The following is a 57,671-nucleotide window of genomic DNA, read 5'->3' on the forward strand; positions in this document are numbered from 1 at the left end:
AGGAGTCAACCCACCCCTCGCCCCTCCCCCTCCCAGGAGGGGAAGGACCGAGTCATAAGTCAGGAGGGAAGAAAGAAGAAGAAACCCCGAGTAGAAGGAGAAAGTTTTTTGGTCGCGTAAAGGTCACGGAGTTCTATCGCGCTCTGATCCGGACATGATATCATACCTCTTTTCACCAACGCCTAATATTTTAATCAGAGTTGACTGTAGATCGAGATAGACAAGTTAATAAATTTCATAATTCTATGCCACCTCACATAAAATTGGTATAATACCCAATACCTAAAACCTAATACCTAACACCTATTATTAGTGAGATAGATTAATGAAAAAAAGAAAAAAATTGATCTTTAGCCATAAATGGCAAGCATTTTGTCTAATGATAGTTGCTTGTACTCTAACGCTATGGGTGTCTCCAGTTAGTTCCCAAGAATCACAAATAGAAACTTCAGCCACAATTGCAGCAATTACTACTGAAGAACCAGAAATTCCTGTCGATGAGCTGAAGCTTTTGCTCAAACCTTTGACTCAGGAGGAATTAGAAGTCGAAGCTAAAGCTTGGCAGAATTTGCTAAAAGCTAAAGTTCAGGAAATTAGCGATGCTGAGATTGCTATCAAACGCAAAAATCGGGAAACCAGAAAATCTGAAGAAGCGGTTGATGCTATAGAAAAAGCTCAGAAATCTCTTGAGGAAGCAGAAGCAAGAAAAAAGAGTGCATCTCCTGGTTCTCCAGAAGCAGAGGAAGCTGAAAAAAATCTAGAAGCGGCACAAAAAGAACTCGCCAAAGCTCAAGAAGCAGTTGAGGAAGCTGTTGAGGTTAAAAAGCAAAGTGAAGGAACTGAGGAAGCTACCGAAAATCTAGAAGTGGTAGCAGAAGCGATCGAAGATGAAGTTAGTAATACAGATGATATTGATAGTCAACAGGAATTAGTAGAGAAAGAAAAACAGTTAGAAGCATTATCACAAAAACTCGAAGATTCTAGTGAAGTCGCATCGGAAGTCAAGACTAAATTGGTCGTTGATGTCACTGAACTTCACTCTTGCCGATCGCTTTGATACTGTTTTGGATGAATTTGAGAGTAAAGGAGGCAAAGCTGAATCTTTCCGTCAATATGTTGAATCTGTTAGTGGTGTCGAGATTGATGTGAGTGATACTGAAGGTTTGTGGTTAAGGATAGCTGGTTGGCTCAAATCAGAAGAAGGTGGTTTACGTTGGGGCAAAAATATTGGTATCTTTTCCGCAATTGTGGCTACTTCTGTAATTGTTGCTGCAATTTTAGGCTTTGTGACTAATAGAAGTCTGCGAATTGTAGGGGGAGTTTCTGACCCTTTGCGTCAATTATTGGTCAGAACTGTGTGGCAAGCAACTGTTGGTGTTGGGGTCTTATTAGCATTGACTGCTTTGGAAATAAATCTTGCTCCAATTCTCGCCTTAGTTGGTGGTACTAGCTTCATCTTGGCATTTGCTTTGCAAACCAATATTGGAAATTTGGCTAGTGGTTTAATGATTATGATCTATAGTCCGTTTAATGTAGGGGATGAAGTAGAACTATGTGGAACATCAGGCTACATTGATTCCATCAGTCTCCCTCATACAAAAATAAAAGGTTGGACTGGTCAGATTATTACAATTCCCAATAACTCTATTTTGAGTAGTGTGGTCGTTAATCATAGTGCTAGAGATACTCGTCGCGTTAGTTTGCAAATTCGGGTTGGTTATAATGAGAATTTGTCTAAAGTTGAGCAATTACTTTTGGATATTTTTAAATCTCATTCTCTAGTATTAGAGGAACCAAGACCAAGTACATTTGCATGGAAATTTGAAGAATACTTCGTCGATCTGTATGTAGGAGGATGGACTAAAACTTCAGATTACTGGCAGGTATATAATGAAACTCTTCATCAAATTAAGGAAAGATTTGCTCAAGAAGGAATCTCTATTCCTATTCCCCAGAAAGATATTCGTGTTCAAGAGTCTACCTAATTATCTTTGAAACCTCAAAAAAATAGTATAGCAGGGAACAGGGAACAGGGAACAGGGAACAGGGAACAGGGAACAGGGGGAAAAACATTTCCCTGTCTGAGGTTCATCATCAGTCTATGTCCTAATCAACTCTTTCTCTGCTATAGTTCTGTAGGGCAATTAAGTATCAATGGGGATAAAAGTGACACTAAAAGAGGATAACGACTGTATTAGGGGCAGGTTGAAAATTACAGCAGTTTTCCTGCACGGTAGACCACAGTAGGGGCGAATGGCCATTCGCCCCTACAAAGTTTTGGTTGTGACGATCTGCTTCAGAGATCGGCAAAAGCGCTGTAACTCAAAACCTACCCCTAAATTAACCAACCTACACTACACCAACTGGAACTTCATCTAACTGTTTCAAGAACTTTTTAATTAACCCAATAGTCACTGCCGGAACTTCCAATTGAGGAGTTAAACCCACATCATCTAATGTTTGAAAAATTCGCACAGCTTGAGGATTCAAATCTGCTAAACGTTGACCTATTTCTGGACCTGTAAACTCCGACTTTTTACCCCAAATAATTGCCGTCGGAATTGTTAATTGACTCATATATAAAGATAAATCAAAACACAAATCTCCTCGCACAAAAGATAAAGCAGCATATTCAGCATTAGGTTGAGTTGCTGACTCTAAATATGCCTCTACAATTTCTTCATAAACTAACTTGGAATTAGCAAATTGTCGGTTTTCTAAAAAAGTTCTAATCCCCCCAGGAGTAGCAACACCACCATTATAAATCAAACGATCTACTACAGGGGTACTCACAAGTTGAGCGAAAAAACTGCGGGTATAATTTTCCCCGAAGTCAGATAAACCTGCGGGAGTTGTCAATATTAGAGACTTGAATAATTCCGGACGGGCGATCGCTACTCTCACCATCATTGCTCCAGTCAGGGAAGAGGCGATAACTCTGGTGGGAGGTTGACAAGTTTGTTCTAAAAATTCGATAATTGTGGTGATATAGTCATCTACTTTGTAATCTAGCGCCTGATGTTCCGAACGCCCCCATCCGATTAAGTCTGGGGCAAGAATGCGGTATTCTGAGGCAAAGGCGGGATAAACTTTTGACCATTCGTAGGCAGATGACCCACCGCCGAAACCGTGAAAAAATACTAGGGTTGGCAAGTCGTCGATGTTGTCGGTGTCAGTTTTCCAAGGTGTTTTTTCGTTGGCGTAGTAGACCATTCTACCGTGAGAGGTGACGATTGATTTTTGTTCAAAACCTAGAGGAATAAACATAGTAATTTTAGATTTTAGAGTTGGCATTAATGTGGAAATATCTTCAGTATAGGATGATTTTTGGGTGATGGTGCATTGTAATATTATGTCCGGTTGAATACTGATAAATAAACGACTTAGGAGTCAGTCCTCAGGAGTCAGGAGGAAAGAAAGAAGCAAGAAGAAGAGGAGGAAAAGGAGAAAGTTTTTTTGATCACGCTCTTATCCGGATTTGATATTGCGGCGTTGGTGAATCAACATAATAATTAATATCATGTCCGGTTGAACAGTTATAAATAAACGACGAAGGAGTCAGGAGACAGGAGACAGGAGACAGGAGGGTAGAAAGAATGAAGAAGGAGAAAGTTTTTTTATCACTAATTATCCGGACATGATATAAGATATTTGGACTAAATGTAATCAACATAAGAATTATGAATACCCTTTTCATTACTTGCTCCCGAACAACCCGTAAACGAAATGATCTGTAGGGATGTTGCATGCAACCTCCCTACCTGTTCCCTCCCTACCTGTTCCCTCCATACCTATTCCCTATTCCCTAAGCACGAAAATCATAGCTAAATTCACTAATGCCGATATTGCTAATGGTTGTTCATCTGATACTAATATCATGTCCGGATGATTAAGTATAATAAAAATGTTTTCCTCTCAATGTTGAAGAAATATCCCAAATTTCCACTCCTATCAAGTCTTCCCTGTTAAATTTACACCTATCACCTAACACCTACCACTTAAAAACTGTATTATCACTAATTAAGCGGACATGATATAAATCCTGTTTAGAAAGAACCTTTATTATAAAGGTAAGGTAAAGGAAAGAAGGGTTAGAAAAGAATTTGAAAATGGTACTTTTGATAACCGGATTTGGTGTGAACTATATCTGTTGGGTTCTTGCGAAACCCAACCTACAGAAGTAAAAATGTTGTTAAGATTAGCAGATTTGAGATTTTTTCTTTTAAGGTAATTATTATTAATGTTATTAGGTCAAACAAATGCAAGTTCAAGAAAATAAGTTTTCCTGGTATGATGTGCCTGAAGATGTCAAAAGTTTATTGATGTTGGCGGTGGAAAATTGGGAAGATACTGAGACATCGGAAAATTATATTAATCAAGCTTTGGCTAAGACTGAAGGAAATCTGGATATTTTGATAGGTGCTTATCGTTATTTTTTCTATAAAAATAATATGAAAATGTCTCTACAATTGGCTGATATGGTAATTAATGAAGTGAAAAAAAGGGAAAATTTACCGGATGATTGGCAGGAGGTAAAAACTATATTAGCTAGTCGAAAAAATGAGCAACAAATTAATCTTTTGATTACAGCTTATGCTGCTTCGGGATTGATTATTGCGAAGATGGGTGATTTGGCAAAAGCTAAGGCAATAAGTGAGGAAGTTCAAGAAATTGATGATAAAAATGATTTAGCAAAAATCTTGTTTGATGTGATTACTAGACCGCCAGATGAAGATGAAGATTAAGGTAATTTACTGGTTAATATTTTGAAGAAAGAAGAAGGTTTTTAGTTATCTAGGAGAAAAGGAATAAGTGGATAGGGATTGTATTATACCAAATATCAAAAGTATTGCTACATCTCCTTGACAGTAGGAAGTAGGCAGTAGGGAGTAGGGTTCAAAGATATAATATATCTTGGCTTAATGCCAAAAAATGTGAAAAACATTACTGAAATATTATTATTATTTAATAACTGAAGTCGCATTGGAAGTATAGCATTATTTTTGGGAATTGGTATTATATCGGCGACTTCGTATCTACAAAGCCCAAGTAATTGTAGATACCCTGTAGGCAGGGTCATTTCATTCTAGATTTTGACAATGAATTTATTGATTTTCAGAAAGCGAAAGATAAATTTCTTAAAGCGAAAGATAAATTTCCTAAAGCTGTAAATAACGTGGTTTCGTCAATACATAAAATGGCACAGTTTAGAATGAAACAGCCCTGCCCTGTAGGCGATGAGGTATTAAAATCAAGAAATAATAGCATAAATTTTTTCTCAACCTAAAGTCAGTAATTAAGTCTGATTTTTTTCTGGTGTATATCCTTTCTAATCATCAGCTATGACCAAAAAAATTAGGTCTCAAACCTCCCCTTTTAAGGGGATAAAAAAGAAAATTCAGCATCTTCAAAGCTTCCTATTACAAAAGGTAATGATAACTGATAACTTAATTAACATCATCAAGACCAATTATATCTCCTTTAATTCTAATATCATCAGAGTTTAAAAATTAAAAATAATCCTCCAATTTCATTGCTCTATACCCTAAGTATTAGAAATATCCAAATCAAAAATTTTATGTTTTAATTATAGAATTATAGTTATTTCAGTTTAGCTTGATACAAGCGCTTCTTACCTTGAAAGAGTTTCATTCTTATTTGAAATGACTATATATCATCCTTGGCTAAACTAAACTGTAGTAGGGGTTAGGCAACTAAGCTCCTAGAAGCTTTAATTATGATCTATGTTTTTTTCTCCTTCCTTCTTCCCTCTTCCTTCCGATATTGCTATCCTATAAAGAAGTAACCTAATATTAACTTCCCCTACTTAACTATGACCGAAAAATCTCAGCGCATTTGTATCCTTGGTGGTGGCTTTGGTGGACTTTATACCGCCCTTCGCCTAATCCAGTTTCCCTGGCAACCGTCAGAAAAACCAGAAATAATTCTGATAGACCAGCGCGATCGCTTCCTCTTTGCCCCACTATTATATGAACTTGTGACCGGGGAATTACAAACCTGGGAAATAGCTCCACCATTTGAAGAGTTATTCACCAACACCAACATTCGTTTTTGTCAAGGCGTTATCTCTGAAATTGATATCAACCAACAACAAGTAAAACTAGAAAACGGTCAAGCATTCAGTTACGACCGCCTCGTTTTAGCTATGGGAGGTGAAACGCCAATGGAAATGGCAAAAGGTGCGGCCGAATATGCAATCCCATTCCGCACCATTGATGATGCTTACCGTCTCCAAGAAAAGTTACGAGTTTTAGAAGCATCAGACCGCGAAAAAATTCGAGTCGCCATTGCCGGGGGTGGTTATAGCGGGGTAGAATTAGCTTGTAAATTAGCAGATCGTTTGCAATACAAGGGGCGAATTAGATTAGTCGAACGCAGCGATATGATTCTGCGAACATCCCCAGAATTTAACCGGGAAGCAGCTTCTCAAGCATTGTCTGAAAGAAATATTTGGATTGACTTAGAAACAGAAATTGAGTCTATTGAAGCTAATCAAATTTCCTTAAAGTACAAAGGGCAAGTTGACACCATTCCTGTAGATATTGTTTTGTGGACAGTGGGTACAAAAGTCGCCCCAGTAGTAAAGTCATTACCATTGAAAAAAAATCAGCGTGACCAAATCATCACCAGTGCAACTCTACAAGTGCAAGACAATACACAAATCTTTGCTCTCGGAGATTTAGCAGACTGCCAAGATGCAGACGGACAAAAAGTACCCACCACTGCTCAAGTAGCGATACAACAATCTGATTATGTTGCCTGGAATATCTGGGCATCTGTAACTGGGCGACCTTTGTTACCATTCCGCTATCAGCCATTGGGTGAAATGATGGCATTGGGACTTGACAACGCGACTCTTACCAGTTTAGGAATTAAACTGGATGGTCAGGTAGCACATTTGGCAAGACGTTTAGTTTATTTGTATCGCTTGCCCACATTGGATCATCAAATGAAAGTTGCTTTCAACTGGATAGTTAATCCTATTCAAGAGGCACTATCAAGTTTTTCAACAACTAATAATTAATCATTAATCATTACCTTTGCTTAAAATCGATAGGATTGGCGAAAAAGATTTTTTGTCTTTATTTCTTCTTCAAAGAAGAGACTTTAAAGCTTAATTATTCCGTAAAGTTTCCTGATGATTAGTTCTTTTTTTCCTTCTAATCATCTTTACATTCATGTTGAACATCACTATCGTGTTTTGTTTATTTGACCCTAAATTTATGATTAAAGACTGGTAGGCAAGGAATATGGAAAAAAAGGTTAAAAAATACTCCCCACCTCCCCATCTCTTTTTAAATAGATCAGGACTTACGCAAAATATAAATATACACAATATGTATGGGTTAACGGCAGTGATGACTACTAAATATGGTTAAATGCGTAAGTCCTGTAGATATTAAATGGGTTCTATATAGCAACTGCCATGACTACTGTTGACTTATGGAATATCTAAAACAAGAGAATATCAACCTTCCTCTTTCTTCTTTCTTCTTTCTTCTTTCTTCTTTCTTCTTTCTTCTTAAATATGACTAAAGTTATTTTACTTGATGCTGTAGGCACTTTATTTGGTGTGCGCGATAGTGTAGGTGAGATTTATCAACAGTTTGCCAGTCAGTGGGGAGTTGATGTTTCGCCTTCTGCTGTAAATGCAGCTTTTTTTGAAAGTTTTAAAATAGCTCCACCGATGGCATTTCCTGGAGTTGAGTCTACTAAAATACCCGAACAGGAATTTGAGTGGTGGTGCGAAGTCGCTACTGCAACTTACAAAAAACTGGGAGTATTTGAGCAGTTTTCTGATTTCAGGAGTTTTTTTAGAGAACTTTACAATCATTTTGCTACTGCTGCACCTTGGTTTGTTTATCCTGATGTGAAACCTGCATTAACTAAGTGGCGCGATCGTGGAATCCAGTTAGCAGTTTTATCTAATTTTGATTCTCGACTTTATCCAGTTTTAGCAGTGTTGAAATTAGCAGATTTTTTTGATCATGTGACTATTTCTACAGAAGTAGGAGCAGCTAAACCTGATCGAAAAATATTTGTCGCTGCTTTACAAAAATGTGGTTGTGCTATTGAAGAAGTTGTGCATATTGGAGATAGTTTAACTGCTGATTATAAGGGTGCAATTAATATAGGAATAAAAGCATTTTTATTAAATAGAAACACGGTTTTACAACCAGAGGAAGATCACTTTGCTACTCTTCTTGATTGTTTTGATTATAGCTTTAGTTAGGTAAATTGAGGGGTCATACCCTCTAATTTAGAACTTTTTCAAGCAATTATTATTATAGTTTATTATAAATTAGATAACAATTATTAAACTGTTATGATCGAGATACAAAATATTGGTATGATTAAATGCAGGATGGTAGAAACCTCCAAAAAGTAGATGTTGACAATATAAATCTGCTCAGTTGGGCAGATTTTTTTTGAGTATTAATACAAGCAAGATAATCTGATATTAAACTTATTTTAAGTAAAAACTTCAAATTAAGCCCAACAAATAATGGCCTTGCTAAAATCTAATGGTAACTAGCTGAAAGTAAAATTGAAAAACTTATGTTTTTCGTTGATACTTAATCTAAAAATCATTACCACTTAGCAATGCCCAAATAATTAGTGAAAATTAGAAGTTTTGCAGCAACTTATTCGATATACTTACAGAGTTACTATAGCTGCCCTCGGCAAGGTTGTATAAAAATATCTGGCAAAAGGGAAACCGGATCTGGGAACAGTAACTGTTGCAACCCTGCGTTGGCAAAAGATACTCCTGGTACCTCACTCCTGTCAGGGGATAGGGATAAAAGTTTTAAGCTTTTATCTATTTTTTGACTTTTTACAAATGATTTACGATTGCTATATATATAGTGGGACTTACACAAAATAGAATAGGCATTTTTAGGGCATTGACGTAATTTCTTTATCTAGACTGACAAGAGCGCCATTTTTTGACCATAAAATGTTTAAGTCCCAATAGTCAAACCCCTCAAAGGCTGAAAAATATTAAGTCTGGTAAATTACCTATAAGCTAAGACTAAGAGACATTTTTGTTTTATATTCTCTGTTTCTTCTATTAGTTAATTGGATATAGCGAATTAATCAAAAGTATAGCATTATTTTTGGTAATTTGTATCAGGTATAGGAGCCATTTATAATTTGCTCAAAGCTGAAAAACAGAAAAAATAAACATGAAAATAACACAAAAAAAACAATCAACAAAATCTCAAAACTGGTGTATTGAAAAATTACCAGGCTTAAGTAAACAACACCAAGAATTACTAATAGAATATGGCATTACTACTACGAGAAAACTACTAGAAATAACCCACACCCCCCAGGAAAAATTCACCCTAGCAAATCAACTACAAATTCATCTTCAATATATCAAGAAATGGGTGGCATTAGCAGACTTAGCTAGAGTTCCTAGTATCGGCTGTCAATACTGTGGACTTCTGCTCCATGCTGGTATTGTTTCAGTTACTCAACTAGCTCAAATACCTATCCACAGGTTGCACCAACAAATCCTAAAATTACAGGTATCAACTATGCAAAGACGTGACCTTTGTCCCACTGTCGATCTGGTTCAAAAATGGATTCAACAAGCTCAATTTTTGGGTGCATATCAATTTTGAATAAAGCCAAAAATTTATCGCTTTTAGGGAATAGGGAACAGGGAATAGACATCTCCAGAAAAGAGGCAACAGGCAACAGGCAACAGGGAGAAATAATTGATAATTTATGGATAATAATTGATTTTATTTTTGATTTTTACCAGATGTCTAATAGGAAAAAAGTATTTTTGCAAATATGAGATGCACCCCAATTTTTATCGTCTGTTTGAAGGAGCGGTACCTGCTTTTGGCAAAGGAGTAATATCAAATCCTGTTGAATACTTATCATATATTTGGGGGTGGGGAGTACAGGAGTAGGGGAGTAGGGGAGATTGAAGGCTTGAAGTAACTGAAGTAATTATAGAATTATAAACATATATTATATAACCTGATTCTATATCAGAAATACCTGATCACGAGCTAGAGAAATAGAAGTAGGGGATTTGATAATTGTTTTTTCAAAGCATCTATTCTAGCTTTATGTTCTTCTATCGTAGTGGGGATAACAAACAAATTTTCTGTATTAGAGGTATCTATTTGAGAATCATTATTTGCTGTTGAATTTTGCAGTGTTTGAGCTTGGTTAAGATATTTGCTAGCTTTCTGATTATCTCCTAATTGAACATAAATCATAGCTAAAGTTTGAAGAGTTTCTGCTTCAGCTTTTGTATCATTTTCTGCTATTTGAATTTTCAGGGTTTCATCGAAGGAGTTTTTAGCCTTTTCTATTTCCCCTAAACTAAAGTAAACCATACCAATTTGACGAAGCATAAAAGCTTGTTGAGTGATATTTTTTAGTTCTCGAAATAGTTGTAATGATTGGTTGAAAGTATCTAGACTTTGTTGTTTTTCTCCAAGGTCAGAGTAAACTATGCCAATAGAAGCTAATACATAAGCTTTTCCTTCTTGATGGTTAAGTTTTTCCCTCAAAGAGAGAACTTGCTGATAATATTCTAGAGATTTTTGATAGTTACTTAAGGAATAGTAAACTAAGCCAATCATATTAAGAGAATTAGCAGCTTTTACCTCATCACCTGCTATTTGATATAGTTTTGCTGCCTCTTGAAATTTTTCTATTGCTTTTTGTTGAGATTCTGCTGTTTGTTGTTTAAAAAGTTGGAGACCTTCTCGATCAGCTTTTTGAGCAGCATCCAAATTTGAGTCTTTTGTTTCTGTCTTTTGAGTAATTAGGGGGCAGGAAGAAGGAAGAAGGAAGGATAAATTGACTTCCTGTCAAGATAGTTGTCGTAGATAAGGCTAAAGTATTGTGGTAAATTTGAGCAATTAATTTATGTATTGTTTTTCAATTATACATATTTACCTATTTTACCTATGAGCATAATTTTTCTACTATTGTATCTCAAGAAAATTTTTGCTTTCCTAGTTTCGTTTAAAGTAGAGAGCGTAAATATACAGAAAATTCCAACTTTCAAATCTTCTTCCTTCTTCCTTCTTCCCTCTTCCTTCTTCAATGTCTATGAAGTACAGATATTAACAATTAAATGTTTCCAGTGCGGGCATCTTGCCCGCTATGGGTGTAGCTCCAAGGTGGAATTTGCCCTCTTCCTTATCAGAAAATATCTACTTTTTCCCTATTCCTTCTTCCCTCTTCCTTCTTCCCTATTCCTTCTTCAATACCTCATAAATTCAGGACTACCAAAAATTAATGCTGCCCTCAATTCGGGAGAACTATTTTCAATTACTGTGCGAGTTTGAGCAGAAAAGTTATTACCCAAAGTCGCCATTAATTTTTCCGCACTAATAGGTTTACCTCTACCCAATAAACCACCAGATAAAGGTACGGCTAAACTACTACGTCGAATCATTGTATCTGAACTTAACCATGCTTCTTTCGTATTTTTATAACCGTCAGGAGTAACACAACCATAAAGAGGCATTCCTAACTGGTCTAAAATCCCATTAATAGGTCGAAAATTATCAACTTCGTTACCAATAGCTCTCATGGCAGAAGCTACAAAATGATAAGGATTTTTAAACTTACTATTGTGTGTTTCTACTTGCCAAAATTCTGAACTATTGAAGAGAGTTTTTAATACCTCAGAAATATCTCCTTCACTCTCTAAAAAAATCTGAGCTAAAGTTTTAACTAAAGATTCTGGCGGTTGGTCTAACACAAAAGTTTGAGCTAATTTATAACTAATATGTTTAGCTGTGGCAGGATGGTTAGCCAAAATATCTAAAGCAATTTCACCTTCAGCAATACCATTTTCTTTAATTGTTTGTCCGAGAAAAAATTTATCCCCCGGTTCGTGACGTTTTTCATCAAAGAAAAATCCATCTACATCTTCAGCTCTTTTAGCATTAGGAGGTAAACCCCAACCAGTAAAAATCTTTGCTAAAGCAATAATATCATCTTGAGTATAGCCTCCATCCACACCTAAAGTATGTAATTCTAATAATTCTCTAGCATAATTTTCATTGATTTTTCCCTGATGACTCCGCCAATTATCCAAATAAATTAACATCGCTGGATGATGAGCAGTAGCACCTAATAATTCTCTAAATTTTCCCAAAACATGAGGTCTAATTGCCTGCTGTTCGTAAGAGCTAAAATATAAACGATTTAATCCTTGACGACCAAAAACATTAAAGTGATTGTACCAAAAATCTACCATTACTTCTTCTAAGTGACGCGGACTTTCTAGAGTGCGCAGAAAACGTCCTTTAGTAGCTTGTAAAAATATTTTTTGTTCAAAACGTCCTTTGATTCTATTTAATCCTCTCTGGTCTAATTTTAATTCTTTTCCCTGTTGCTGAAGTTGTTGTAATTCTGTGATTATTTCACCAGGTTTTAGAGGCAATGTATCGAGATATTCTAGCTTTTTAGTTAATAGTTTTGGGTAGGGAATAGAATCAGGTTGTAATTGAGATTGAATATAAGCTTCTACACCAATATTTTTAATCTTTTCAATTTGCCCAGGAGTTGGTCCGAAACTAAGTCGATTAATTAGGTGTAAAATTTTAATATCAGTCATTTCAGTTATCAGTTATCAGTGGGGTAATATAATTTCCTTGATTGTCATAAAATGCGTAGGGGTGAATAGTCATTCACCCCCACAATATAGACTCTTATCTTTAATACTAAATAATACTGATGCTACCGGATTAGATATAACACACTTATCGGAAAATAATATTATTTAGAAATCGAACAATTTAACCCTGCATCTTCAGGTTTTGAATACTTCTCAGGAATAAATACGAAGTTAAACACTTGATTATCACAACGAACAACCTTAACTAACTCCAGGGGGTGTTTTTTGCGATCGCCAGTCCTCGGTTGAAATGTAATTTCTCCTGTTACCCCATCAACGCGGAAATTTTCACCTGCCAATATCTTCTTAATTTCCCGACGATGTTTTTCCCCATTTTCCTCAATTCCTTTGATTAGCACCTGAGCAGCATCATAACTCAAAGCTGTACGATCGCTAACAGGACCTCCCCACAATTCTTTAGCAGTCTTAGCAAAATTATCTTTGGGATTGTTCAAATGATGCCAATTAACGGTGACCATAAGTTTTTCCAAGAGTTGGGGTTGACCAATCTCTAGGGTTTTGGGACTGTAAATTGAGGAATCACTAACTATCCAGTTTTGACCATCATTTTCTTCGATGATTTTCAGAGCATGAGCAAAGGAATCAGTCACTTGCCCATCTGGGACAAGAACAATAGCTGATTTACCATATTTTCTGACTTTTTGGATAGCATTTTTAGCATTAAAATTAGGCCGAGAAATATCAAATGAATCAATGAGATATCCTCCTTTTTCTGAGAGTTTTTGTTTAAAATGTTTTTTGTAATCACTAGAATAGGGACTAGCAGGGTTATAAAAAATTGTAGCTTTGTTTTGATTAATTTTATTCATCAAGACATCAACCATTGCTTCTGCTCGAAGATGATTAGTTGCGATAATTCGGAAGAAAAATTTTCGAGGTTGGTCTGTGAGTTCAGATGTGGCCGCACCAGGAGAAACTGATACTAATTGATTTTGGTTATATATATCTACAGTTGCCATCGTCATCTCACTAGTCCAAGAAGCAATAACACCTAAAATATCTGACCGTTTGACCAGGGTTTGGGCAACCTTCTTCGCCTGAGTCTCTAAGTTAGCATCATTAGCAATGATAATTTTCAAACCTTTTCCATTCAAGCTTTTCGAGTCTAGAAAATTTGCACCCGGTAAAGTCAAATTAGAGGATTTTTTCTGATTGAATAAACTCAAGTTAACTTCTGTTTGTGCTTGAGCTACTCCCCGCAAGAGTTCTTCAGCGATTTCTGCATTACTCACCTGACCCGTTTCATCTTGTAAAACTGGAACTACAACTGCAATAGTATGGTAATCAACACCTGTCGCTTCTAAAAGAGCATTATTGAGATATATTAAAGTTTCTGGCTCTCTTCTTTCTGTCTTCCAGCTTTCCTGGAAATTTTGAGCTGCCTCCCAATAACTTTTTTTGGTGACAAAACAATCACTCCATTGTTGTCGAATATGACTATACCAAATAGGTAGAAAATGATTCAATGGTTTTTGGCATTCGGCAACTGCATCCACACCCCTTTGTTTGTCTCGTGGTTGAAATAGTTTTACCAGAATTTCCTCACCTTTACTGATGTTATCTCCAAGGGTTTCAGGTTGAGGATAAAACCAACGACAAATTCCCAAAACACCAACGGTCGTCAAGAAAAACAGAATTATGTGCTTGGGTTTTATTGGAGGTTCAGGTTCAGGTTGAGGCCAATATAGTTCAGGTGTCGCAGGATTTTGGATGAGTACAGGGAGTCTAGATGCTCTTGGATAAAACAATTCATTAGGAATAGCAATTTCCAGTTGTTGCAAACGTGTCCGTGCTTTTCTAACAGAGGTGTGTAGAGGTTGCCCTTGCGTAAATTCTTCCAGGAAATATTGTAAAAAACGCCGTGCTACTAGATCGGGAACGGGTTCTCGCATCACAATCAAATGGGGAATATTAAAATCAGCTAAATATTCAGCAATACCCAGTCCATCACAGGAATTAAAAATTGCCAGCTTTACTTTTGAGGCAGCTTTCCTCAGAGCTTCTCTCAAAAGATCGATTGATAAATTTAAGGCATGATCGACATGAATAGTCTGACCAGAACTGTGCCCAGCATAAAAAATAATATCCCAATTTCCGAGCCAAAGAGTATCAAATAGTTCTTGAGGAGTCAGAGAATTTCCTCTCGCTGGAATAGAGGTAATTCTTGCCCCATATCTATTTAAGTTTTCAATCAGTTCCCGATCCTGTTGCAGTTGTAATCCCCCCTCATCGCTACCAAAAATTGCCAGAATGTGAATCGGTTTTTGCAACGTTTCTGTTGGTCGATTATATCTAGACAAGAGGGCAAATTCTGCCTGGGGTAAAAAATACGGTTTCTCAAATAAATCCCAATAATCCCAGGATAATTTACGCAGATAATCATTTGATGTATCGATGATAACTCGTACTGATTCATTTGTAGTTCTATATTGAAGTTCTCCTATAATTCGCGCTGTTATAGCTCCAAAGATAGGTTGCCCCAACCAATTTCTGACATTAGATTCTAGGGTCAGAGTAGCATTTTGACACTCTTCTAAAATGCAGACGTTGGTAGTTTGCCCATCTGGTATCTTTATCCCTCGACCTCCCAACTTAGTATAAATGTTTCTCCATTCGTCATAAACTCTAGGAAAATCAGGGTTAGGGGGCAATTGAGGACACTTGCCTTCTCTGGCAATGATTCTACCATCTTGCCAAAACTCCAGGGAAACAGGAAAACCTAATTCAAAACTGCCTTCTTCTATTTTGATAACAACTTTTCTAGTCATTATTCTTAATTCATTGTTATAGTTTTAATATTATATTCGTTTCAATAGACTTCTCCAAAAATTGCTCTTTGTAGGTTGGGTTGAGGAGACGTTAGCGCCAGCTTATCCGTTAGGATAAACCCAACACCAAATCTCAATGTCACAAGGATTTTATATTGTCAAACTTCTAAGATTTAGTACTATATTCTTGAAAATTGCTCTTTGTAGGTTGGGTTGAGGAGACGTTAGCGCCAGCTTATCCGTTAGGATAAACCCAACACCAAATCTCAATGTCACAAGGATTTTATATTGTCAAACTTCTAAGATTTGTAGGAGTTCTAGTGAGGTATAGTCCTGGAAATCCCCCCTAACTCCCCTTGAGAAGGGGGGAACTGGAAGTCCCCCTTTTTAAGGGGGATTTAGGGGGATCATCTATGTACCTCATCAGGCTGAAAACCTCTATAAGTCCTGATTTGCTACTACTATTCTTCTTGCAGACCAATATTTTTAGACATTGTTGTTGGGTTGCGCTACCGCTTAACCCAACCTACCATATCCTTTATGTAATCAAATTATGAAATCCTTTGTCACCGTGGCAGAATTAAGGCTAACTTGAAGACTAAAGCGATCGCCTGGATCGGCGGTAAATTTGAACTGAATATAATCATCTCTTTCTCTAGCACGAATTTCAAATAAAGATTCTCCCATTTCATCTAAACCAATGAGTTTTAAATTTGCTGGTAAAAAACGTTGGTCTTGGAGAGGATAAACTCTAGAAAGAACAGCAAATCTTTGGTTTGGTTTTGGTAAAATTGCTATCATCAATGCCACTGGAACTCCTGCTAGTTGCATTCCTAGATCGATAGCGCGACGTACACCTGCTGCTGGGTGACTAGGGTCAATTTCCCACAACAATTCGGCAATTTGCCAGCGAGTTTCTTCATCTTCTGTTGTTTGTAAAATATTTACTAGAGCTTGATTTACTTCTGTCTCTGAGAGTTCAGGTTGAGATAAATCTGCCTGTGTTTTGTCTCTTTGTTTTTGAGTCATTTGGAATTGTTTAAGAAATTTTTTAACTACTTTGGGAGATAATTTTTCTGTTGTTTTATCTAAACTGAAAGCCATTTGTATAATCGGTTTACGATTTCCTATAAGTTCTTCCACTGGTTGCCAACCTTCTCTCAAAATACCTTCTAACCAACTTGTTAATTTTTCCCAATATTTTGATTCAGTCAAGGTATTTTCTGGGATTTTAATAGCTACTGGACTCAAATATTTAAGATTTAAAATTAAGTGACTGGAGTCAGAATTTAGTTCAGGCAAAGAAAGTTGATAATTTCCTATTTTGTTTTTTTGTAAAGACTGATTTATTAATTTATCATATCGTATAAATCCAATTATAACAGCTTCTTCTTCCTCTACTAAAACCTGTATTACTATATAGAAATGAGCAGCAAAATCTGGGGAATTAATCATTTTTTCGGGAATTTCAATTCCTTCATTTACTATACTCTCATTTGTCAGTAAGCAAACTTTAAATCCGCCGACTTGCAGATTACTCATTGGTTCTGAACTGATAATTTGATTAGCTGGCAGAGATTCAATTTGATTATCTAATGTTAAATGCCGATCGCTCAACCTTCTTTTTAGTGCGAATAAACCCAAAATTTTCAAATAAGCTTGCCATTTTTGGGCTTCATTATTAAATTTACCACTCAAGAGAGTTGCTTGCTGAAAATCTTCAGGTTCTAAATCAATAGTTTCTGAGTGCAATTGTCGGTAATACTGTCTGTTTGTTTGCCCATAATTAGAACAAATATTCATATTTTTCTCCGGTTTGTTGTTGTAATTTAAAATTTGCTTTTTGTGGAAAATGCAATAATTAATGTAGTTATTTTAATATTTATTATTCTGTCAAATAGGCTGACGATATTCAAGATAATAGCGCATTTTTTGAGCGAATAAACTTGTCATTTTTTGGTATTTCTTTGCTGTAGAAATTTCCTTAGCTGCCTCTAGAAAAACGGTTTCATCTAAATAACGACTTAATAGTTCAATTAAAGAATCAAAAGCATTTGGATCTAAAACCCCTTGATTTGAATTTAACTCTGCTTGATTCAACAAAATCTGGAGCAATTGCTCCATTACTTGTTCTCGAATTTGCTTCAGCAATTGCTTGAGTTTTAAAATTCGACTAACTTGAGATTGATTATTCATATTTAATTGTTTAGCTACTTCACTTTGAGATTTCTTTTCACAATAAATTAGTCGTAAACTAGGTAAAAAATGAGGAGCAAATTCACTATACCAAGCACTTTTTTGTAGTTTCTGCAAACGTTGATAAAGCACTCCCTCAATAGCATCCATAATAGCTCGATCGCGATGTTCGTCTAGAAATTCAAGTTCCATTGCTGAAGCATTAGAGGGTGGTGAAATCTCAGTTGGATTTAATATTTGTTCCTGTATAAACTGAGCAATAGTTTTCAATTGTTCGAGTAGTTCATCTGAAGAATTATATATAATTCTCCTTTGACAAAGGCGATCGCGCATTTCCTGAAGTTGAGACTCAGAAGGTTCAGGACATTTGCCCCTTGCACCCTGTTCTCGTCTGTCACGGCGATATACCCCATGAAATGCTTCTACCACATCCCGTTCTTGAGGTGAAAGAGTTTCCATTTGGTAACGCTTAATCTCATTTAGTTTTCCCCAAGGAGTAGTTAAAGATAAACCAAATTCCACCCATAACGTTCGAGTTAGTTCTGGGTGGCGACGGGTAAGTAAATAAGTCCAATTCCAGAGTCCAGCTTTATCAGGATTGAATGTTCTCAAAATGTGCGCCCAAAAATAGGGGTAAGAAGACTGAGAGTTTTCGCTAACTTCCTGAAAGTTCTTGATTTTACCATCATCAGTGAGTACCAGGTACAACAAGTCTAAGTGGGAAAAACCATAGCGATCGCCAAATTGTTGAGCTAATTTTTGACAAGCATGAACAATAGCATGGGAAATGTAACAACGCAAACAAAGTCCTGCTCTTATACTCCAGGAGTTAGAAGAAGCAGAATTTTGAGATAGAAAGTGAGATAGCAAAGTAGCTTGAATTTTTCGGTCATCTTGGGAGGAGACTTCTTTGAGTTCAGCAATAGATGGAAACCAGGTTTGAAATTGTTGTTGAACAGGCAATAGTAAGTCCTCTCGATATCCCTTCTGATAACCAGACACATCATAGCTAGTTAAATCAATTTTGCATAATGTCCAGTAGTTCTTGCTGAGAACCATTTGTCTCCCCCCTATATTCCTCCACAGTATTATTCAAGATTATTGAATCAGTATTTACGCTGATTAGCATTCAAAATTCATTCTCCTAAAGGTTCTATTTTACTCTAGTCCCTGATGATTTGAACTTATGCACTTTTGAGAAATATTTTACAGAACTTGCATAAGTTCTCTCTGACAAGATCTAGTAGGTAATGAACAGACCACATAAATTAAGGTAGAACATAAATGATTATGAAAATAAACTTGCCAAAAACCAAACCTAGACTTTCAATTAGTAGATTTTTGCCAATACCTATTTTCCGCTTGGGAATAATTTCACTGATTTTTTTCCCTTTTTTATTACTGAGTAGTTGTGGAATGATAAGTACCCTGGAAGATGTAATAGACATCTCCAGAAAAGAGGGAACAGGGAACAGGGAACAGGGAACAGGGGGGAGTAATTGATAATTTATGGATAAGAATTGATTTGATTTTTCATTTTTGGAGAAGTCTAATGGAATTATCAGAAGTTCTCAGCAAAAATTATCCAGGAGGAGCTGGTGTATCTTTTAATATTAGAAGCAGTAATCACTTAGGTGTTGATTTGACAAATGACGTTAACTATATCAGAAGTTTAGAAATCACTTTTACTGATAAAAGTTGGGATAATTTGACAGAACAAAAACTTCAAAATATTGCTGAAAATACAGTTAAGTTAGTTAATCAAGAATATCCCAAACTAGCTGATGCAGATTATATATATGTAATCTTTATGTATCAAGACCAAAACTCTAATGTAAATCCTATTATTTATAGTAGTTTTACATTTCAAAAAGCAGAAAATTGTTTTCAAATAAAGAAGACCAAATAAAGCTAGATATAATAATTGAAATAAAAATATTCAAGTTTCCAAATGGGAGAGTGATGTTTAATTGTCACAGCTATAAACAAAATAGTTAGTTTTATTGTGAATCTACTTGCCAATGGTTAATTTTTTGGCAAACTTTTCGTTTAATAAATTATTGATTTGATAGTCTAACGATTGATAAATAGTTGTGTTCGATTGATTCATAAGATTTAAAATTTAAAGCTTCATCAACTAACTTCATTTTTATTATAGTCTCTGATGATTTGAACTTATGCACTTTTGAGAAATATTTTACAGAACTTGCATAAGTTCTCTCTGACAAGATCTAGTAGGTAATGAACAGACCACATCAATTAAGGTGAAACACGATAACTAACTTCATTTTTATTATAGTCTCTGATGATTTGAACTTATGTACTTTTGAGAAATATTTTACAGAACTTGCATAAGTTCTCTCTGACAAGAGCTAGTAGTTAATGAACAGACCACATCAATTAAGGTGAAACACGATTATGAAAATAGGTGAAATTTTAATCCGAAGACAATTAATTTCGCAAGTTCAACTAAACCAAGCAATAGACATTCAGACTTCATTGCATATGAAACTAGGAGAACTTTTAATGTTCCAAGGTTGGATCCAACCACAAAATTTAGAAGAAGCTTTAAATGAACAATATTGGAGGGAAAATGGTTATTGGATAATTGACTAAGCATCAATTTAAGATTAACAATTTCTCTACTTATCAAGGAATAATTATGATTTTTCAGACTTATTGATCTCTGAAATATTGTATTTATGCAAATATTGTGGAGATCAATACACTGAATTTTATTTTGTCTTGATTTGCAACCAAAGTTTTCACTTCGACTCAGGAAAAGAAAAAATGAATGAATTACCAGTTTTGATTGAACCATACTCTCAAAAAAAATCCCGATTTAAACTACGAAAAATATTAACTTTTTTGGTAGCAATATTGATTGGTTTATCTCCAGCATTACAAACCATTGCTCAGGGAACTTCTCCTTTTTACTGGGATTTTATCAATGTTGAAATAGATGTGCAAAAAAATGGAGATATGCTGGTCAGCGAAACCCAGAAATATGTATTCACCCAACCCCATACAAACCAACGATATCGATATATTCCACTCGATAAAGTAGATAAAATTACTGATGTTACAGTTTGGGAAAATCAGGAACAGATTCCTAGCAAAACTGGAATCAAAAATAACCAGATATGGATTAAATGGCAACATCAACTCAATGCTCCTGAAGCACATACTTTTGTATTGAAATATCGAGTAATTGGTGGTTTACATATTAATGAGAGTGGAGATAAGGTTTACTGGAAAGCAATATTTGCTAACCGGAGTGCTGTGATTAAGAATGCCAAAATAATAGTCCGACTGCCGGAGGTTTTATCAGAAAAAATTGAAACATATAAAAGTTTTGGAGTGCCAACTAACGCTAAAAAAATCAATTCAACAACTGTAGAATTTGTAGCTCAAAAACCGATTCCACCACAAGAAGAAATAGAAGTTATGGTCCTATTTCCTCATAATATTCTTGATGTTTCAAAAGCAAATTGGCAGGGCACTCAACTACATTTGCAGGGCACTCAACTAATTAGTTTTCCTTTTTCAGTATTATTAGGAGGCGTAATATCTGTATTATTAGGCATAATATTTGAGCTGCCTCCACTATTGATAGTGATAATGTTTTTATTGCTCGTCGTGGGTCTTGTTAATAGTAGTAGTAGTAGTGGAAGAGGTAGCATCACTCGCGGTGGCGGTGGCGGCGCTAGTGGCCCTGGTGGCCCTGGTGGCCCTGGTGGCGGTGGCTGTGGTGGTGGCGGCGGTGGCGGCGGCGGTGGTGGCGGTGGCGGTGGCTGCGGTGGCGGTGGTGGTGGTTGTGGTGGCGGTGGTGGTGGATAGTATCAGTTGAACAATTAGGACTACTACCCATTAACCTCACTATATAACGAAATGTTGATGTACCTCATACCCTTGAGATTGCTTACTTCCACTCCGTTCCAGTCGCAATGACGTAGTTGTAAATTTTCCCACTACTGAACCATTCTCAATATGGCCATAACCACCACCCCCCACTAATACTAAATCCGCTTACCATAATTAAACTTTTGTAAATCTTCTCCTAAAAAGACTGTAGGGACGTTCCATGGAACGTCCCTACAATGGTTTGACAAAAAGCTGATAATTGCTGGAATTATCCGCTTTTTGTAAATCTTCTCCTAAAAAGACTGTAGGGACGTTCCATGGAACGTCCCTACAATGGTTTGACAAAAAGCTGATAATTGCTGGAATTATCCAATACTTAAAATTTATAGTAGTCACCAGAGCGGTTAGGACTTTCTCGCACTTCTCAAATTTAGTTCGTGCTGCAAGTTTAACTTCTAACTTCTAACTTCTGCTAAAACACCATTCAGGAAAATATCAGCTAACCCCTCTGCCATTTCCTGCATTGCTTGAGGGGTAGCATCAGGATCTAATAACGTTTTTTGACTAAAACCAGCGATCGCAAACATTCCTAAAAATACCCGCGCTACAATTTTCGGATTCATTTGTCGATATACACCCCGCTCCATTGCTGTTGTAAAAAAAGCCTCCGTTACGTCAGTCATTTTCTCAATAACTTCCGATTGAATTTTATCTCTCAATTCTGGATGAAACTGCGCTTCTAAGAAACAGACTTTCATCATATCTGCATTGTGATTAATATTTAACATCCGGCGACGCATCACTTGTGCCACAGCTTTATAACTAGACATCTCACTTAATTCTGTCAATAAATCTGTGAGAATTTCAACCCAACCTTCCGTAGCTAACTCAATCAAAATCGCTTTTTTATTAGTAAAATGACGAAACAAAGTACCCTCTGCAACTCCTGCCTTCTTTGCCAAATCGCGAATTGTAGTACCATCATATCCAGATTTAGCAAACAACTTTTGAGCTGCTTGTAATATCTTAGTTCGTGTCTGTATTTCCGAAGTTGGTAACTTAGTTAAAACTTTCATAATAGTTAAAATTTTTATTTTACTTTAATCAGTTGTAGCGTTATGATTTAGCAATTTAAGCATTAATTAACAAAGATTTTAGGTAGTGGTGCATTAGACCTCTGGTGAAAAAGATATAGATTTTTTGCAGGAGTAGGCAACAGACAACAGGCAACAGGCAACAGGTAAGATATTTTTACGAAAAAGGATTTTTTATGGTAAATTTTTCTTTCCTTAGCTGATCTAATTAAAAGGTTTCTTTATTTTCCACCAGATGTCTATTGTAATGGTATAGCTAGTGGGAGCATCTTGCTCCCGTTCTAGGTGTTGCTTGTCTCCACTTACCATTACGACTGCTGGACTACCAGATTTTATACATATTTAGGAAAAAAAAGATTTACAGCAGATTTCATCAGGCGTGAGGTATAGCAATGAGCGCTGGTATATTTACAAATTGCAGGAGAGGCCAAATAGCTAAAAGTCTTATATTATCGGCAATTTCTTCCCCCTGTTGCCTGTTGCCTGTTGCCTGTTGCCTGCGCACAGCGCTATATACCCTTCGCGGGCAAGATCCCGCACTGGGAACATTCCGTCGTTAATATTTTTACCTCATATACGACCGAATCTGCTGTAATTTTAATTTCACGAGTATAATCGAAAAACTTGCATCCCACACCAATATTCCTAAAATCTCATACTTGAGAATATAATTCTAATTGTCACCTAATCATAAATTCAATTAGTTAATGGATTTTACCTATGCAGATATGTCCAAATAACATTGCTATGCGGAGGTCAAAATTTCAAATACTTAGAGGTAAGCTCATACCAACAATAGAACTATTTACAGAATTAAATTTTTATTTCCAAATATTTATGCAAACTTTCTTACCAGCTTGGTGTAAAAAAATAATTAGTGCTAGCTTTGAATTGGCCAAACTAAAAAAACGATCGCTCAACTTATGTGTTTGCTTAATTACCATAAGTTTGTTTTGGTTTGGTTTTCCCGCAAATACGGCCTTAGCACGGGAATCTACTCCCGACCAAAAAATATCAATTAAGCCTTACCTAGACCGAGTAATTAAAAAAGTAACAGAATTTCGCCTCGACAATGGCATGAAATTCATCGTATTGGAAAGACATAATGCCCCCGTTATATCTTTTTCTATTTATGCTGATGTTGGTGGGGCGAACGAACCAGACGGTCAAACAGGTGTGGCCCATTACCTAGAACATCTAGCTTTTAAAGGCACAAAAAAAATCGGTACAAAAGATTATCAAGCTGAAAAACAAACTTTAGAGAAACTAGATAAGATATTTGCAGAAATTCAAACAGCTAGTGCTAATCAAAAAACCGAACAAGTCACTCAACTTTTAGCAAAATTTGAGGCAACTCAAAAGCAGGCATCTGAATATGTAAATCAAAATGAATTCTCCAAAATAGTCAAACAAGCAGGAGGAGTAGGAATGAATGCTGCCACCTCAGCAGACTACACCCTATACTTCTACAGTTTACCTGCCAATAAACTAGAATTATGGATGTCTCTGGAGTCAGAAAGATTTCTGGAACCAGTATTTAGAGAATTTTATAAAGAAAAACAAGTAATTCTGGAAGAGAGGCGATCGCGCACAGAAAATTCACCCGTTGCCCAACTGTTGGAAAAATTTTTAAGTAAAGCTTTCCAAGTTCATCCTTACCGTCGCCCTGTCATTGGTTATCAAGAAGATATCGAAAATTTAAGCAGAGAAAACGTGCGCGACTTTTTTGATACACATTATGTTCCCAGTAACTTAACAGTAGGGATAGTTGGAGATGTCGATCCCAAAGAAGTCAAAAAATTAGCAAAAATTTATTTCGGTCGCTACGAAACTAAAGAAAAACCACCACAACTTAATATTGTCGAACCTCCCCAAACTGAACCAGGGGAAGTAACAATGAAATTGCAATCCCAACCTTGGTATATAGAAGGTTATCACCGACCTGCAACGAATCATCCCGACAATGTAATTTATCAAATGATAACTAGCATCTTGAGTGATGGTCGTACTTCTCGCCTCTATCAGTCATTAGTTGAGAAACAGCGAATAGCTCTCGTAGCAAGAGGAGCTGGTAGTTATCCAGGAGATAAATATCCACATCTGATGCTATTTTATGCTATGACTGCTCCCAATAGTAATGTAGATGAAGTCGGAGCAGCTTTGCAGACAGAAATTGAAAAATTGAAAACAGAACCAGTTTCTCAGCAAGAATTAGAAAGGGTGAAAACTCAAGCGCGGGCAGGTTTATTGCGCTCTCTTGACTCTAATACAGGAATGGTTTCTGCTCTCTTGAGCTACGAAGTTAAAACTGGTTCGTGGCAAAATCTATTTAAAGAATTAGATGCCATTAATGCAGTAACTACAGAAGATATTCTGCGTGTAGCTCAAAAAACTTTCGTTGCCGAAAACCGTACTATTGGTAGACTGCTTCCCAAGTGAAGTCAAAATTCAAAATTCAAAAGTCAAAAGTGAAGTCAAAAATTAAAAGTCAAAAGTCAAAAGTTAAAAGTTCAGGACTTACGCAAAGGCACTATATATAGAGTCTTGGTGTGTTACGCTAGCGCTAACACACCCTACTAGACTGACACGCCTAAAAATGTAGGTTGGGTTGAACGGCAGTGAAACCCAACGTAAGCAAGCTTTTGTTGGGTTTCGGTTCCTCAACCCTACCTACGTCTGTTCCCTGTTCCCTGTTCCCTATTCCCTATTCCCTTTCATACCAAAACAAACAATGTTTTCTAACTACAAAAGGAAAATTACTAGATCCAAAATTTTCATCACAGCATTTTTAGCCGTAGTAATGCTGTTAGCTATTTTAGGGCAAATACCAGCCATAGCTCTAACTCCAGCCAAACATTATACCGAACTGGAATTTCCCCCACTACCAGAATTAGAAATACCAGAGTACACTCGCTTTCAACTTGATAATGGCATCGTTGTCTATCTCATGGAAGACCATGAATTACCCCTCATAGGTGGTAGAGCAATATTCCGGACAGGTTCAAGATTTGAACCAGAAAATAAAGCAGGGTTAGCAGACTTAACTGGTACTGTTATGCGTACAGGTGGTACAAGTAAACATTCCCCTGACAAAATAAATCAAATACTCGAACAAAAAGCAGCAGTAGTAGAAACAAGTATCGGCGGTACTGCTGGTAGTGCCAGATTTAGTTGTCTCACTGAAGACTTGACAGAAGTATTTGGATTATTTACCGAAGTAATTCGCGAACCCGTATTTGCTCCAGCAAAGCTAGAGTTTTACAAACAACAATGGCAAGGTGCAATTGCTCGTCGGAATGACGACCCTGAATCTATTGTTGGTCGTGAGTTCCAAAAATTGATTTATGGAGCACAAAGTCCTTATGCTCGAAACGTTGAATATGAAACCCTCAACAACATTTCCCAGGAAGATTTAATTGATTTCTATGCTAAATATTTCCATCCTGAGAATATAATTTTGGGAGTAGTAGGAGATTTTCAGACAAAACAGATGCGATCGCTCATTACAGAAAAATTTGGCAATTGGCAACCAAGCATTAAAGCAGTGAAACCTCCCCTACCAAATGTTAGTCAAGCTCAAGTCGGTGATATGTTTTTTATTGACCAACCTCAGCTAACTCAAAGTTATGTACAAATGGGTCACTTAGGCGGAAAATTAGATAATCCTGATTATACAGCTTTGAGTGTAATGAATGAGGTACTTAATGGTTTGGGGGGACGCTTGTTTAATAATATTCGATCGCGTCAAGGTTTAGCTTATTCAGTTTCTGCTTATTGGAGTCCTAACTATGATTATCCAGGAGTATTTATAGCTGGGGGTGAAACACGTTCGGATGCAACTGTACCATTTATCAAATCTGTTAATGAAGAAATTGAACGTATTCGCACTCAACCTATTACAAAAGAAGAACTGACCCATGCTAAAGATTCAACTCTCAACTCATTTATTTTCAACTTTCAAGATCCAGCTCAAACTTTATCCCGTTTGATGAGATATGAATATTATGATTATCCTAAAGATTTTATTTTCCGTTATCGTCAGGAAATAGAAAATATTACCGTTGAGGATGTGCAAAGAGTAGCTCAAAAATATTTGCAACCAGACAAAATTGTAACTTTAGTGGTTGGTAATAAAGAAGCAATTCAACCACCTCTGAGTAGTCTCGGAAACGATCTTAAAATTACTTCAATAGATATCACAATTCCAGAACCTAGTTAATTGAAGTAGGGAGTTGAGACTCAACCCCATCCTCTGTCAGACACTGATGATGCCACGGCAGACACTGATGATGCCACGGATACAGGGATAAAAAAGATGATGTCACGGATGTCAGACACTGGTGATGCCACAGATACAGGGATAAAGATGATGCCACGGATGCCAGACACTGATGATGCCACGGATACAGGGATAAAAAAGATGATGTCACGGATGTCAGACACTGGTGATGCCACAGATACAGGGATAAAGATGATGCCACGGATGCCAGACACTGATGATGCCACAGATACAGGGATAAAGATGATGCCACGGATACACGGATCTAAAGATTGGCTAATCTGTATATCCGTGGCCAAATCCTGGTCTAGCTATAGGGGTTGGAGGTTATGCCAAAATAGTTTTAGATTTTTTTCTTGATCTGAAGGTGCAAATATGAGAGGTAGAGTCAAAGCAGTACATGAGGATTTAACCTATAAGATTATTGGGGCAGCTATGACTGTTCATAATAAGTTGGGGCCTGGTTATCGGGAAGAAATTTATCAGCGATCGCTTGAACAACAGTTAACAAATGAGGGAGTTGGTTTTAAACCTCAAGAAAAATTGCCTATTTATGAATCGGATAATTTGTTGGGCTTTTATATTCCTGATTTCATTGTTGAGGAAGAGGTTATTTTAGAAATCAAGGCTTTTGCAACTTTGCATCAAAAGTATTTAGGCCAAGTGATTACTTATCTCAATCACACAGGTTTGTCTATTGGTTTATTGATTAATTTTGGCGATCGGAGTTTGCGGTTTCGGCGGGTATTTCCCTCTCCTTCCGCTCTCAAGTATCCTCGCAATTATCAATGGATTTATGTCCCTGACTGGTTGAAGGCACAAAAGCAGCAACAGCAGTGGGATGATCTTCCTTTTTAAGGTGTCACTGCCATCCCCATTGCTAGACCAGGATTTGGCCACAGATGTACGGATTCACCAATCTTTATCCGTTCTTTATCCGTGTATCCGTGCCATAATCAGTGTCTGGCAATGGTTGAAATTTGCTCCCCACACCTCCCACACCTCCCACACCTCCCACACCTCCCACACCTCCTACACCTCCCACACCTCCCACACCTCCCACACTCTCCCTCTATTTTTAAATAGATCCCATAAGGGTTCTATACAGTGTTTACAATTGCTTAGGGTTTGAGTCCCCATCCACTTCTTCCTTCTTCAACAAAGCGCGAGCGATCGCTTCTTCAGACAATTCTTCAATATTACTCAAAACCACCTTTGCCCCTGCCTCCAATAGTTTTGCACTATAAGTCTCTCGCCTTGTCTGACTTTCCTGCACATGGGGAGGCAACACACCCACCCCTATCCAATTTCTCGACGGCATCGCTAGACGAGCATTCTCCACCGTATACATATCTCCCACTGTATCGCCAGCATAAATCACAGGTAGATTTTCAGCTAAACCATTCTGTTTTTCCAATGTCTCCAATACTGCAAATAACCCCGTGGGGTCAGGTTTTCCTGGTCCATCCTCCATCGCCACTACTACAGGAGAACTCAACCCTAACTTACCTTCCAAAACATAAGCAGCTTCTGCGCGCATTGCCCCACTAAAAAATCCCCAAAAAAATCCTGCTGCTGTCAATCTCTGAAAATAATCAGAACTCACTAACAACGGTTCCGTACAAATATAACCAGTCCAATTATCTTCATGTGGACCTCGATAACGAGACTGAAAAAAAGCCACTAACTTTTGATAATCTAAACCAACATCCTCTCTTTTTTGACCTTGGCCTTCAAAATACCGATAAATTAACTCTCGCGAAGCCTCCCAGTCATTATTCCAAACTCCCTCAGATTTTAGTTGGTCAATATCTGTCAAAGTGGGGCAAAAAGCGCCGGATGTAAAATGCTCTACCGTATCCGCGATCGCCCGTCGATAAGACCCTCCAACATTCCGAATTACACCATCAATATCAAAAACTAAAATTGCTTTGTCCATCACTCAATTTCCGTGGTAAGATTAAATATTGTGCAAAGTTTTGAAATAAGCCTAATATTGGCTCTGGAGGTAAATTGTCCAAATTTATACTTAAAGTAGTTTGGTTAGAAGATAATGTAGCACTTGCGGTAGATCAAGTGGTAGGAAATGGTACTAGCCCCTTAACTTGTTACTTTTTCTGGCCTCGTAATGATGCTTGGGAAGAATTAAGAAAAGAAATAGAAGCCAAACATTGGATTAATGAATCAGACCGGGTCGATCTTCTCAATCAAGCTACTGAGATAATTAACTACTGGCAAGAAGAGGGAAGAAGACGGCCAATGACAGAAGTTCAATCAAAATTTCCAGAAATAGTTTTTACAGGGACTAATTAGAAGTTAAAAGTAAAAATTAACTTCAGACTTCCTTCTTCAACAATAGTTAGTTGATGTCAATAATATTATACTAAACTGTCAAAAAATTAATTAAAGCAGAATCTGCTGATGAACCAGGAACAGACATTATTCATAAGTGACCAACTGCCACTTGTAACTTCTCCAGCTATTCTCAAAAAAGCTGTTATATATAAGCTTGATAGCTATATTTCAGGAGGTGGTGAGTTGGCATTTCCATGTCTGCCTGGTATGCTTGAGCATTACATAAATATTGTAGAAAGCTTATTTTCTCACCTGGGTAGACCAATGCCCAAGGAAAGACAACTACAATTGCGTCAAATGATAGAAAGGAAGTTGGCAGAGGGGTTTAATATTTCTACAAGTTCAATATTAGTTATTCAGTATGAATTAGTGAAGCCTCCCAAAAAAGGTATGGCTTGCCAAGTAACTGTTCGTAGCCCAACTTTAGAGGAACAGTACAAGTCTTGGGTAGAGAAGAGAAAGCCTCCCTTGTTTGGTTCTCACCCTGATGCTAGAGTATTAGCAACTGTGGCAGAATTTCGTAAAAACACTTCATTAAAAATATTAGATGTGGGTGGGGGAACGGGTAGGAATGCTTTACCTTTGGCACGAAAAGGTCATTCTGTAGATGTTTTAGAGTTAACGCCTGCTTTTATTGAACAGTTGCAAACAGCGATCGCTACAGAAAATTTATCTATGAATGTGGTTAAGGGAGATATTCTCGACCCACTGACACGAATGCAGCCAGCTTTTTATCAGTTGTCGATCGCCACAGAAGTAGTATCTCATTTTCGCGATGTAGAGCAACTGCGGTTATTTCTAGCAAAAATGTCTGATTTTATTTGTCCTGGTGGTATGCTTCTGTTCAATATATTTTTAACCGTAGATGGGTATGTACCGGATGAGTTAGTCCGAGAGATGGCACAGTTATCTTGGTCGAGTTTGTTCACTGCTAAGGAGTTTGCCACAGCGATGCATGGTTTACCCTTAGCGATCGTTTCTAATGAGTTAGTTATAGAATATGAACGTCAACATCTGCCTCAAACAGCTTGGCCTCCTACAAGTTGGTTTGAAAGTTGGGCGACTGGTAGAGATATATTTCCTCTAGCTAATGCTAGACCACCTGTAGAGTTGAGGTGGATATTATGTCGGCGAATGTAGTCATTTCAGTTATCAGTTATCAGTTATCAGCACCTTCTGTAATAAGGAGGCTTGAAAATATGGAATCTTCTTTTCTCTTGGTCTGATGGATATGGCTCCCAGACCTCGCCATCCCACCCTACGGGAAGCTCCGAAGATCGACCGCTTTTTATCCTCTGAAAAGGGGAAGCTTTAGACCACAATTTTTCGGTAAGCGAAACTGTACAAATACTTACTACCAAAATCAATAGGACTTGATCTAAATAAAGTATTTCAGGGTATCAAAAAAAATAGCTTCCTCAAGTAGAAGAAGCTGAAACTAATTACAACACACAAACCAATAAAATAATCATTAACGAACAAGTTAATACTTAATTTATCCATCTATAACATTAGCAGCTATTTCAGTTTTTTTATGTGAAGATCCGATGAAGATACTGAACAGTTTTATGAAGATTTTGTAAAGACACAGCAGATATATCACTTTTGTCCTGAAAAGAATGCCAAATGTAATAAAGTGATGTGACAATAGTCAAGATTTCAAAGAGGGTTTTCAAATAGATAGACTACAGTTGTCAAAGCATTCTCCTACTGCCTACTCTGTAAGGACATTTTGAAAGTCTGCTGTTCCCTGTTCCCTATTCCCTATTTCCTAGCGCGTAGCCCTGTAATTGCTATATATTTAAAATTGCAATCTGCAACAGATGAACCTATGTTTCAACAAACAGTCTGGATAGCAAGGCACGGAAACCGCATCGACTTCGTAAACCCCGAATGGTTTAACACTGCTGAAAGACCATACGATCCTCATCTGTCGGATGATGGTGTCATTCAAGCCAAACAACTGGCAAACCGTTTAGTTGGGGAAAATATCACTCAAATTTTTTCCTCTCCCTTTCTGCGAACCGTACAAACTGCCAATGAAGTAGCAGAAGTTCTTGATTTACCTATTAAACTAGATTGGGGCTTGTGTGAATGGTTAAATCCAGAATGGATGCCTGCTATGCCAGAAACTCTATCCCTAGAAATAATGGCCAAAGCTTACAAAAGAATAGATCTTTCTTACAATGCAGGCACTCCCCAATATCCTGAAACTTGGGAAGCTTGTATGAAGCGCACTGGAGAAACTTCTCAAGGTCTAGTGGCACAGTTTCCCACAGAAAATATTTTATTACTGGGGCACGGAGCTTCAGTTATTGGCACTGCTGCAGGATTAGTAGGTGAAATTGCTAAGATGGAAATCAAAGCCTCTGTTTGTTGTTTAGTTAAAATTGTTCGTGAAAAACAACAATGGGTCATGGAATTAAGTGGGGATACTTCTCATCTAGATAATATAGAAACCAATGTCAGGTTTGTTTAGCCTAACTCATAGTTGAGTTTTGAGGAAAGCCATAAAAAGCGTTAAAATATAATTTCGATAGAAGTTTGATAACTATTGTACCAGGATTTTTATGCCTGTGAATAGTTATCAACATTAGTGATGAAAATGTATTTTTTTTACGCTATTTGATTTTATGGCAGGACACAGTAAATGGGCGAATATTAAACGCCAAAAAGCTAGAGTTGATGCCGTTAAAGGCAAAGTGTTCGCTAAAATTTCTCGCCAGATCATTGTTGCTGCCCGTAGTGGGGCTGATCCGGCTGGTAATTTTCAGTTGCGTACAGCGATAGATAAGGCAAAGGTGGCAGGTATTCCCAATGATAATATCGAGCGGGCGATCGCTAAAGGTTCTGGTCAGTTCAATGATGGTAATGAACTTGAGGAAATTCGTTATGAAGGTTATGGGCCAGGTGGGATAGCGATTCTGATTGAGGGACTTACAGATAATCGTAACCGTACAGCAGCAGACCTCAGAAGTGCATTTACTAAAAATGGAGGTAATTTAGGTGAGACTGGTTGCGTAAGTTGGATGTTTAACCACAAGGGTGTGGTGACTATTACAGGGTCTGTTGATGAGGATGAATTATTGGAAGCATCTGTTGAAGGAGAAGCGGAATATTATGAAATGATTTCTGAAGAAGATTTTCAGGGTGCAGAGGTATTTACTGAAACTACTAATTTGGAAAATCTTAGTCAGATGCTACGAGGTAAAGGTTTTGATGTGAGTGAAGTTGAGTTTCGATGGATTGCTAGTAATACTGTTGAGGTGACAGAATCAGACCAGGCACGATCACTCCTCAAGTTAATGGATGCTCTTGACGATCTTGATGATGTGCAGAATGTGACAGCTAATTTTGATATAGCAAATGAACTTATTTCTGCTGCTTTAGTTTAGATTATTTTTTCCCAGATAATTCTGGGAACAATCTAACTATAATTAAAAGCATAAACTCTCATGGAAATAAAGATGGTTTTTCAACTGGAATCTCAAAAGCACTCAACTGTGTTGGATATCAACTATCCATCAGCACAGTCTTAAATGGTAATTTTTTATTATTTACCGCACATAAAATCATTGATTCCAGATGATCTATTTTTGTTTTTTTATCAGTATCTGGGTCATAAATTCGATAATCTATGAGCCAAAATTGTTCGATTTTTAGATTGAAATATATACAATTTACTATTCCTAAGATCTGCAGTGGAATTATTTATACAATGTGGGACTTACACAAAATAAAGCGGCGTTGCTGAATCAAGGTATGAAAATAAAAACTGAAGAATCTCAAATATTTGTCATTAATATAGTTTAGCAATCGCCAAAAAATACAAATCATACCCCAAGTCAGCAACGCTACTAAAGCCACAAAATTGGCTCAAATATAGATAGGCAGAGGCTTTTACCTCAAAAAGGCATAAATCCTGAATAAGCACGGGTTCTAGCCATTTTTAAGGCATCGACGTAATTCCCTTTATAGTTAAACAAGCCATTAAAAATTGGCCAATTTTAGTTAGGTTTAAGTAAGCTTCTTTGTACGGTTTTTGTACACATTTCCATATTTTTTCATCTGTCTAGTAAAGAAAGAAGGTTGAAAAGTTGTAAACTCGTTATTTTAAATTATAAGCGGGTAGGGGGAATCGAACCCCCATCATTAGCTTGGAAGGCTAAGGTTTTACCACTAAACTACACCCGCAGTTGTTTCTTTACTATAACACACTTTTCTAGAATTGCAACAAGTCCAGAAGAAAAAATTTTTAGATCATATTTACTGCCATCTGAGCTTTAAGTTATAGAGTCTCGACTAACTACAAAACCTAAAACCTCTTGATCTATACCTTTCAACTTCAGATACCCAGACTTTTTCACCTCTCGACTATCCACATAGTTAGCAACAGTCTGCGATACCAAAATTGTATTTGGCTCTGCAGCTTCCTGTAGCCGAGCTGCAATATTTACCGATGGGCCAATAGCTGTATAATCAGACCGCTCTGCACCACTAAACATTCCCACTACAGCATTACCCTGATGAATACCACAACGAAACCTCACTGGTGAAGCCCCATTCGGGCCAATTAACACCAGATTTTGTCACCTCTCATTTAATTTATCCAATAATTTATCCAAAGCTTTTAACATGGCCCTAGCTGAAGCCACTGCTCATTGCACCTGCTCATCTGCTGTCAACTCTTCAGGTGAACCATAAATTGCCATCACAGCATCTCCCACAAACTTATCCACAGTAACACCATTAGCAAAAATGGCTTTTGTCATCTCTGCTAAATATTCATTTAACAACTCACCTATTCTACGAGCTTGCAAAATATTCGACCAGTGTGATAATTTGACACCATGTTAGCGGAGCTTTGGGTTAGCAAAATTCCCGGTCTCCAATCATCACAAGTTGATCTTTTTTCAATCAACGTCAAACTGGCCAAATAACTGCCTTCTGTTGTCCTAAATTACTACTACCTTTTTTTTCTCAAACTTGCCAATAAATAGATGAGGCTCGTTTTTGGTAGATAACTCCTATGACAAATATATTCTGATCTGTCCATTGTGTTCTATCTATAGTTAGAATTAATCGACTACCATCAGAAAATTTTCTACTGATAATCATTGTAATCATAGGGAACCAAAACAAGGCAAGACTTCAGGAAAATAATCTTAAAAATCTTTGTATATGTTTTCGACGGCTTTCAGATTTAATGGGCCAAGGAAAACAAGCTGCCAGCCTTTCTATTTTGACAGTTTTTTGGACAGTAATTAACCTGGGCGAAAATTTTTCAAGTTGGAAGTTGAGTATTGGTCAAAGATTGTGGAAAATATGATTCATACAATGATAAAAATTGCATTTGGGTCGGTCTCTGTGTGTAAGTGGACCGACTTTTTGAGCATAAAATGTGGCTGATGGCTACTATAGCAATGTGCGCTGGCATATTGACAAATTACAATAACTGTCCAATAGCTAGAAGTCTTATATTATCGGTTTTTTATTCCCCCTTCCGGAGCTGTTGCCTTCCGGAACTGTTGCCTGCGCATAGCGCTAGATCAATAATTGACATAAAAATCAACTCAAATTAGGGAACAAGGGTGAGGTACGGGAAGTGTACCTCACCCTTCTCTACAAATGATGATCATGATCAAACAGGAAAAATCTTTTTGATACAGAGTTTTAATAGTTGAAACCCTTATATCACAATAGTTTTGAGGTGCTTTTCACCCCGTGAGCCACAATATTGTCACAGAAAGCTACGAGATTATACCAATTCCCATGCATTAATGCTATATTTCCGATGAACTTCAGTTATTAAGTAATAATAATCGTTTAGTAATGTTTATAACGATTATCGGCATTAAACCAAGATATCTTATCTCTTTTCACCCTACTCCCTACTCCTTTTTCCCCTCCACGGTCGGGGTTAGGGGTGGGTCCCTACTCCCTACTCTCAAAAAGATGTAGCAATACTTTTGAGTTTGATATTACAGGGTTGAAAAGAAGGCTGCATTCTTCCAGCATCAAGTCTTTGCAAATCTAATAATTGATTAACTAATCTCAAGAGACGACGAGAATTACGCAGTGCAATCGCACCTCGATCTAGAGGTAAATCTCTGCTGGAATTAACTGCTTCTTCTCACAAACCGATCGTTAAAGTTAAAGGTGTACGAAATTCATGGGAGATATTTTGGAAAAATTCTTTTTGAGGCGGTATGCTTCTATTAGTCGTTCAACTTGTTGTCTGGTTGTTTGGTATAGACTGGATTGTTGCACGGCGATCGCTGCTTGGGAAGCTACTGCTTCCGCTAGTTCAATTTCAGAAGCTTGCCATTGGTGTCTGTCGTCATTGTGACGTAGAGAAATACTACCAATAATTTTACCATTGACAGTTAGGGGTACTACCATCAAAGCGCGAGTATTAGAGCGTAAGGGTAGTTAATATTCGTTAAATTCCGGATTGATCTTCAGATCGCAAATTGCTATTGTTTTTTTTGTTTTTAGCAATTCCATTAAAACAGGATTACTACGAATGGGAGCAAATGACTGAGGTAATTCTATTGCAGTTGATGATCGATCGTTATCAGGAATTTCTCTATATCAGTGAATCCAGTTAAAACAATTCGAATAGTATTAGGGTATTGGTTGGCAGTTAAACTCAAGAATTCTGTACCACTCATTTTGGGCATTCGCTGGTCTGAAATAATTACAGCTACTTCCTCAGATGTTTCTAGAATTTTTAGAGCTTCCAGTCCACTTTGGGATCCCAACACCTTGTATTCTCTGTGGAAAGTACGGTAAAGAAGGTCTAGATTGTCTAATTCGTCATCGACAACCAAAATTTTCGGTTTAAGTTTTTTTCTAGAACTCATGCACCGCTCTCCGTGCTTTCAAGTCAGTAATGATAAATTATGATTTAGCAAGTTACAGTTATAGATGGGACTCTATTGTGCTGGACAACCGAATGCTAGATGTCCATTTACATCTGTAATAATCAACCAAAAAGCAAATCACCAACTTTGGTACTTGCTTCACTGAAAAAAGGTGCTTCAATCACAGTGATTATTATCAATAATTTATTCATTATCAAGTTAATTAAATTTAATTAAGTGAATAATCTTGATCTTGTATAGCGCTTTCCTACGGAATGCTGGCGCAAATGCGCAGGCAACAGGCAACAGGCAACAGGTAATAAGGGAAATAAAAAGCTGATAATATCAGACTTTTAGCTATTGGACAGTTCCTGTAATTTGTAAATATACCAGCACGCACTGCTATAGTTGATATTCAATAATATACAGTTGCTTAAAATGTTATAATTAGTGATTTTGATTCAGGATCAAAACAATTTTTACCTACAATAGAAAGTTTTCTGAATTTAAGAAAATTTTAATTATTTGGACTTTTGCTTCTTGTTATACATACTAAATTGTTAGTGGCCTTTCAACCTATCAACTAGTGCCCTGATTAGTATATATACTAAAAGCTGTAGTAGGCTGCTCAATATCATTTTTTAATCTAAAATCACTTTGCCTACAAAAATGACAAGATTTGTCAAAAATTCTAAAATATATTAGCTTTAAACTTTTAATCCTATTGCCTAATTAAGCAGTTGCCTTTTTTCAGATTTTTACACAACCTCAAGATGGCTACTACAGATATTCTAGCCTTTTATATAGAATTTAGATATAGTTAGTAAATTTATTGTGAACCCTCTATTTTGTTTATCAAAGTTTCTAGAACCTCAAGCAAAAAAAAAATTGTCTAATGAATTTAGTTTTTTCATCCGGATTGCTCAACCAAAAGATATCAACAGTATTACCGAAGTTTTGACTAATAGTTTTTACTCCTGTCAAGGAATTATGGGTTATGTTCGTCCTTTTTTACGACTAGGTATTTACGAAGATTTACGCAATCGCATTCGTTCAAAAACTGAGCATTATTTATGTCTTGTTGCTATGGTTGTCGAAAATACTGAGTCTACCAGGGATGTATCTAATACTAGAAAACAAGATTTGGTAGGAACTGTGGAAATTGATGTGCGTTCGCGAGGTGGGATGGATGTCCTCTTATTCAACTCTTGGCAATTAGATAATTTAGATAATTTTGAGTATGCTTATTTATCAAATTTAGCTGTTGATGCTAACTATAGAAAATTAGGAGTTGCTCAAAAATTGTTAAGTTATTGTGAGCATAAGGTATTAGGATGGGGTTTTTGTGAGTTATACCTTCATGTATTAGAAAATAATTATACTGCTCGAAGACTTTACGATAAAGCTGGTTATCAATTACAAGAAGTTGAGTGGACTTTCGGTTCCCTACTATTTGGGCAACCTCGAAAGTTACTTTTGCGTAAATCTTTTTCGAGTAACATTTAAGTCTCAAGAATAAGATTTAATATCAAGTCCGGTAGCATCAGTATTGTCAAGAAGAAGCAAGAGGGAAGAAGCAAGAGGGAAGAGGTAGAAAGACTTATAGCAGTTTTCATGTTTCATAGAATACAGAAATTTTTGCTTAAAGGCAGAAGCGGTGCGACCCCGCGTCGGCAGCAGACGCAAGTGGTCTGACCCCGCGACGAGGACAGCTCGCTTGCGGAATGCTGACTCCTGTGAGGGAATGCGCACTAAGAGAGGCACTTATGCTGAGGGCAGAAGTTTTGTAGTCAACATGAGTGAAAACCGCTATAAAAGTCTGAAAAAAACTTCAATTTCCTCTGTCACTCAATTTTTCTGCCCTTATCTGCTAAAAATCCTCACATTTTAGGACTTACGCATGAACACTATTGGTGGGGTGTGTTTTGCTGTCGCATAACTCCGTTAACGCTCCGCGACATGTTTGCGGAGCATGACCATAGGAAAAAGCGGTAGCGTAACTGAGCAAAACCCTATATCTATATTTCAGTGCGTAAGTCCTGATGTTTAACCGATCAATTATCGCGCAAAAATCATCAATTCTTTCCCCCTACTCTGTAGGGACGTTGCATGCAACGTCCCTACCTACTCCCTACTTCCTCTTTTCCGGAGAGGTCTATTAACAATCTCATACGCCATTTACTCACAACATTACCTAAATTTGTTGGCAACCAAGCATCATATTGAGAATAAACAGGTAATCTTTTGATTAGTTGCCATCTTCGCGATTGCAACACTTTTGCTAAACCTTGATAATGGGGATGAGGATAATCAGGGTTGACTTCATCGTGGAGTCCAATTCCTCCTAAGTCACTCGCACCAGTTTCTACACAAGCTAATAATATTTCCGGTTTTGTAACTAAATTAGGAGGAATTTGTAACGCAATGGTTGAGGGCAAAATTTTACGAGCGATCGCTACAATATCTGGCAACAAATTGATGTCGAAAGCTTCACTATTCCATATTTGTCGCTCACCAGGACTGTAGGGTTGTAAAATAACTTCTTGAATATGACCCCATTTTTTATGAACATTAGCGATCGCTATTAATGTTTCTTTCCAGTCAGTTACAGTCTCTCCAACTCCTAATAATAAACCAGTAGTAAATGGAATTCTTAGTTCGCCAGCTAATTCTAATTGTTGTAAGCGTAAATGTGGTATTTTACTAGGAGCATTTTTATGAACTGTTTGTAGTAATTTAGGTGTCATCTGCTCCAACATTAGTCCCATTGACACATTAACTTGTTTTAACTCCTTCATTTCTGCTCTACTAAGTGGCCCAACATTAGTATGAGGTAAAAATCCTAAAGATAGAGCTAGTTTGCATAAATCATAGATTAATTGGAACCAAGTTGGTCTATTTTGGCTGTTTGGATGTACTTCACCACTCAGAATTAAAATTTCAATTACACCTTGATTTTTTAGGGACAGTAATTTTGCTTCTGCTTCTGATAGACTAAGCCATGAACTTTTACTTGGTTCTGAGCGAAAATTACAATAGGTGCAATGATTAAAGCATTCATAGGTAGGAACTATTGTATAAGCAGGACTATATGTAACAATTCTAGACATGGGTGAAGTATTAAATTTAATTAGTCAAATCTATATTAGAGAGACGAAAAAATTAGTGCGGTTGGAATAATTATTTCATAGAGGAAATACCTTTGTGGCAAGTTGTCAAAGAGGCTAAAACTAGCAATATGAGTAGTTGCTTGGGAAATTACCCAGAAGCAGTATATCGTCATATTTTTCAAATAATTCTAGAGCTAATTTTTGAAATTGTTCTGGTTTTAATAGTTCTTTTTTTCCTCTTTTTCCTTTTTGAAGGTTGCGTTTACCATTTTTGACTCCAACTTCACCTAATTGATTGTATTTTTTGATTATTTCTCAGGCATAATCATCATTAATACCTATAGCGATCTCACTATTTTTCACTGTCCAACCTCATGATACTTTCCACAATAAATGCCACTTTCACAGACTCTACTGGTTCTACAGTTTTTTTATACCTTTGTTTGAGTTCAGATGAACTCAAATAATTTGCTAAATATACTTTTCTTGGCATTTCATTAATCCTATAGTAATCCTAAATAGGTTCTGGCAAAATTCCATACTGAAAAAGCTTTGGGAAATCGAATATTTGACCATATGCAAAAAACTTAAATAGCCACTTAACTACTTTAAAAGAATTGCAAAAATGATCATATTTTATGATGAAATTTTTGCCTGGTAACCAAATATCTTCAACAGGATTTTGCTCCGGAGCATTTGGAGCCAACTTTGTACCATGTATCAACCATTCTTATATGCGATAAATTTTGATTAATTAACATCAAATATTCTCGAAATTCTTGAGATTTATGGTAAGTTGCTCCCTCCCAAAATATTGCCAATCTTTTACCCGGTTTTCGCGCTTTGCAAATATTTGATAAATTGTAAGCATTCAGCAGTCAGCTATCAGCTTTATTACCTTTAAAGGAGAAAAAAGCAATTTTATCAAAGCTCTCAGAGTACGAATTTCTGGTTGAGAATTTAGTAGAACTTAAACGAATGCTTGCTTCATTCATTAAAAAGCTGAAGTCCGCAGTTCCGACTATAGGAGGATAGCTGACCGCTAATAGCTGAATGCTTACGAAGTAAAAGAGGTAGATATCCATGAAAATATAGATAGCACCTTAATGATTTTACAAACTCGTTTAAAAAGAAAACCTAATTATCCATAAAAATTCAATAGTTTAAGTTCCCAGCTATATTAATAGTGTTGTGGGTGTTAATGGGAGGTGTTATATCAAATCCGGTTATACAGTTATTGCACTTTCTACTTCCATTCAATGCAGACATAAAATGCTGGAATATCCCCAAATAATTCCCACTTTCTTCCTACTGACTCCTGACTCCTAACTCCGCACTCTTAACTCCGCCGATTATTACGATAACTAATGATCCGGATACTATATCAATGTCCAATTGTAAATCTTGAAAAGCTGATAATGCAGCTCCTCTGTAATAGGCTTGCTGATAGCTGAGTGCTACTTCAAATAAGTTATTTTTTATTGACTTTTAAACATAAATATGATACCTTATTAACATGATAAACAAAACTTATAACTTAGTTAAACAACACTATCCTTAACACCCCTTTACAAAACGAAATAAACTAGCTATATTATTAATAACGGAGCAGGAAACAAAAAAACACCTGCACCGCCGTACCTCGAAAATTTCATACATATATAACAGCAATCATACATTATGACAACTACCTTACAACAGCGTGAAAACGCCAACGTATGGGAAAAGTTCTGTAGCTGGATCACCAGCACAGACAATCGTTTATACATCGGTTGGTTCGGTGTATTAATGATCCCCACCCTTCTCACAGCTACTATCTGCTACATCATCGCATTTGTAGCAGCTCCTCCAGTAGACATTGATGGTATCCGCGAACCCGTCGCTGGTTCCTTAATGTTCGGAAACAACATCATTTCCGGTGCAGTAGTACCTTCCTCCAACGCTATCGGTCTACACTTCTACCCCATCTGGGAAGCAGCAAGTTTGGATGAGTGGCTATACAACGGTGGCCCATACCAGCTAGTAATCTTCCACTTCCTCATTGGCGTATTCTGCTACATGGGTCGTGAGTGGGAATTATCCTACCGCTTAGGTATGCGTCCTTGGATCTGTGTTGCATACTCTGCTCCAGTAGCAGCAGCAACAGCAGTATTCTTAATCTATCCAATCGGACAAGGAAGCTTCTCTGATGGAATGCCTTTAGGAATTTCCGGAACATTCAACTTCATGTTAGTGTTCCAAGCAGAGCACAACATCTTAATGCACCCATTCCATATGTTAGGTGTAGCAGGTGTATTCGGTGGTTCATTGTTCAGTGCAATGCACGGTTCTTTGGTAACATCCAGCTTAGTACGTGAGACAACAGAAACTGAGTCTCAGAACTACGGTTACAAGTTCGGTCAAGAAGAAGAAACTTATAACATCGTAGCAGCTCACGGCTACTTCGGTCGTTTAATCTTCCAATATGCATCATTCAACAACAGCCGTTCCTTACACTTCTTCTTAGGAGCATGGCCAGTAGTAGGAATTTGGTTCACAGCATTAGGTGTGTCCACAATGGCCTTCAACTTGAATGGTTTCAACTTCAACCAGTCGATCATCGATTCTAGTGGTCGTGTGGTAAATACTTGGGCAGACATCATTAACCGGGCTAACTTAGGAATGGAAGTAATGCACGAGCGTAATGCTCACAACTTCCCTCTAGATTTGGCTGCTGTAGAAGCTCCTTCTATCAATGGTTAATTTCTAGTTGATTGATTGAATTTTTAATTACTCAAAAAAACCCTCCCTTTGGAGGGTTTTTTTTATTTCTTTTGTGATACAACTTGAAGTACCGAATGTGGGTTATACCAAATTAATAAATATTTGCTACAAATAGCTAGGATATTTCTTAGGAGTCAACCCACCCCTAACCCCTCCCAGGAGGGTAACTCAGTCGGACTGAGTCAGAATCAATAGCTTCAATACCATTTTTCAGGTCGTAAATCATTCTTTTTGTCAAAGGACATATCATGCATTTGTCTTTTTATTCCTCTTACTATTCGTAACATTATTTTTTCACGCTTGGTATTAGATAAAATGAAAATTACTAATACAATTACAAAGCCAATATTTGTTAGTTGGGCAGCTCTGGCATTAATATTTGGGTCTTTCACTAAAGAACTAAATACACAAAATGTAACATCAGCTCCAGGAGGTAGCACAGGTTGGGAGCCTGTTTCTACTACAAATTAGTCAAATTGTGCAGCTAAAGCAGTACAGAAAATGAGCAGTTTAGTAGCAACAGGACTAATCAAAACTGTTACTGGTTCTTCTTCACGGTATGCAAGAGGGAATGCTGTTTTTAATATTGTCTGTCATAAGAATGGTAAGTATGTTAGGGTTGATATTATATGTTTTATTACTTGTCTGAATGATACTTATGACATTCGTTCCCAGATAGATAAAATGATGAAATGGTAAATTCAACCTTCATCTAAATTATTCAAAAAATCAAATTTTTTTAGAATTTAGTTTTTCCAAGGCTTCAAGTATTCTTGCTTTTAAATAACATATAAATAAGACTTAAACAAAAACACTATATGTAGTTAGTAATAAATTAAAACTATAACGTCTTATATATGTAGTGTCTAGAACTCAAAAATGGTTAAATCATGTGTACATAGGTTTTCATGTGGGTAGACCAAAGTAGCAACGTTCCATGGAATGTCCCTACTGGATTTTAGCTGTTATACCAATTTGATCAATGTTTGCTACAAATAGCTAGGGGATTTTTTCGGAGTCAGTGGTAGGGGCAAAAGGCCGTTTGCCCGTACAGGTAGGGGAGCTTTTGGTAAGGCAATGTATAGAATGAATAGCTTCGATGCCATTTCTTAGTTTATAACTTATCTTATTAGTCAAAGGGACATCTTATCGCCCTTATTATTTGTAACATTCTTTTTTCAAATTGGTATTACTTGAGGTCATCTTTGAGTTCTAGACACTACATATCTATAACGTTATAGTTTTTCAACATAGAAATCTATGAAGAAACCAGGTTTTCGGGTTCTCCTACTGAAGTCCTGATTCAGTTTATGATAAAAAATAAAATATTAAATATATAGGCTGAATTTTTATGGAATCTGCTGTCAATATTCCCACTGAAGTAAAGACACCAGAAAAATTGCCAGTGATAGAAACTAATAATTTAGGTAAATTTTACCGCACTGGTTTTTGGATGAATCAAAAAATAGAATCTCTTAAAAACTGTACTTTGACAGTTTATCAAGGAGAAACTTTTGGACTTTTGGGACAAAATGGTGCAGGAAAAACTACCCTACTTAAAACTTTATTAGGAATTGTATGCCCTACATCTGGATCGGGAGTTTTATTAGGGCAGCCAATAGGCGATCGAGTAATTAAAGAAAAAATTGGTTACTTGCCAGAAAATCCCTACTTTTATGAATATTTAACTGGATGGGAATTTCTAGAATTTGTAGCAGGATTATTTCAAATACCAACATCAATACAAAGACAAAGAATTCCAGAATTACTTGACCTAGTGGGATTGTCTAAATCAACAGCTATTAGAAAGCAACTACGTCAATATTCTAAAGGAATGTTGCAAAGAGTTGGTATGGCGCAAACTTTGATTAATGACCCTGAGTTAGTATTTTTAGATGAACCTATGTCAGGTTTAGATCCAATGGGACGTTATCAAATCAGAGAAATTATTATCTCGCTCAAAAAACAAGGGAAGACTATTTTTTTTAATAGTCATGTTTTGTCTGATGTGGAGAAAATATGTGATCGCATTGCTATTCTTGCACAAGGAGAATTAATTTGTATTGGTACTTTAGATGAAGTATTAGGAACTAATGAAAGTTATTATGTTAAGGGTAAAAGTGGTAATCTTAAGATTCTTAAACAATGGATACCAGATTTAGAATTTGAGCATAATTTTTGGCAAGGTCATTTGCGGGGAGACCCTAAAGAATTTTTAGTTAGTTTGGGATTAATGAAAGCTACACTGATGAAAATGAATATAGAAAGGCTTAGTCTAGAAGAGTATTTTATGCAGCAATTACGAGAAAAGGGAATTTTTTCTAGTAGAGAATAGGGTAATATGATGTGTCCCTCCGAGGGAGCTACGCTATAGGTTAAATACTTATAAATAACTTAGTGAGGAATGAGGAGCCGCCGGATCGGTGACGTACAGGAGTCAGGAATTAGAAGAGTAGAAAGGAGATCAAGTAAACATGATTCAAATATTTATTCGGTACTGTCAATTCTTAAATGTTATTTATAGCTGATTATCTGATAGCCTAGCTCCCCCGGAGAGGCACATCATATTAAGTATGCAGCCCTATTTTTAATATTATTGTTAATGCTTTGTATTGTTGGTAATAATTATGTTTTTCATAACCAATTGAAAATTATAAAGTTGTCATAAAACCTATGATTTATAATTATTGAAGTTGGAATAATTCGCTTATACTTATAGAGCCGGTGATTATTTTTAAGTGTTTCATCAACAACTATTGATACTAAATTTAGTATGAATTTGGAACCTATATAATTTTACATAAAACTGTTCTATTCTCTATAAAAATAGTTTCGTAATATTCTTTTATCTTCATTGCTATATAAATATAAAATTAATTAATCAAAACTTTTTTGATTAAATTTTTATTGTCTTTTTTCATTCTTCTAGCAATAGTAACTTCTAAAAAAATTTGCCAGGCTTTCAGAGAAAAAAATGCTGGTAATAATATATTGATAGCTGTTAATAATTGTTTTTGTTTGAAAGCAACTATACCCCAATGTAAATTTATGTATTGCCGTATATCTTCAAGTTCTGGAATTAGATTATAATACTTTTTATGAACTTTAGTATATATTTTTTCTTTTATTAAAATATTAGTATTACAACGTTTTTTCAAAGGAATTTTCCTGTCATATCCTCCTATCCAAATAGTACGATAAACTAAACATTGGTTGAGAAAAATAGCATCACCAAACTCAGTAATTCTAATCCAAGAATCAATATCATCGCAACTCCTTAAATTAGTATCCCATCCTCCAGATTCTAAAAAAGCATCCCGACGAAAAGCAACTTGAATAGGAGTACCAAATGGCAATGATTCTAGTAACATCCCATAGTGAATATCTTCTTGGGAAATATAAAATGCTGTTCCAGGTCCTCTTTTATAAGTACGACTAATTTCTACCTGATGACAATCAACTTGTGCTGCCTGACAAGAAAGAATCACTGCTTGAGAATGAAGAATAATTGCTTTAGTCATTTCCTCTATACAATTAGCTGCCATATAATCATCATCATCTAAAGGTTTTATCCAATCTCCCTGAGCATTTTGCACCCCTAAATTCATTGTTGCTGCATGACCTTGGTTAGAAGAAGTACAATAGTAAATTACACGATCTCCTAAGCTATTGACATATTTTTTTGTACCATCTATTGAACAGTCATCAACTACTATTATTTCACATTCAACCGTTTGTTCTAATGCCGAATTAATTGCCCGTTTTAATAAATCTAAGCGATTATAAGTTGTAATTACGATACTAAATTTCATTAGCAACTTTTCCTCTACAATTGCATTAATAATATCAGAAGATAAACTGTCATTTATATTAAAATCATAGTTGCAAATTTTACAATTTTTATTTATATTATAGCGAAAAAAACTACTGCTACACCAATTCTTCCTCTACAATTGCATTAATAATATCAGAAGATAAACTGTCATTTATATTAAAATCATAGTTGCAAATTTTACAATTTTTATTTATATTATAGCGAAAAAAAACTACTGCTACACCAATGAATTTACCTATATAAAGATATGCTGTTTGTAATTTGTCTACTGTTAATTATAACTGAATTAGTAATATTGCTTCCTCTGCTTGTAATTATCTTCAGTCTAACTACGTTCCTGTAGATAATTACAATATATTTTTATCTCTGCTGAATTCAATAAAGTTTGTAGTAAGTTTTCAAATAATTATGCTTTTACAGAATTGTAAAGTATTAAATTTAAAATAACGGTTATAGTTATATTTGAATATTGAAAGATTATTTTCATCCCATTCTCATAGTTTCAATATCAAAGATATATATCTAGAAGTTATTTTTGATTGTTCATCAGTCATCCGTTAATATTTTAAACAGGTTCGTTGAAGACCCTCACGCCTCTGGTTAAAAAACTTATAGTATATATTGATGGCAGGTTGCTCATTTCCATCACACATTTGTTAACACAGTTCCTCCACAGGAGGCTAACTATTCACTTTTGACGGATTAAAATTACTCTTGTACAAATAACTTAACGTATGTCAACTGCCCCTGATAATTAGTTAGTTTTCCGTAGAAAATAAGATTGCTAGTTTTAAAATCTAGCTTACTTAAATCTACATCTACTAATATCTCAACATTATAAATATCTAAATAAATATCTAAGTTTGATATTGCAATCTTAGTTGATAATTATGTTATAAAATTGTATCAAATAGTTTAGTCGTCAAAATTTATGATTGATAAATCATAATTAACAGTGTTTTTATGAAATTTTAGATATTACTGAACCTATGCCACTAATAAAATGCGATTAACCCAAATATGTACAGTGACGATATGGCTAACCCCACGCTCCGCGAACCCTAAAAAAGCATCACGGGCAAGCAGAAATACGCTCCCATCGTACAACTAGACGACGATATTTAAGTTGATACCACCCACGCGCAACGCTCTTGTTGAAAACTAGGTACAGAAATTTTGATCGGTCGTCCACGTTTCTTTTTGCCTTTCCAAAGTCCCTTAGGAAGTTGAGGTCTAATCCCTCTTACTAGATTAAATATTTTTTGATCAACAGTAGTAAATTCAGACATGGTATCTTTAACGAAGTCAGAAGTGATTTTTGTAACGGGGATTTTGAGCAACCCTACAAAAATATTTCGCCTTAAAAGGCGGGGTTTTAGACCAATTATTTTGATAAAAGTGTGATACTTTTTATACATTTAATGATACCCCTATCATGTTGGTTTTTCTGGCCTGATAGGGAGATTTAGACAAAGTCTAGCTATTGTAGGTGATTGAGATAAAACATATATATATATATACATAGACTTCGCTACAGTTTGAGGAATAGGAAATAAAGACTGTCTATCAGGGCTTACAAAAAAACACTTATAATATAGAACTTAAAAACTAGAGTGCTCCACTATATATGGAGTTTATAACTGAAAAATTTGTAAATCCTATCTATAAGTGTATATTTTTTTATATCGTTAAATGATTGTAAAAGATAGTTAAGAATTAACTGTTTTTGCTAGTGCAAGCGAGTATGATAAAGTATAAAGCCAAACTAAAGTTAACAAAAATTAGTAAGCTCTTGGATGAAATTAACACCCAGGGGTAAAGAAGCGAATAAGTTAAACTATCGAAGGATTTACAGCAGCAAGAAAAAAAGTTATTGTCAAAAACATTATTGTCACAAAATGTATTGATATTCATAACTTGTGACTTAATTTAAAAAGTAATTTTAACTTTAAATTGAGGAGAAAAAATTAATGGCGATCGCTACAATTAATCCAGCAACAGGAGAAACACTAAAAACTTTTGAACCAATCACAGATGCAGAGATTGAAACAAAACTAGAATTAGCAATCACAACTTTTGGTCAATATCGTCAAATTTCCATGACTCAACGTGGGGAATGGCTATTAGCAGCAGCCGATATTTTAGAGAAAAATGCTGAAAAATTTGCCAAAATAATGACCCTAGAAATGGGTAAAACTCTGAGTGGAGCTATCGCTGAAGCTAAAAAATGTGCCCTAGTCTGTCGCTACTATGCAGAAAATGCAGCAAAATTTCTCGCTGACGTACCAGCACAAACTGACGCAAGTAAATCTTTTGTCCGTTATCAACCATTAGGCCCAGTGCTAGCTGTTATGCCTTGGAATTTTCCCTTTTGGCAAGTTTTCAGATTTGCAGCACCAGCTTTAATGGCAGGAAATGTAGGTTTATTAAAACACGCCTCTAATGTTCCCCAATGTGCCTTGGCCATTGAAGAAATATTTAAAGAAGCAGGTTTCCCAGAAGGAGCATTTCAAACCCTATTGATAGGTTCCAATAAAGTAGCAGGCATCATGGCAGATGACCGAGTAAAAGCAGGAACTTTAACTGGAAGTGAACCAGCAGGAATGGCTTTAGCAGCAATAGCAGGTCAATCAATCAAAAAAACTGTTTTGGAATTGGGAGGTAGCGATCCATTTATAGTATTAGAAAGTGCTAATTTAGAACAAGCTGTGTCTACTGCTGTTACAGCTCGGATGTTGAATAATGGCCAATCTTGTATTGCAGCCAAACGCTTCATATTAGCAGAAACTATTGCTGAAGAATTTCAACAGCGTCTAGTAGAAAAATTTGAGGCTTTGAAGGTAGGAGACCCTATGTTGCCAGATACTGATATTGGTCCTTTGGCAACTCCATCTATTCTTCAAGAGTTAAATGCTCAAGTAGAAGCTTCTGTTGAGAAAGGAGCAAAAGTTCTGACTGGTGGTCATCTTTTATCTGACAGTCCGGGAAATTTTTACCCTCCTACTATTTTGGCGGAGATTCCAGTAGATTCCCCTGCTTATAAAGAGGAATTTTTTGGTCCTGTTGCCTTGATATTTCGGGTTACTAATATTGATGAAGCAATAGAACTGGCCAATAACTCTCCTTTCGGATTAGGTGCAAGTGCATGGACTACAGATACAGCCCAGACAGATAGGTTAATATCAGAACTAGAAGCAGGTGCAGTTTTTATCAATGGTTTAGTCAAGTCTGACCCACGTCTGCCTTTTGGTGGGATTAAACGTTCTGGCTATGGCCGAGAACTTAGCAAAGAAGGAATTCTGGAATTTGTCAATATTAAGACAGTTTGGGTGAAATAACTAAGTATCTGGCGATAAATAAAGTTAATCTTGTCTACCTACTTAATAGCTGTTAGGAGTTATAGCAATTACTTAAAATATTGTCATACTTAGATTTGATATTTATCAATCCTAGAAGTTGAATTGAGTGCTTAGTATGTAATAATTCTGATTATTTTCAGAGTGATTTTTACACCCCAATCAAATATAGTGTTGCTTTTAAAAGTGGGTATAATACCAAATCCGGTTTTGAAAAGCTCCTTTTAAAACATTGACTAAATCTTTAATTAGAGCAAGGATTTAGGCTATAAAAATAAGAGATGTATGAAAACCGGATTTGGTATTAGATGTGATATCAAATCCGTTTGTACAGTTATCGAAAAACTTTCTTCTATATGTGAAGTAGTAGGGATGCTCCATAGAAAGTCCCTACATATTCCCACTATGGAATCCTAACTTCTAACCCCTAACTCTTAACTCTTGACTTCTAAGTTATCAAATAACTAATTATCCGGATTTGATGTGAGGTATTATAGGATGTTTAGCAAGTATAGTTTTTGTATCTAAAATAATTCCGAATCTACCTTTAACGCTTTCCCTATTTCAGGAGGATTAACTGGAGATTAGACAACTTTACCCACTAACAACTTTGAAAGCATCATCTTAGATTAAATCTAACAATAGGCAAGAAAAATAATTTTTATATCTACTACTCAGGTATATTTTTTACTGCCTGTGAGCTGCTTTAACCAAATGTTAAATTGATTTCGCACAGATACTTAATTACCTGGGAAAAAAAGTTAAATAGAGGTTTAATTTATCTTGATTCCGGAAAAGAAAAAAAATAATCATTTATAGAATTTGTGTTTTAAAATTAAGCATTATATTTCAGCCTGTAATTTTAGATAAATAGTCGAAATTACTTTTCGTTGTACCCGTAAATTTATCTGAATTTAAAGTTAAAACTTTCGATTTAGTTTTCTACCACCTTTGATCAAAGGAGAAAAATAGAGATGAACACTGCAGAATTATTGGTAAAATGCCTCGAAAATGAAGGAGTCAAATATGTATTTGGACTCCCTGGAGAAGAGAATCTGAATATCTTGGAAGCTCTCAAAGATTCTCCAATTCAATTTATAACTACCCGACATGAACAAGGTGCCGCTTTTATGGCAGATGTCTATGGTCGTTTAACAGGAAAAGCAGGAGTTTGTTTATCAACATTAGGCCCTGGAGCGACTAATTTAATGACAGGTGTTGCTGATGCTAATTTAGATGGCGCACCTTTAGTAGCAATTACAGGTCAAGTTGGTACAGATAGAATGCACATTGAATCTCACCAATATTTAGATTTAGTGGCAATGTTTGAGCCAGTAACTAAATGGAATGCTCAAATTGTTCGTCCTAGTAATACACCAGAAATTGTCCGCAAAGCATTTAAAGTAGCTCAACAAGAAAAGCCTGGCGCAGTACATATTGATTTACCTGAAAATATTGCGGCAATGTCTGTAGAAGGGCAACCTTTGAATCGTGATAAGCAAGAAAAATCTTATTCTGCTTATCAAAGTATGACTGCAGCAGCAGTAGCAATTTCTAAAGCAAAAAACCCTGTAATTTTAGTGGGAAATGGAGCGATTCGGGCTAATGCAAGTGAAGCTTTAACAGAGTTTGCAACACAATTAAATATTCCTGTTGCTAATACTTTTATGGGTAAAGGTGTGATGCCTTATACTCTTCCTCTGTCTTTATGGACTACAGGATTACAACAACGGGATTATATTACTTGTGCTTTTGATGAAACAGATTTGGTTATTGCAGTTGGTTATGATTTGATTGAATATTCACCAAAAAAATGGAATCCTCAAGGTGAAATTCCGATTATTCATATTGGAGCAAAATATGCGGAGATTGATAGTAGTTATATTCCGATAGCTGAAATAGTTGGAGATATTTCAGATTCTTTGAATGAAATTTTACGACGTTCTGAGCGAATGAATCAAGTAAGTCCGACTGTATCAGAAATTAGAACAAATCTTCGCTCTGAATATGAGGGATATAGTAAAGATAATGACTTTCCAATTAAGCCTCAAAAACTAATTTATGATTTACGTCAAGTAATGGGCCCAGAAGATATTGTTATTTCTGATGTTGGTGCTCATAAAATGTGGATTGCTAGACATTATCATTGTGACCGTCCTAATACTTGTTTGATTTCTAATGGATTTGCTGCAATGGGTATTGCTATTCCTGGAGCGATCGCTGCTAAATTAGTCCATCCTGACCGTAAGGTAATAGCTGCAACAGGGGATGGTGGGTTTATGATGAATTGTCAAGAGTTGGAAACTGCTTTACGAGTGGGTACTGCTTTTGTAACTTTAATTTTTAATGATGGTGGTTATGGTTTGATTGAATGGAAGCAGGAAGACCATTTCGGTAAGTCATCTTTTATTAAGTTTGGCAATCCAGATTTTGTTAAGTTTGCTGAAAGTTTTGGTTTGAAAGGTTATCGAGTTGAGTCTGCTACTGATTTAATTCCTACTCTGAAAGAGGCTCTTGCTCAAGATGTTCCCGCTGTAATTGATTGTCCTGTTGATTATCGAGAAAATGCTCGTTTTACTCAAAAATCAGGTGGTTTAAGTTGTTCTATTTAGCTAGTAGTAGTTCGTAGTAGGTTTGAGTAGGAGATTTTTCAGCAATTTATGATTGGTTATTGCTTGGTTGCTGAAAAATAATCCAGAGTAGGAAAGTTTCTGTATTTTCAGGAGTTCAGTAGGGTGGGAAATACAAATTTTTCAGCCACCAATGAGAAAATAACTAGGGAAAACTTACGATGAAATACGAAAATTTTTTCTATAGTTTAGCTATCAGAGAATGTTTAAAGAGTTCGAGCCACTATAATTTTTAATTTAGCGGTGAGATGAATTTCAACCAGTAAATTAATTGCACAATTATGAAACAAGTTTTGTGTTAGGATTAAATGGTATTTAGAAATAAGTTGAATCACCAAATTGATTACTTTAACTTACCAGTACAAGCTGAACCAACTCAGCATCAATAGGCAGAAATTAATCACATTCTTGATGTCTGTAAAAGTGTATATAACTATGCTTTAAGAGGGCATAAAGATTGGTTAAGTTCAAGGAAGTCACCAATCAATATTTGTTCGATTATTTCTGAATATATTATCCCTGGTGATACCCCTTACCCTAATTACAATTATCAGGCAAAAAATCTAACAACAGCCAAGAAAACTAATCCTAAGTTAAAATCAGTTAATGCTCAAGTTTTACAACAAACTTTAAAACAATTAGACAGGGCATTTTCTGAAATGAAATCTCTGGGTAAAGGCTTTCCTAGATTTAAGAAAAGGATGAGAAGCTTTGTTTTTCCTGCCATGCTGAAAAATTATCTAGGTTGCGGTAGATTCAAGTTGCCTCAACTGGGGTGGATTAAAATTAGGCAAAGTAGACCATATCCAGAAGTTATGGTAGCTAAACAAGCTAGGATAGTAAAAAAAGCTACGGGTTATTATTTGATGGTTAGTTTTACTTCATCAAAGTCAGTGCCAGATAATTTAGTAGGGAAAACATCATTAGGTATAGATGCAGGGATAGAAAGTTTTGTCGCTACTTCTACAGGAAAATTAATCAAGGCCCCTAAGTTTTTATCAGGTCAACTACGCAAGCTTAAATTGGCGAGCGACCCCGCGCCGCCTCCAGGCGCAAGGGAACGCGCGAGCTTGCTGCAAAGAAGGTTAAAACATAAAAATAAAGGGTCGAGTAATTGGTCAAAACTCCAGAATAGAATAGCTAGATTGGATGAGAAAATCTCTAATACAAGACGTGATTGGCATTTCAACATAGCTCATCAACTTTGTGATTTAGCAGACAATATTTTTGTCGAATATGTTAACTTTAATTCCTGGTCTAAAGGCATTGTCAGGAAACAATCTTTAGATAGTGGTATAGGTCAGTTTATTAACGAAATCTTACCTTATGTTTGTTGGAAACGAGGTAAGTATTATGCCAAAGTTGATAAGAATTATACATCTCAAGAATATCCTTTATGTGGGCATAGACAGAAAAAGAAACTCTCTGATAGAAAGCATAATTGTAGCAACTGTAGTTATCAAATAAATCGTGATGTAGCTGCTGCAAAAATAATCAGAAATAGAGGATTAATAGCCGTGGGGCACACGGCAAAAGAAAAGCGCACCGCCTGCGCTGAGGTTCCCTCAGCGTAAAGACGGAGCAAGAAAGCTTGTGGAGATGGTCTGACGGGGGTACAACTCAACTTGTTTGATTTGTTATCTAGCTAAGAATCTGTGATACAAGAATCTTCTGTTATAATCTCCGATTTAACGGGCGAGTGTCAATATAAAACTCTGGTATTTGACTTTGACAGAGAAAAATTATGGTAATTAAATTAAGGTGTGATTAGAAAGAAAGTTTTTGGTTACAAAAAATAGCTTATTTTCAGATTAGTTTGATTTTTTTGAGCATCATATTTGAGTAAATATTCACATTGGTAGAGAAATTTTCTACCCCTCTGTGAGTAACTTCAGTTGAAGTGACAGAGGGAAAAAAATTTGCTTACCAAAAATATCCTCTTTCCAGATTAGTTTGATTTTTTTGAGCATCATATTTGAGTAAATATTCGTGAGCGATCGCCTCTAAGTTACGGAGATTTTCTACTTCTGATTTACAAATCTCAGTATCGGTAGATAAAAGAATAACTTGATGACTAGCAGAAGGGAAATAACGTTCTACTAAATTCTGACGGTGGGATGAATCTAATCTACCCAAAGGTGTATCAATAGCGACGGGTAAATGTCTACCAGAAACCTTTGCCAAACCCCACAAAAACGAAATTGCCAAAAGCTGTTTTTCTCCAGCAGAAATGCGATTTTTAGGAACAACTTGCCCTTGATTATCGTAGAGAGAAAGAGCAAAATTATTATTATCAATAGCCACGCGATGCACCAAGTCTGATTTATGCAAAAGATAGCGGAAACATTCAGTAACTTCCATCTCTAGTTTATTCAACTTTTTCAGGGTTAACTTCTCCTTAAATAGCTGCAAAGTTTTCTTCACTTTACCAGAAGATTCAATGATATTTTGAATATTGTGACGTTCGATAGTTTCATCAGTATAGCTAAATAATTCCTTCTTAGTTTTAGTAATAGCATCCTCCAATTTTTTACGCTCGCGTTTACTATTTTCACAAGCAATCTGTATCCTAGCTAACTCAGTTTGTGCCTCCTGTAAAGCAGCTTCCAAAATTTTATAAGCTTCCGGAGATGCTGCACTTACTAGCTGCTTTTCTAGAACATTAATTTCCACTTCTAAATCCTTGAGACTGGTTAAACTTTCCCGAGCATTTTTTCGACAATTTTCAATCTCATAGCGCAACAAATTTTCTAGTAAAGTTAGCGCCTCTTCATCTGCTAATAACCAAGGTTCATCAATTTGATTAATATCCTCTTCAATCATCAGATTTTCTCGATCGAGAAACCTTTGAATTTTACTAATTTTGCCAGCAGGAATAGACAACTCATTCAGATAATTAACTAAACGTTGGTCTCTTTCCTGAAAAGCATCTAAAGCTATTTCTGCCTCATGGCGTAAAATCTCTACATCACCTTGAGAACTTGCTTGTTCCAAAAGAGGAGAAATTAAAGCCAGAGGTAAAGCTCCCGCAGCAAGTTCAACCATTTCCTGACGAGCATTTTCCATCTCTAATTCGACATCTTGAAATTCTTGTTTTAACTGACTTCTTTCAGCAGCAATTTTTCCCCCTTCCGAGACAAATTTTCTCATAGCTTTTTCTTGCTTTTGTTGAGCTTTTTTTAATTGCTTTTCCAAATCTACCAATTTTTCTGTAGCAACTTCAAAATCTTTTTTTTGCTGATGGAGTTTTTGTTCAATTTCCTCTAAATTTGCTATTTCTTTAGTCTTGGCAAATTGCTTCTTTTTCCGAGTCACCAAAATATCCAAATCTGCCGCGAGACGTTCGGCTAATTCTAATCCTAATAATGACTGAATTGCATCTACTACTAAAGGTGGTGGTGTTTCTAGTTCAGCTAATTCTTTTACTTGTTCTCCATCAAATAGAAATAAGTTAGAAATTCCTAAAGGTAAGAGATTTTCTATATATTCATCCCAGGCATTTGCTAAGTAAGAATCAGGCCATTCGCCATCAAGAATTCCTAAACTATCTTTGCCATCTTTAGGATTTTTTTCCCAGGTACGAACTACGCGATATTCTACAAGTTGGTCGTCTTGAATATGTTCAAAAGCTAATTCAATGCGAGTTTTTTCTGTAGGGGGAGTATTACGATTTACGCATTGAGAAAGAAAGTCGCTATAAGTTAAGTTTCCTCTAGTTGAACATTGGGTGCGATGACCGTAAAGTGCGAGGCGAATGGCATCTAAAAGAGTAGTTTTTCCTCCTCCATTCATACCTCCAAATAAGATGATGGGGCGAGGGCGATCGGTAAGGGTAGGGCGGAGGTTTATTGTTTGTTTACCGGAGTAGGGTCCGAAATTTTGTAAGACGAGTTCTAGGAAAATCATTTTTTAGGGAATAGGGAATAGGGAATAGGGAATAGGGAATAGGGAGTAGGGAGTAGGGGGAAAGGTAGTGGGTTAACGAAGTCAGAAGTCAGAAGTCAGAAGTTAACCCACCCCTCGCCCCTCCCCCTCCCAGGAGGGGAAGTAGGGGATTTCAGCTCCGCTCCAAAAATCTTGCGCCTTAAAAGGCGGGGTTTTAGACCCATATTATTTTGATAATTAACTTGATTTTTTTATTCTTAGAATTTACCTTTTTTCGGTAGGAGATAAGTTTGACAAATCCAATTTTCTTGTCAACCAACGCCCGAATTTTTGCCTTTGACTTAGACTGAGAAAAACAGAGGTTTCCCGCAGATGAGTTTTCCAGAGAAATTTTCATAACTTTCTAGTCATTGTTGAATTTTCCCAGTAGAAGGTAAATCTGACAAATCCAATTTTCTTGTAATTTTTGCCTTTGACTTAGACTGAGAAAAACAGAGGTTTTCCACAAATGAGTTTTCCAAAGAAAATTTCATAACTTTCTAGTCATTGTTGAATTTTTCCCAGTAGGAGGTAAATCTGACAAAGAGAATTTTCTTGTTAACCAACGCCCGAATTTTTGCCTTTGACTTAGACTGAGAAAAACAGAGGTTTCCCGCAGATGAGTTTTCCAGAGAAATTTTCATAACTTTCTAGTCATTGTTGAATTTTCCCAGTAGAAGGTAAATCTGACAAATCCAATTTTTTTGTAATTTTTGCCTTTGACTTAGACTGGGAAAAAGAGAGGTTTTCCAGAGATGAGTTTGTCAGAAAAATTTTCATCAACAGATAATTTTTGCCTTTGATCTAAGACTGGGAAAATAGAGTTTTACTAGAGATGAGTTTGCCAGAAAAATTTTTATAAATTCCTAGTCACTATTGAATGTTTCCTGTAGGAAGTAAGTCTAACAAATAGAGTTTTACTGTCAACCAACGCCCGAATTTTTGTCTTTGACCTAGATTGGGAAAATAGAGTTTTACAAAAGATAAATTTTCTGGAGAAAGTTTCATATTTTTATTTCTCCCCTGCTCCCCTATTCTCCTGCTTTCCCACTCCCTTACTCGATATCTGCCGAATTTTGACGAGAAAATTTCATGTTTGCCCAACTTAATTGTTTAATTTTCTCTGAAACTTTTCCTTGCTCGACAGCTTCTTTAAGGTCTCTTTTATTATGAGCGTTTTGAATAGCTTCTTCCTTGGAACGAGAACTTGTTTCAAAACATTGTTCGAGACTTTCATAAATCTTATATCGGTGAGACTTAATATAATATTGCCGCTCTGTATCTAACAGTTTTGCCATAAGTTCAAGGTGCATCTCATCCCCATTACATATTTCTTCTAATACTGACCATTCATCACTACCTAAAAGACTTATTCCTGCACCAGGACGACAGTCTTTAAATTTCTCTCCTGTTACTTCTTTATATATACGAGGTAAACTATCATCAAACTCGTGTTTTTCCTCTAACCAAATGCGTCTAATTTCACTCAGTTCTTCCAGAGAAATCAGAGTAATATCTCGCATATTTTCTGGAGCAGTTTCACGAATTTGTGTTTGAGCTTCTAACAGTTTTCTCAGTAAAGTATCTCGCCATTCTTTTTTATATGGACCAGGAATTGGTTCTACAGAAACTTCACCATCTATATTCCGTTCAAATAGTTGAACTGTACCCCAAATTCGCCGAAAATCTCTTTTATCTCTGTCCGAAATATCTAGTTCCCGACGCAAATCTATCAGAGGTTGTAACCATTCTTTTTCCTCATCATTTTGAATCATTGCTGACATAGATTTATCACTATCTACTAAGGTGCAAACCCAGCACCCAAAACGAGAACTTCCACAACTAGGAGTTGAAGTATCAACTACTAACGGACATTCATTATCTTCCGTCGCACCTCGATACATTGCTAGTAAATCTTTATT

Annotated in this window: 44 protein-coding genes, 1 tRNA gene and 2 pseudogenes (1 of these 47 running past the window's edge); 25 read left to right on the plus strand and 22 right to left on the minus strand. The window is 36.3% G+C overall.

The window, feature by feature from the left end; all coding sequences use genetic code 11:
- Positions 1–325: 325 nt before the first annotated feature.
- On the plus strand, positions 326–1,057 hold the full coding sequence (locus D5R40_RS04455) for a hypothetical protein (protein ID WP_124154277.1): 732 nt from the start codon (positions 326–328) through the stop codon (positions 1,055–1,057).
- On the plus strand, positions 1,023–1,985 hold the full coding sequence (locus D5R40_RS04460; RefSeq protein ID WP_124154278.1) for a mechanosensitive ion channel family protein: 963 nt from the start codon (positions 1,023–1,025) through the stop codon (positions 1,983–1,985). Before D5R40_RS04455 ends, D5R40_RS04460 begins: the two co-directional genes overlap by 35 nt.
- Before the next feature lie 364 nt (positions 1,986–2,349).
- Here the strand turns inward: D5R40_RS04460 and D5R40_RS04465 are convergent, their stop codons facing one another.
- Positions 2,350–3,267 (minus strand): alpha/beta fold hydrolase, encoded by a 918-nt coding sequence (locus D5R40_RS04465; protein ID WP_124143747.1) that lies wholly within the window; start codon positions 3,265–3,267, stop codon positions 2,350–2,352.
- 992 nt (positions 3,268–4,259) lie between these two features.
- Here D5R40_RS04465 and D5R40_RS04470 point away from each other — a divergent pair.
- The 4 genes from D5R40_RS04470 (at position 4,260) to D5R40_RS04485 (ending at position 9,653) form a co-directional block, all read left to right on the plus strand.
- Positions 4,260–4,745 (plus strand): hypothetical protein, encoded by a 486-nt coding sequence (locus D5R40_RS04470; protein WP_124143714.1) that lies wholly within the window; start codon positions 4,260–4,262, stop codon positions 4,743–4,745.
- 1,088 nt (positions 4,746–5,833) lie between these two features.
- Positions 5,834–7,045, plus strand: a complete 1,212-nt coding sequence (locus tag D5R40_RS04475) for an NAD(P)/FAD-dependent oxidoreductase (protein WP_124154279.1) — start codon at positions 5,834–5,836, stop codon at positions 7,043–7,045.
- A 504-nt stretch (positions 7,046–7,549) separates the two neighbouring features.
- Positions 7,550–8,254, plus strand: a complete 705-nt coding sequence (locus tag D5R40_RS04480) for an HAD-IA family hydrolase (RefSeq protein WP_124143716.1) — start codon at positions 7,550–7,552, stop codon at positions 8,252–8,254.
- Positions 8,255–9,209: 955 nt separating this feature from the next.
- Positions 9,210–9,653, plus strand: coding sequence for a DUF4332 domain-containing protein (locus D5R40_RS04485; RefSeq protein ID WP_124143717.1), 444 nt, complete (start codon positions 9,210–9,212; stop codon positions 9,651–9,653).
- A 399-nt stretch (positions 9,654–10,052) separates the two neighbouring features.
- Here D5R40_RS04485 and D5R40_RS04490 read toward each other — a convergent pair whose 3' ends face one another.
- The 5 genes from D5R40_RS04490 to D5R40_RS04510 all read right to left on the minus strand — a co-directional run bounded on the left by D5R40_RS04490 (position 10,053) and on the right by D5R40_RS04510 (position 18,732).
- Complete coding sequence (locus D5R40_RS04490; protein WP_124143718.1) at positions 10,053–10,787, minus strand: tetratricopeptide repeat protein; 735 nt, start codon at positions 10,785–10,787, stop codon at positions 10,053–10,055.
- Positions 10,788–11,263: 476 nt separating this feature from the next.
- Positions 11,264–12,628: a DUF1800 domain-containing protein gene (locus tag D5R40_RS04495; RefSeq protein ID WP_124143719.1), complete on the minus strand. Its 1,365-nt coding sequence runs from the start codon at positions 12,626–12,628 to the stop codon at positions 11,264–11,266.
- A 161-nt stretch (positions 12,629–12,789) separates the two neighbouring features.
- Positions 12,790–15,477 (minus strand): ABC transporter substrate-binding protein, encoded by a 2,688-nt coding sequence (locus D5R40_RS04500; RefSeq protein ID WP_124154280.1) that lies wholly within the window; start codon positions 15,475–15,477, stop codon positions 12,790–12,792.
- A 546-nt stretch (positions 15,478–16,023) separates the two neighbouring features.
- Positions 16,024–17,280: a DUF1822 family protein gene (locus tag D5R40_RS04505; protein ID WP_124154281.1), complete on the minus strand. Its 1,257-nt coding sequence runs from the start codon at positions 17,278–17,280 to the stop codon at positions 16,024–16,026.
- A gap of 90 nt (positions 17,281–17,370) precedes the next feature.
- Positions 17,371–18,732 carry a hypothetical protein gene (locus tag D5R40_RS04510; RefSeq protein WP_124154282.1) on the minus strand — a complete coding sequence of 454 codons (1,362 nt, stop codon included), beginning with the start codon at positions 18,730–18,732 and terminating at the stop codon, positions 17,371–17,373.
- A gap of 493 nt (positions 18,733–19,225) precedes the next feature.
- Between D5R40_RS04510 and D5R40_RS04515 the strand changes: the two genes are divergently transcribed.
- The 3 genes from D5R40_RS04515 to D5R40_RS04525 all read left to right on the plus strand — a co-directional run bounded on the left by D5R40_RS04515 (position 19,226) and on the right by D5R40_RS04525 (position 21,513).
- A complete protein-coding gene (locus tag D5R40_RS04515) occupies positions 19,226–19,582 on the plus strand; it encodes a hypothetical protein (protein ID WP_124154283.1) in 357 nt (118 codons plus the stop codon).
- Positions 19,583–20,091: 509 nt separating this feature from the next.
- On the plus strand, positions 20,092–20,289 hold the full coding sequence (locus D5R40_RS43650; protein WP_124154284.1) for a cyclic di-GMP-binding domain-containing protein, MshE-related: 198 nt from the start codon (positions 20,092–20,094) through the stop codon (positions 20,287–20,289).
- Between the two features lie 174 nt (positions 20,290–20,463).
- Entirely contained in the window at positions 20,464–21,513 is a 1,050-nt protein-coding gene (locus tag D5R40_RS04525; RefSeq protein ID WP_124154285.1) for a DUF2207 domain-containing protein, read from the plus strand.
- 479 nt (positions 21,514–21,992) lie between these two features.
- Here the strand turns inward: D5R40_RS04525 and D5R40_RS04530 are convergent, their stop codons facing one another.
- Positions 21,993–22,613: a TetR/AcrR family transcriptional regulator gene (locus D5R40_RS04530; RefSeq protein ID WP_124154286.1), complete on the minus strand. Its 621-nt coding sequence runs from the start codon at positions 22,611–22,613 to the stop codon at positions 21,993–21,995.
- A gap of 855 nt (positions 22,614–23,468) precedes the next feature.
- Here D5R40_RS04530 and D5R40_RS04535 point away from each other — a divergent pair.
- From D5R40_RS04535 to D5R40_RS04550, 4 genes are all read left to right on the plus strand, one after another.
- A complete protein-coding gene (locus tag D5R40_RS04535) occupies positions 23,469–25,070 on the plus strand; it encodes a M16 family metallopeptidase (RefSeq protein ID WP_124154289.1) in 1,602 nt (533 codons plus the stop codon).
- A gap of 361 nt (positions 25,071–25,431) precedes the next feature.
- Positions 25,432–26,850: a M16 family metallopeptidase gene (locus D5R40_RS04540; protein ID WP_192901268.1), complete on the plus strand. Its 1,419-nt coding sequence runs from the start codon at positions 25,432–25,434 to the stop codon at positions 26,848–26,850.
- A 108-nt stretch (positions 26,851–26,958) separates the two neighbouring features.
- Positions 26,959–27,270 (plus strand): hypothetical protein, encoded by a 312-nt coding sequence (locus D5R40_RS04545; RefSeq protein WP_124154288.1) that lies wholly within the window; start codon positions 26,959–26,961, stop codon positions 27,268–27,270.
- A gap of 15 nt (positions 27,271–27,285) precedes the next feature.
- Positions 27,286–27,768, plus strand: coding sequence for a GxxExxY protein (locus D5R40_RS04550; RefSeq protein ID WP_124143725.1), 483 nt, complete (start codon positions 27,286–27,288; stop codon positions 27,766–27,768).
- Between the two features lie 64 nt (positions 27,769–27,832).
- Here the strand turns inward: D5R40_RS04550 and D5R40_RS34575 are convergent, their stop codons facing one another.
- Positions 27,833–27,973 carry a hypothetical protein gene (locus D5R40_RS34575; protein ID WP_161564371.1) on the minus strand — a complete coding sequence of 47 codons (141 nt, stop codon included), beginning with the start codon at positions 27,971–27,973 and terminating at the stop codon, positions 27,833–27,835.
- Positions 27,974–28,021: 48 nt separating this feature from the next.
- Complete coding sequence (locus D5R40_RS04555; RefSeq protein WP_124143726.1) at positions 28,022–28,849, minus strand: TIGR01548 family HAD-type hydrolase; 828 nt, start codon at positions 28,847–28,849, stop codon at positions 28,022–28,024.
- A gap of 74 nt (positions 28,850–28,923) precedes the next feature.
- Between D5R40_RS04555 and D5R40_RS04560 the strand changes: the two genes are divergently transcribed.
- The 4 genes from D5R40_RS04560 (at position 28,924) to D5R40_RS04575 (ending at position 32,660) form a co-directional block, all read left to right on the plus strand.
- Complete coding sequence (locus tag D5R40_RS04560; protein ID WP_124143727.1) at positions 28,924–29,223, plus strand: 30S ribosomal protein PSRP-3; 300 nt, start codon at positions 28,924–28,926, stop codon at positions 29,221–29,223.
- A 108-nt stretch (positions 29,224–29,331) separates the two neighbouring features.
- A complete protein-coding gene (locus tag D5R40_RS04565; protein WP_124143728.1) occupies positions 29,332–30,405 on the plus strand; it encodes a class I SAM-dependent methyltransferase in 1,074 nt (357 codons plus the stop codon).
- 691 nt (positions 30,406–31,096) lie between these two features.
- Positions 31,097–31,744 carry a histidine phosphatase family protein gene (locus D5R40_RS04570; protein WP_124154290.1) on the plus strand — a complete coding sequence of 216 codons (648 nt, stop codon included), beginning with the start codon at positions 31,097–31,099 and terminating at the stop codon, positions 31,742–31,744.
- A 154-nt stretch (positions 31,745–31,898) separates the two neighbouring features.
- On the plus strand, positions 31,899–32,660 hold the full coding sequence (locus tag D5R40_RS04575; RefSeq protein ID WP_124143729.1) for a YebC/PmpR family DNA-binding transcriptional regulator: 762 nt from the start codon (positions 31,899–31,901) through the stop codon (positions 32,658–32,660).
- 728 nt (positions 32,661–33,388) lie between these two features.
- Here the strand turns inward: D5R40_RS04575 and D5R40_RS04580 are convergent.
- From D5R40_RS04580 to D5R40_RS42410, 5 genes and pseudogenes are all read right to left on the minus strand, one after another.
- A tRNA-Gly gene (locus D5R40_RS04580) sits at positions 33,389–33,459 on the minus strand.
- Positions 33,460–33,548: 89 nt separating this feature from the next.
- Positions 33,549–33,845, minus strand: coding sequence for an adenylate/guanylate cyclase domain-containing protein (locus D5R40_RS42395; protein ID WP_375339367.1), 297 nt, complete (start codon positions 33,843–33,845; stop codon positions 33,549–33,551).
- A gap of 78 nt (positions 33,846–33,923) precedes the next feature.
- Positions 33,924–34,085, minus strand: a complete 162-nt coding sequence (locus tag D5R40_RS42400; RefSeq protein WP_375339368.1) for a nucleotidyl cyclase domain-containing protein — start codon at positions 34,083–34,085, stop codon at positions 33,924–33,926.
- Between the two features lie 1,157 nt (positions 34,086–35,242).
- Positions 35,243–35,817, minus strand: a pseudogene (locus D5R40_RS42405) (sensor histidine kinase); the annotation flags it as partial.
- Entirely contained in the window at positions 35,817–36,131 is a 315-nt protein-coding gene (locus D5R40_RS42410) for a response regulator (protein ID WP_205127257.1), read from the minus strand. The gene D5R40_RS42410 and the pseudogene D5R40_RS42405, both read right to left, overlap by 1 nt.
- Before the next feature lie 888 nt (positions 36,132–37,019).
- Between D5R40_RS42410 and D5R40_RS04595 the strand changes: the two genes are divergently transcribed.
- Positions 37,020–37,637: a GNAT family N-acetyltransferase gene (locus tag D5R40_RS04595; protein ID WP_240038813.1), complete on the plus strand. Its 618-nt coding sequence runs from the start codon at positions 37,020–37,022 to the stop codon at positions 37,635–37,637.
- Positions 37,638–38,251: 614 nt separating this feature from the next.
- Here D5R40_RS04595 and cofG read toward each other — a convergent pair.
- From cofG to D5R40_RS04605, 3 genes and pseudogenes are all read right to left on the minus strand, one after another.
- Positions 38,252–39,241 carry a 7,8-didemethyl-8-hydroxy-5-deazariboflavin synthase subunit CofG gene (gene cofG, locus D5R40_RS04600; protein ID WP_124143730.1) on the minus strand — a complete coding sequence of 330 codons (990 nt, stop codon included), beginning with the start codon at positions 39,239–39,241 and terminating at the stop codon, positions 38,252–38,254.
- A gap of 352 nt (positions 39,242–39,593) precedes the next feature.
- Positions 39,594–39,734, minus strand: coding sequence for a hypothetical protein (locus D5R40_RS34580; RefSeq protein ID WP_161564924.1), 141 nt, complete (start codon positions 39,732–39,734; stop codon positions 39,594–39,596).
- 21 nt (positions 39,735–39,755) lie between these two features.
- Positions 39,756–40,105, minus strand: a pseudogene (locus D5R40_RS04605) (transposase domain-containing protein); the annotation flags it as partial.
- A gap of 816 nt (positions 40,106–40,921) precedes the next feature.
- Between D5R40_RS04605 and psbA the strand changes: the two are divergent.
- The 4 genes from psbA (at position 40,922) to D5R40_RS04620 (ending at position 44,339) form a co-directional block, all read left to right on the plus strand.
- On the plus strand, positions 40,922–41,983 hold the full coding sequence (gene psbA, locus D5R40_RS04610) for a photosystem II reaction center subunit D1 (protein WP_124143731.1): 1,062 nt from the start codon (positions 40,922–40,924) through the stop codon (positions 41,981–41,983).
- 336 nt (positions 41,984–42,319) lie between these two features.
- Positions 42,320–42,475, plus strand: a complete 156-nt coding sequence (locus D5R40_RS37380) for a hypothetical protein (RefSeq protein WP_161564372.1) — start codon at positions 42,320–42,322, stop codon at positions 42,473–42,475.
- A 30-nt stretch (positions 42,476–42,505) separates the two neighbouring features.
- Complete coding sequence (locus D5R40_RS04615) at positions 42,506–42,703, plus strand: hypothetical protein (RefSeq protein WP_124143732.1); 198 nt, start codon at positions 42,506–42,508, stop codon at positions 42,701–42,703.
- Positions 42,704–43,355: 652 nt separating this feature from the next.
- Positions 43,356–44,339 carry an ABC transporter ATP-binding protein gene (locus tag D5R40_RS04620; RefSeq protein ID WP_124143733.1) on the plus strand — a complete coding sequence of 328 codons (984 nt, stop codon included), beginning with the start codon at positions 43,356–43,358 and terminating at the stop codon, positions 44,337–44,339.
- 538 nt (positions 44,340–44,877) lie between these two features.
- On the opposite strand, the gene D5R40_RS04625 is transcribed toward D5R40_RS04620, so the two are convergent.
- A complete protein-coding gene (locus tag D5R40_RS04625) occupies positions 44,878–45,816 on the minus strand; it encodes a glycosyltransferase family 2 protein (RefSeq protein WP_124143734.1) in 939 nt (312 codons plus the stop codon).
- A 1,144-nt stretch (positions 45,817–46,960) separates the two neighbouring features.
- Positions 46,961–47,257 (minus strand): hypothetical protein, encoded by a 297-nt coding sequence (locus D5R40_RS04630; RefSeq protein ID WP_124143735.1) that lies wholly within the window; start codon positions 47,255–47,257, stop codon positions 46,961–46,963.
- A 552-nt stretch (positions 47,258–47,809) separates the two neighbouring features.
- Here D5R40_RS04630 and D5R40_RS04635 point away from each other — a divergent pair.
- From D5R40_RS04635 to D5R40_RS04645, 3 genes are all read left to right on the plus strand, one after another.
- Complete coding sequence (locus D5R40_RS04635; protein WP_124143736.1) at positions 47,810–49,177, plus strand: NAD-dependent succinate-semialdehyde dehydrogenase; 1,368 nt, start codon at positions 47,810–47,812, stop codon at positions 49,175–49,177.
- 992 nt (positions 49,178–50,169) lie between these two features.
- Complete coding sequence (locus tag D5R40_RS04640) at positions 50,170–51,807, plus strand: acetolactate synthase large subunit (RefSeq protein WP_124143737.1); 1,638 nt, start codon at positions 50,170–50,172, stop codon at positions 51,805–51,807.
- A 422-nt stretch (positions 51,808–52,229) separates the two neighbouring features.
- A complete protein-coding gene (locus tag D5R40_RS04645) occupies positions 52,230–53,399 on the plus strand; it encodes an RNA-guided endonuclease InsQ/TnpB family protein (protein WP_240038814.1) in 1,170 nt (389 codons plus the stop codon).
- A 349-nt stretch (positions 53,400–53,748) separates the two neighbouring features.
- Here the strand turns inward: D5R40_RS04645 and dndD are convergent, their stop codons facing one another.
- The 3 genes from dndD to dndC form a co-directional block, all read right to left on the minus strand.
- Complete coding sequence (dndD, locus tag D5R40_RS04650; protein WP_124143738.1) at positions 53,749–55,731, minus strand: DNA sulfur modification protein DndD; 1,983 nt, start codon at positions 55,729–55,731, stop codon at positions 53,749–53,751.
- A gap of 891 nt (positions 55,732–56,622) precedes the next feature.
- On the minus strand, positions 56,623–56,757 hold the full coding sequence (locus tag D5R40_RS40785) for a hypothetical protein (protein ID WP_275670301.1): 135 nt from the start codon (positions 56,755–56,757) through the stop codon (positions 56,623–56,625).
- Positions 56,758–56,804: 47 nt separating this feature from the next.
- Positions 56,805–57,671, minus strand: the 3' portion of a protein-coding gene (gene dndC / locus D5R40_RS04655; protein ID WP_124143739.1) for a DNA phosphorothioation system sulfurtransferase DndC. Its footprint extends 690 nt past the window's final position; 867 of the gene's 1,557 nt are visible here — the last part of the coding sequence; the start codon falls outside the window, past its right edge; the stop codon is at positions 56,805–56,807.

This window comes from Okeania hirsuta, from assembly GCF_003838195.1.
Lineage (GTDB): Bacteria > Cyanobacteriota > Cyanobacteriia > Cyanobacteriales > Microcoleaceae > Okeania > Okeania hirsuta.

Coding starts and splice junctions, on each gene's coding strand:
- D5R40_RS04640 (WP_124143737.1), top strand. CDS start 50,170: ATGAACACTGCAGAATTATTGGTAAAATGCCTCGAAAATGAAGGAGTC.
- D5R40_RS04625 (WP_124143734.1), bottom strand. CDS start 45,816: ATGAAATTTAGTATCGTAATTACAACTTATAATCGCTTAGATTTATTA.
- D5R40_RS04515 (WP_124154283.1), top strand. CDS start 19,226: ATGGAATTATCAGAAGTTCTCAGCAAAAATTATCCAGGAGGAGCTGGT.
- D5R40_RS04620 (WP_124143733.1), top strand. CDS start 43,356: ATGGAATCTGCTGTCAATATTCCCACTGAAGTAAAGACACCAGAAAAA.
- D5R40_RS04545 (WP_124154288.1), top strand. CDS start 26,959: ATGTCAGACACTGGTGATGCCACAGATACAGGGATAAAGATGATGCCA.
- D5R40_RS04630 (WP_124143735.1), bottom strand. CDS start 47,257: ATGTATAAAAAGTATCACACTTTTATCAAAATAATTGGTCTAAAACCC.
- D5R40_RS04565 (WP_124143728.1), top strand. CDS start 29,332: ATGAACCAGGAACAGACATTATTCATAAGTGACCAACTGCCACTTGTA.
- D5R40_RS04635 (WP_124143736.1), top strand. CDS start 47,810: ATGGCGATCGCTACAATTAATCCAGCAACAGGAGAAACACTAAAAACT.
- D5R40_RS04480 (WP_124143716.1), top strand. CDS start 7,550: ATGACTAAAGTTATTTTACTTGATGCTGTAGGCACTTTATTTGGTGTG.
- D5R40_RS37380 (WP_161564372.1), top strand. CDS start 42,320: ATGAAAATTACTAATACAATTACAAAGCCAATATTTGTTAGTTGGGCA.
- D5R40_RS04460 (WP_124154278.1), top strand. CDS start 1,023: ATGTCACTGAACTTCACTCTTGCCGATCGCTTTGATACTGTTTTGGAT.
- D5R40_RS04500 (WP_124154280.1), bottom strand. CDS start 15,477: ATGACTAGAAAAGTTGTTATCAAAATAGAAGAAGGCAGTTTTGAATTA.
- D5R40_RS43650 (WP_124154284.1), top strand. CDS start 20,092: ATGAAAATAGGTGAAATTTTAATCCGAAGACAATTAATTTCGCAAGTT.
- D5R40_RS04525 (WP_124154285.1), top strand. CDS start 20,464: ATGAATGAATTACCAGTTTTGATTGAACCATACTCTCAAAAAAAATCC.
- D5R40_RS04530 (WP_124154286.1), bottom strand. CDS start 22,613: ATGAAAGTTTTAACTAAGTTACCAACTTCGGAAATACAGACACGAACT.
- D5R40_RS04510 (WP_124154282.1), bottom strand. CDS start 18,732: ATGGTTCTCAGCAAGAACTACTGGACATTATGCAAAATTGATTTAACT.
- D5R40_RS42410 (WP_205127257.1), bottom strand. CDS start 36,131: ATGAGTTCTAGAAAAAAACTTAAACCGAAAATTTTGGTTGTCGATGAC.
- D5R40_RS04570 (WP_124154290.1), top strand. CDS start 31,097: ATGTTTCAACAAACAGTCTGGATAGCAAGGCACGGAAACCGCATCGAC.
- D5R40_RS04475 (WP_124154279.1), top strand. CDS start 5,834: ATGACCGAAAAATCTCAGCGCATTTGTATCCTTGGTGGTGGCTTTGGT.
- D5R40_RS04555 (WP_124143726.1), bottom strand. CDS start 28,849: ATGGACAAAGCAATTTTAGTTTTTGATATTGATGGTGTAATTCGGAAT.
- D5R40_RS04485 (WP_124143717.1), top strand. CDS start 9,210: ATGAAAATAACACAAAAAAAACAATCAACAAAATCTCAAAACTGGTGT.
- D5R40_RS04455 (WP_124154277.1), top strand. CDS start 326: ATGAAAAAAAGAAAAAAATTGATCTTTAGCCATAAATGGCAAGCATTT.
- D5R40_RS04495 (WP_124143719.1), bottom strand. CDS start 12,628: ATGACTGATATTAAAATTTTACACCTAATTAATCGACTTAGTTTCGGA.
- D5R40_RS04550 (WP_124143725.1), top strand. CDS start 27,286: ATGAGAGGTAGAGTCAAAGCAGTACATGAGGATTTAACCTATAAGATT.
- D5R40_RS04470 (WP_124143714.1), top strand. CDS start 4,260: ATGCAAGTTCAAGAAAATAAGTTTTCCTGGTATGATGTGCCTGAAGAT.
- D5R40_RS04540 (WP_192901268.1), top strand. CDS start 25,432: ATGCTGTTAGCTATTTTAGGGCAAATACCAGCCATAGCTCTAACTCCA.
- D5R40_RS04535 (WP_124154289.1), top strand. CDS start 23,469: ATGCAAACTTTCTTACCAGCTTGGTGTAAAAAAATAATTAGTGCTAGC.
- D5R40_RS34580 (WP_161564924.1), bottom strand. CDS start 39,734: ATGCCAAGAAAAGTATATTTAGCAAATTATTTGAGTTCATCTGAACTC.
- D5R40_RS04575 (WP_124143729.1), top strand. CDS start 31,899: ATGGCAGGACACAGTAAATGGGCGAATATTAAACGCCAAAAAGCTAGA.
- D5R40_RS04505 (WP_124154281.1), bottom strand. CDS start 17,280: ATGAATATTTGTTCTAATTATGGGCAAACAAACAGACAGTATTACCGA.
- D5R40_RS04465 (WP_124143747.1), bottom strand. CDS start 3,267: ATGTTTATTCCTCTAGGTTTTGAACAAAAATCAATCGTCACCTCTCAC.
- D5R40_RS04615 (WP_124143732.1), top strand. CDS start 42,506: ATGAGCAGTTTAGTAGCAACAGGACTAATCAAAACTGTTACTGGTTCT.
- D5R40_RS40785 (WP_275670301.1), bottom strand. CDS start 56,757: ATGAAACTTTCTCCAGAAAATTTATCTTTTGTAAAACTCTATTTTCCC.
- cofG (WP_124143730.1), bottom strand. CDS start 39,241: ATGTCTAGAATTGTTACATATAGTCCTGCTTATACAATAGTTCCTACC.
- dndD (WP_124143738.1), bottom strand. CDS start 55,731: ATGATTTTCCTAGAACTCGTCTTACAAAATTTCGGACCCTACTCCGGT.
- psbA (WP_124143731.1), top strand. CDS start 40,922: ATGACAACTACCTTACAACAGCGTGAAAACGCCAACGTATGGGAAAAG.